The following is a 56,886-nucleotide window of genomic DNA, read 5'->3' on the forward strand; positions in this document are numbered from 1 at the left end:
GCTCACAATTTTAGATACAATGCCCTGCCAGGAAGACAGGGTAAAGCGGGAGAGCGTGATGAAGCGATGGCGATCACAAAAGCGTTATCGGCGCGCCAGCTGTTCTGCCAGCAGCGCCAGCGATTTTAGCTGCCGGGCAAGATCGTCGCTCTCCTGCGGGATCCCTTCCCGGGCGGTGGAATGGCGCTCGATCAGCGTTACCGGCAGCCGGGTTTGTGAGGGCGTCTTTTCTGTGCTGCCCTGCTGCGCCAGCAGCCACTCCACGCTGCGCAGGCCGGCCTCACGGAACGCCTGACGAACCGTAGTTAGCGGCGGGGTAAACCATGCGCTGTCGGTGGTATCGTCAAAACCCACCACAGAGATCTGACCCGGCACCGCAATCCCTTTTTCGGCGCAGGCACGCATCACGCCCAGGGCCATCTGATCGTTTGCCACCAGAATTGCCTGCGGGAGAACAGCCCCGGCCAGCAGCTGATGGCCTTTTTCATAACCTGAAGCCGCGCTCCAGTCACCCTGAACGACGGAGCAAGGTTCGAGACCCGCCTGACCTAAGGCTGATAACCAGCCCGCAAGCCGTGCCCGGGCAGAGACGGAACTTTGCGGCCCGCCGAGCAGGGCAATTCGCTGATGGCCCAGCGCCAGCAGGTGTTCCGCCCCCAGGTTCGCCCCTTGCTCTGCATCGAACACCAGGCTGTGTACCCGGGCGTTGGGGGTGACATCAAGAAATAACACCGGCACCGGAACGGCCTGCGCCTGCAGGCTTTCTGCCAGCGCATCTTCCAGCGGGACGTTGACCAGCAATCCTTCCACGCGCTGGGCCAGCAGCTCCTGCACCGCCGCCAGGCACTGCTGTGGATCCTCGACCATCGAGATCAGCACGCTCGCCCCACGCTCCCCGGCCCGCGTTTTTACCGCCGACGCAATCTGCGAGGGGGCATGCAGCGCCAGATCGGTGGTGATCAGCCCCAGCGTACGGGTGCGTTTGCCTGCCAGCTGCTGGGCACCGCGGTTGGGTACATAGTGCAGCTCGGCCATCGCCTGCAGCACTTTCTCCCGGGTACGGGCGGAGACGTGGGCCGCATCATTAATGACCCGCGAGACGGTTTGATAGGAGACGCCCGCCAGGCGGGCGACATCGTAGAGGGTTATGGCTTTCATGCGCTTCGGGTTGCAGTGACAGATGCACCTATTCTGTCATAACGCCTGGCGTAAAGCATGTGAGCGCTTCGCAAAATCAGACAACGCGGCCCGGCTCTGGGGCAACGATCCGCGGCTTCTGCCGAAACCACGGCAGGCAGATCTGGATCAGCGGTCCGATGCTCAACGCATAGAGTATGGTTCCCACCCCAAAGGTGCCGCCCAGCACGCAGCCAATCAGCAGGACCGTAATTTCAATCGCCGTGCGTACGCTGCGAACCGACCAGCCGGTGCGGGCGTTGATCCCGGTCATCAGGCCGTCGCGCGGCCCGGCGCCAAATCCGGCCCCGATATACATGCCCGTCGCCAGCGCATTGACAATCACCGCGCTTGCCAGCAGCAGGCTGCGAGCCATCAGCGAATCAATGGCCGGAATAACTGCCAATGCGGCATCGGCGGCCAGGCCAATCACAATCACGTTACTGATCGTGCCGAGACCGGGACGCTGGCGCAGCGGGATCCAGACCAGCAGGACCAGCGCCCCGGTGAGGATCATGACGGTGCCAATATCCATTGCCAGCAGTTTTGCCACCCCCAGGTGAAAGACATTCCACGGATCGGCTCCCAGATCCGCACGGACAAACATCGCCGTTGACAGGCCGTACAGGCTTAATCCGACGTAAAGCTGAAGTAATCGACGCAACATGATCTTTCTCCGGTGGTTTCTGCTTTAATCATTGCCTGAAATGGCCCTATGATTAATGTCCAGTTTTCAAAAAGTGGACTGCCCGTGTCATCACGTCGTTTTGGAAGTCAGTCATTGGTTCGCCTGCTGGGTCACTGGCAGGAAAGTGCCTCCCGTACCCCGCTGTGGCGGCAGCTGGCCGATGCCCTGCGCCTGCTGATCCTCGACGGCAGGCTGGCGCTGGATACGCGCCTGCCCGGGGAACGGGAACTGGCCTTAACCCTCGAGGTCAGCCGGACCACCGTCAGCAGCGCCCTGGCCCATCTGCGGGACGAAGGTTATCTCGAAAGCCGGCACGGCAGTGGCTCGCGGGTGATCCTGCCCGACAGCCGCACGCCCCCTACCCGCGCCAACGCCAGCGCGGCGCTTGATCTCTCTACTGCCGCGCTGGGTGCCGGGCCGGAGATCCATCAGGCCTATACGCATGCCCTGACCGCCATTACCCCGCATCTGACGCAAACCGGCTACGATCAGCTGGGGTTGCTGGCGCTGCGCGAAGCCATTGCTGCACGCTATACCGGCCGCGGTTTACCTACCCGGGCTGAAGAGGTGATGGTGGTTAACGGTGCCGTCAGCGGGCTGGCGCTGGTGCTGCGCATGTTCACCGGCCCGGGCGATCGGGTGGTGGTGGATCACCCCACCTACCCGCTGGCTATCGCGGCTATTCAGGGGGCATCCTGTCGGCCGGTTGGCGTGTCGCTGCCGCATACCGGCTGGGATATCGACGGCTTTGCCGCCACCCTCGCCCAGACCGCGCCGCGCCTGGCGTATCTGATGCCTGATTTTCATAATCCCACTGGCCGCTGCATGGACGAGAAGAGCCGGGAGGCCATCGCCGCCGTGGCTGCCCGGGCCCGCACCACGCTGGTAGTGGATGAAACCATGGTCGATCTATGGTTCGATGCCCCTCCCCCGCCGCCGCTGGCCTCCTTCTGCCCGAACGGCAATGTCATTACGCTGGGCTCGGCGGGAAAAAGTTTCTGGGGAGGTCTGCGTCTGGGCTGGATTCGCGCCCCGGCACGCACCATCGCCACGCTTGTCCAGACCCGCGATACGCTCGATCTTGGCTCGCCGCTGCTGGAACAGCTGGCAACCCTGTGGCTGATTGAGAATGGCGAAACATTTTTATCTGCCCGCCGACAGATGCTGCGTGAGCGGCGGGATGCTTGTGCGGCGCTGCTGCAGGAACATTTCCCGGACTGGCGTTTCCGGATGCCGGAAGGGGGTCTCTCTTACTGGGTGGAGCTGCCGGATATGCTGGCCACCCAGTTGGCCTCGCGCGCCGAAGCGGCGGGCATTCATCTGGGTACCGGGACGCGCTTTGGCCTCTCCGGAGCCTTTGACCGCTACCTGCGCATGCCTTTTTCTTTGGCGCCTGCTGAGCTGGAAAACGCGCTGGTGCGGATCAAGCCGCTGTGGATGGCGCTGAGTAACAGCGGCCACAGCGTAAAACGCACGCTGGTATAATCGCTTTGACTCAATGAACGAATGCAACAGTGATATTTATTACGGGAAAAGAGTGAGCGGGCGCACAAATAGCCGCTAATAAGACGAGATTTAAAAATGTCTGACTGTAATGATTACAGTCAGACATTTTCAGCATGGGGAGATCAGTGCTGAGCCGGGATAGGGAAACCTTTAAGGGAAATAACAAAACTATCGCCTTCTTTCTTTATTTTTGCACCGGTATCACACCAGTCAGACGCAATTCGAAAGAACTCATCACTGCCAACGTCCCAGCCCAGGCGGACATGTTTGACATAGCCAGAGCGCAGAAGCGAGCAGGCCTCTGAGTAGCTGCTGGCGGTTGATTGTTGATGTTGTTTCATTTTTTCTTCTTCAGAATTTTTCTTAATGCTTTGATTTCTTTAGGAGTAAATGGAGCTACACTCTCTTCTTCCGTATGCTGATTGTCGATATCCTCTTCCGTTACTCCCGCCTCATCTGCTACAGTAAACGCCATCTGCAGCAGCTTCTCTGTGGTAACGCTGAGATTCTCATTATTCACTTCGGCATAATGACGAAGCTTCTCTTTCAGCGCTTCGTCAATTTTCACATTCAGGACAGCAGTCGTCATGGTTTTAACATCCCTGGCACTATTTTCTTAAATTAATACACGAAGTTAACATTATTATCCAGATATATATTTCCTGCTTATAGATAATAAAAATGTCACACTTACCCTGCCGAAAATTTATGACAGAATAATGACAGTCACGTTTCAGTATGATGACAATTTGCGAAATAGACAGGCAGATATGAAAATATAAAATATGCGCACTATTGATGGGGATAATAGTAGAAAGGGGGATACGACAGACTTAAGGAGAGCAGAAATGGGTGGGGGCCCTGCCAGCTACATCCCGGCACACACGTCGTCTGCCCTGGCTGCTTCCTTCCGGACCTGACCTGGTGAACAGAGTAGCGTTGCGGGAGAACCAACAGAGCCCCCATTGAGAGCGTTGTTAACCAACGCGCTGGCGCATTATCACTGTACCAGATGGCAATTGCAAGTTAACCGCGTCCGGGTGATGTTTTATTGCGCAAAGCGTTTACAGAGTGGGCGCTTTCTTCCTCTATTACCCGTTAATCTCTATCATGCCCGCAACACAGGAGAAAAAAATGGACGAGCACGACTCTTTTCCCCAGCGGGTATGGCAGATAGTCGCTTCGATTCCCGAAGGCACGGTCATCACCTATGGCGAAGTAGCACGACTGGCGGGCTCTCCCCGCGCAGCCCGGCAGGTAGGCGGTGTTCTCAAACGGCTGCCGGAAGGCAGTACCCTGCCCTGGCACCGGGTCGTCAACCGCCACGGGGCGATCTCCTTAACGGGGCCGGATTTGCTGCGTCAGCGTCAGGCATTGCTCAGTGAAGGGGTGCAGGTGTCAGGCAGTGGAGAGATAGATATGCAGCGATACCGCTGGCGGTACTAAATGCCCCTCTCAGGCGAGAGGGGCAGGGAACATTAAAGCTGGGTTGGCGCCGGGGTCGCCGTAGACGGGCTAACCTGGGTAGGTGACGTTGACGGCACCGTGGTCGGCGCACCGCCGCCAGGCTGCAGCGGCAGCGAGGTCTGCTGCACCGGGACCAACACCAGATCGGCTTTCGTACCGCCCTGATTGATTACCGGCTTCACGATGTCGGTCATAAGAACAACCTGATCGTTAATGGTGATCGCCGCACTCAGCAGAATACGGGCATTGGGCTGAACATCCGCCGGGTTAAACGGCAGTTCAAATTTGAATGGCGCCTGTTTACCCTCGGTACGCGTCGCCTGCTGCGCCAGTACTTTCGATGGCGAATCGGCCAGCGAGGCATCAGACAGGGTAACGGTTAACACCGCATCCGGCGGTAAAGCAACTTTCTGGCGGATCCAGATCGTACCAGAGACATTTGGCTGCTGAATAGTCGGCTGAGCGGCTACGCCAGCAGTATTAGGGTTCGGCGCTGGCGTCTGAATGTCTGCGCTTTTGTCTGCGCAGGCAGAAAGAGCGACCGCTACCGCTAAACCACTTAACACGTGCACGAGTTTCATTGAGTTCTCCTTATCATCAATGCACCAGCGGGATCGATACCGCCAGATGAGTGGTTAACATAAAGATAACGAGACTAAGTGTGGCACATATCAATTATTTATGCCTGGAATCCCCCTGTTATTCAGATTATTGCACCCATCGGACCACTTTCATTTCTGCGTTATACTCTGCGTATCTTTCGCCACGGCGTATTAATTGAGGACGACTATGAGTCAGGCACTAAGCAATCTGCTGACATTATTAAACCTGGAAAAAATAGAAGAAGGACTCTTTCGGGGACAAAGCGAAGATCTGGGTTTACGCCAGGTTTTCGGCGGCCAGGTTGTGGGACAAGCCCTCTACGCTGCTAAAGAGACCGTACCTGCGGAGCGCTTTGTGCACTCTTTTCACAGCTACTTTTTGCGCCCGGGCGACAGCCAGAAACCCATCGTATATGACGTTGAAGTCCTGCGCGATGGCAACAGCTTCAGCGCCCGTCGCGTGGCGGCGGTGCAGAACGGCAAGCCGATTTTCTATATGACGGCGTCGTTCCAGGCCCCTGAACCGGGCTATGAGCATCAGAAGACGATGCCGCCAGCCCCTGCGCCTGACGCGTTGCGTTCTGAGACCGACATTGCCCGCGCGCTGGCGCATCTGCTGCCCCCGCAGGTTAAAGAGAAGTTTCTCTGCGACAAGCCGCTGGAGATCCGCCCGGTCGAGTTTCATAACCCGATGAAAGGCCACGTCGCAGAGCCTGCCCGTCAGGTGTGGATCCGCGCCAACGGCACCATGCCGGAAGATTTCCGCGTGCATCAGTATCTGCTGGGTTATGCCTCGGATTTTAACTTCCTGCCGGTTGCCCTGCAGCCGCACGGCGTGGGCTTCCTTGAGAAAGGGATGCAGGTTGCGACGATCGACCATTCGATGTGGTTCCACCGTCCGTTCAATATGAATGAGTGGCTGCTCTACAGCGTGGAGAGCACCTCGGCATCAAGCGCTCGCGGGTTTGTGCGCGGTGAGTTCTATACCCAGGATGGCGTGCTGGTGGCATCCACCGTGCAGGAAGGGGTGATGCGTAATCGGGGATAATGTTACGTGCGGCCTGGTGCCCTCACCCCGGCCCTCTCCCACCGGGAGAGGGTGCAAACACTAAAACGGCAACCGAGGTTGCCGTTTGCTTTTATTTACGCGTTATACGCATTCTCGCCGTGGCTGTTGACGTCCAGACCTTCGCGCTCCTGCTCTTCCGGCACGCGCAGCCCAACCGTCATGTCCGCCAGCTTGTAGCCGATAAAGGCAACCACGCCCGACCAGACTACCGTGATGGCGATACTTTCCAGCTGCACCAGAACCTGATGGCCCATGGTCACGCCTTCCGCATAGCCTACGCCGCCCAGAGAGGTTGAAGCGAAGATGCCGGTCATGATGCAGCCGACGATACCGCACACGCCGTGGACGCCAAACACGTCACAAGGGTCATCCACACGCAGAATACGTTTCAGCGCCGTCACGCCCCACAGACCGGCCAGACCCGCCACGATACCGACGATCAGCGCGCCACCGACACCGACAAAACCACAGGCCGGGGTAATACCTACCAGACCGGCAATCGCACCGGAACAGGCGCCCAGCAGAGAAGGCTTACCGCGTACCGCCCACTCGCCAAAGATCCAGGAGAGGATGGCACCCGCCGTCGCGACAACGGTGTTCACGAAGGCCAGGGCCGCGATTTCGTTTGCCGCACTGGCTGAACCGGCGTTGAAGCCAAACCAGCCAAAATAGAGGATCGCCGTACCGGTAAAGACCATCGGCAGGTTGTGCGGTTTGAACGCTTCTTTGCCAAAACCGACGCGTTTGCCAATCAGGTAAGCACCGACAAGCCCAGCTACTGCGGCGTTGATATGCACAACGGTACCGCCCGCAAAGTCCAGCGCGCCATGAGAAGCCAGCAGACCGCCGCCCCAGACCATATGCGCCACCGGCACGTAGGAAAGGGTCAGCCACACCACCACGAAGATTAATACGGCGGAGAAGCGGATACGTTCCGCCAGCGCCCCGACAATCAGCCCCACGGTGATACAGGCGAACGAACCCTGGAACGCCACGTGGATGTACTGATAGAAGCTGCCCATCACCGCGGTCAGCTCGATATTTTTCAGCATTGCCCAGTTAAAGCTGCCGAAGAAGGCGTTGCCCTCCCCGAAGGCCAGCGAGTAGCCGTAGACCACCCACAGCACGCAAACCAGCGCAAAGGTCACCGTTACCTGAGTGAGCATGGAGAGGACGTTTTTGCCGCGGATCAGGCCGCCGTAAAACAGCGCGATCCCCGGAATGGTCATAAAGAGCACCAGCGCGGTGCAAATCATCATAAAGGCGTTATCGGCTTTGTCTGCTACCGCGGGTGCAGCCATTGCCAGGCCCGGCAACAGCGCCAGAGACCCCAGACCTGCTTTAAGTGTTGTTGTGTTCATTTTCTCGATCCCTATCACTGTGTGCCTGCTGTTTTACAGTGCCGCTTCGTCGGCTTCGCCTGTACGAATGCGAATAACGCGTTGCAGCTCAGCAACGAAAATTTTGCCGTCGCCAATTTTGCCGGTGTAGGCTGCTTTGCTAATTACGTCGATGACTTCATCCAGCTGATCGTCGGCAATCGCTACGTCAATCTTCACTTTTGGCAGGAAGTTGACGCTGTATTCCGCACCACGGTAAAGCTCTGCATGCCCCTTCTGACGACCGAAGCCTTTCACTTCGGTAACGGTCAGCCCCTGAATACCCATTGAAGAGAGTGCTTCGCGCACGTCTTCGAGTTTGAATGGTTTGATTACCACGGTAACCAGCTTCATATATCCCTCCAGTCAGAATTCGGTTTTGGCGAGCCAACGAAAGAGGTATTGCAAGGGGTGTGCCAAAAGTGAAAAGAGAGGAAATACGAGGCACAGCGAAGGCGTGACGAAAAAAAACGCACCATGACAGTGCAGGGTGCGTTTCATTTTTGCACCAACCGATTCAGCGGCCGGCAGGTTGCTTAATTTTAGTGCATCAGGCGCTGAGGGACTCCTCCCGGGCGCTGGCAGCCAGCTCTTCCCCGGCCAGCTGCAGCTGGTACATTTGCCAGTAACGCCCTTTTGCCTCAAGCAGTTGCTTATGGGTACCGCGTTCAACCGCCTGACCGCGATGAAGCACCAGAATGGTATCCGCCTCTACGATGGTCGAAAGACGGTGGGCAATCACCACCAGGGTGGTGTGTTCGCGTACCGCGGCCAGCGCCTGCTGGATAGCCTGCTCGGTACCGGAATCGATGCTGGCGGTAGCTTCATCCAGAATCAACACCTGCGGGGTATCAATCAGCACCCGGGCCAGCGCCAGCAGCTGCTTTTGCCCGACAGACAGGTTATTCCCCTGCTCGCCGAGCCGGGTATGAATGCCGTCGTGCAGACCGCGCGCCAGCTCCGCCAGTTGCACTTTCTCCAGTACGTCCCACACCTGCTCCTCGCTGAACGGTCGGCCCAGCGTCACGTTGGCGAAGAAGGTATCGGCCAGCACCACCGGATCCTGCTGCACCATCGCTACCCCTTTACGCAGTACGCTGTGGTTCAGGCTCGACAGCGGACGTCCGTCAAGGCGGATCTCCCCTTCGGTGAGCGGGTAGTAGCCCATCAGCAGGCTGGCGAGGGTGCTTTTACCGCTGCCGGTATGCCCCACCAGCGCCACAAAGCTGCGGGACGGCACCGTCAGGTTGATATCCTGCAGCACCAACCGATCGTCGCGATAGGCAAAGGAGACGTTGTCAAAATCAATCGCCCCGCTTTGCAGTTCGCGCTCGTCATCGCCATACGCCTGGCGCGGGCGATCCATCAGCTCAAAGACGCGCTCACCGGCCACCACCGCCTGTTGCAGCATCGACTGCTGGGTGGTGAGCTCAATCAGCGGCTCGTTAAGTCGCCCGAGATAGCTGATAAAGGCATACAGCACCCCGACTTCGATGGTGCCACCGGCGGCAAAGCCAAACTGCATCAGCAGCCCGCACAGCACCAGCGCCGAGAACAGGCTTAACAGCGGGCGCAGCAGGAAACCGTCCAGACGCAGAGTCTGCATGCGTGCCATATAGTGGGAGCGGCTGGCTTCTCCCATCCGCTCGCCAAAACGCGCCTGCTGGCGGAACTGCTGGATAACGCTCATGCCGTTGATGACCTCGTTAAAGCCATCGTTGATATCCGCCAGATAGGCCCGCACGCGACGCACAATCGGCGTGCTGTAGCGCTGGTAGATGATCATCACAATCATTACCGCCGGGAAAATTGCCATCGCCACCAGCGCCATGCGCCATTCGAGGCTGAACATCGCCACCAGCATCGCGCCCACCAGGGCGGCGCTGCGCAGTACCGTAGCCACCACGGTGACATACAGGTCGCGGATAACTTCCGTATCGTTGGTGACGCGGGAGATGATCTGCCCGACTGGCTGGGTATCAAACGCGCTCAGGGGCTGGCGCAGGGCGGCATCCATCACGTCGGTACGCAGCTGCTGCACCACCCCGACGGCAGCCTGGTTAAACAGCAGCGACTGGGCATAGTGCAGCCCGGCCGCCAGCAGCTGCAGGCCAACGTAGGCCACCGCCAGCCCGGTGACTAAACCGAGCGGGAGATAATTTTTTGCCACCATGTTGTCGATGAAATAGCTGATCAGCAGCGGGCCGGTTACTTCGGCAATCGCCGCAATCCATAGCAGCACGACAGCCAGCGACAGCGGCTTGCGCCACGGCGAACCATACGCCAGCAGGCGCTTAAGGGTGGGCCACAGCTGGGAAAAACTACGCATCGGCGGCCTCCTCGTCGGTTTCCGGCACGTCATCCAGTGCCGCTTCCAGTTGTTGATAACGATACATATCGCGATACCAGCCCGGCTGTTCCGCCAGCTGTTCATGCTGGCCGCGCTGGGCAATATGCCCGTGCTGCATCACCAGAATTTCGCTCGCCTCGGTCAGAGCCGACAGACGATGGGCGCTGATGATCACCGTGCGCCCTTCTCCCCACTGGCGCAGGTTGTGCAGGATCTGGTGTTCGGTGCGGCCATCGACCGCAGACAGGGCATCGTCGAGGATCAGAACTTCGGCATTCAGCAGCAGCGCGCGGGCGATGGAAATACGCTGTTTTTGCCCGCCCGAGAGCATTACGCCGCGTTCGCCCACTTCGGTTTCGTACCCCTGCGGCAGGCGCAGGATGTCGTCATGGACGCTGGCAAGACGGGCGACGTGCTCAATCTCTTCCTGGGTCGCATGCGGGCAACCGAGGGCGATATTGTTGGCGACGCTATCGGAGAAGAGGAACGGCGTCTGGCTGACGACCGCCAGGCGGCTGCGCCAGCTATCCAGCTGCAGTTGCGTCAGCGGGATGTCGTGGAAGCGGATCTCGCCCTGGTCAATATCGAAGTGGCGCTGGATCAACGAGAGCACGGTACTTTTCCCCGCCCCGGTCGGGCCGCAAATGCCCAGCATTTGCCCCGGCTGCAGCGTGAAATGGACATTTTCGAGCGTCGTTTTTTCCGTATGGGGGTAGGCAAAGGCCCGTACGGAGAATTTCAGCTCGCCGCGCCCATCCGGCACAGGCTCGCTGCCATCGTTGACCACCGGCGCTTCGGCGAGCATGGCGCGGATCCGGCTGTAGGCCGCACTGCCGCGCTCGACGATGTTGAACATCCAGGCCAGGGCCAGCATCGGCCAGATCATCAGCCCCAGATACATGGCAAAGCTGGTCAGTTGCCCGAGCGTCAGTGAGCCGTTAATCACCATCCAGCTCCCGCCGCCAATGGCCAGCAGGTTGGCGGTGCCGATGGCGATGTAAATCGTGGGATCAAAACGGGCATCGATCCGGGCGACGCGCAGGTTTTTAGCCCCGGTATCTGCCGCATCGGCGGCAAACAGGGACGACTGGCGGTCTTCCAGGCCGAAGGCTTTGATCATCCGGATGCTGGTCAGGCTCTCCTGGGTACGGTCGTTAAGGGTAGAAAACGCCGCCTGAGCCAGCTTGAAGCGCTGGTGCAGCTGGTCGCCGTAGCGCTTGATCGCCAGCGCCATAACCGGCATCGGCAGCAGCGCCAGCAACGTGAGCTGCCAGCTGATTTGCGTTGACATGACGATCAGCACCGCACACCCCATCACCAGCGAGTCGACCAGGGTCAGCACCCCTTCCCCGGCGGCAAAGACCACGCGATCGACATCGTTAGTGGCGCGGGCGATCAGGTCCCCGGTGCGGTGACGCAGGTAAAATTCCGGATGCTGGCGGCTGAGCTGGCGGTAGAAATCTTCCCGCAGCTCAACGGCGAGCTGGTATGACGCGCCGAACAGCAGCACGCGCCAGACATAGCGCAGCAGATAGACCACCACCGCCGTCAGCACCAGCGTGCCGATCCACATCATCACCCGTGCGGTGGTGTAATGCTGTTGGGTAACGCCGTCCACGACGTAGCCCACCACTTTCGGCGGGATGAGCTGCAGAATGGCAATGATAATAAGCAGGGCCACTGCACCGAGATAGCGTTGCCACTCCCGGCGAAAGTACCAGCTTAATTGAGCAAATAATCGCACGCGGTCTTTTCCTGAGGATCGTATTCCGGCAGCGCCGGGAAGTTATTCAATGGGTAAGGCGGTGGTGTATTTTATCTGTTCCATCGCGAAGCTGGAGGTGACATTCGACAGACCTGGCACGCTGTTGACCAGCCGTTTATAGAAATCATCATAGCGCTTCATGTCCGCCACCTGAACGCGCATCAGGTAGTCGTATTCGCCCGCCATGCGCCAGAAGCCCAGCACTTCCGGCATCTGTGATACCACGCTGACGAATCCGCAGTACCAGTCGCTGCTGTGGTGCTGCGTTTTTATCAGCACAAAGGCGGTCAGGCCAAGCCCCAGTTTTTCAGGATCGAGCAGCGCCACGCGTCCCAGCAAAATGCCTTCGTCTTCGAGTCGCTTAAGGCGTTTCCAGCAGGGCGTGGTGGTCAGATTAACGGCATCCGCCAGCGCCTGCAAAGAGAGGGTGCAGTCGCTTTGCAGTAAGGACAGCAGCTTACGGTCAATTTTATCTAGCATACCCACCCCCGCAGAGAAAAATTTTCTCTTCTCATTCTATTTTAAAGGCCAGATAGCAACAATTTTTTCTGTGCTTTTCGCTATGCTGGGCACAAAATGACAAACGGATTACTTCGATGAATAGCACCTGGGTTAAAAACGCCATCAGTGAAATTAACGCCGATTATCAGCGCTCGGCGGATACACACCTTATTCGCCTCGCCCTGCCCGGCTTTCCGGGTATCCAGCTCTATCTGAAGGACGAAAGCACGCACCCGACCGGCAGCCTGAAGCACCGTCTGGCGCGCTCGCTGTTCCTGTACGGGCTGTGTAACGGCTGGATCAATGAAGGCACCACCATTATTGAATCCTCTTCCGGCTCAACCGCCGTCTCTGAGGCCTATTTTGCCCGCCTGCTTGGACTGCCGTTTATCGCCGTTATGCCCTCCTGCACGGCAAAACGCAAAATCGAACAGATCGAATTTTATGGCGGACGCTGCCACTTTGTGGAAAGCGCCTGTGAAATTTATGCCGCATCAGAAATGCTGGCCCGGGAGCTGAACGGCCATTATATGGACCAGTTTACCTTCGCAGAGCGGGCAACCGACTGGCGCGGTAACAACAACATTGCCGACAGTATCTTCCGGCAGATGCAAAATGAACCCCATCCGGTGCCGACGCATATCGTGATGAGCGCCGGAACCGGCGGCACTTCGGCCACCATTGGCCGCTATATTCGCTGCCAGGGTTATGATACTCGCCTGATGGTAGTGGACCCGCAGAGCTCGGTGTTCCTCGATTACTGGCAGCAGCGCGATCCGGCCCTGCGCAGCCCGGTGGGCAGCAAAATTGAAGGGATTGGCCGCCCGCGCGTCGAGCCTTCGTTTATCCCGGATGTAGTGGACGAGATGCTCCGCGTGCCCGATGCCGCCAGCGTTGCCACCGCTCACTGGCTGGAAACCCAGCTCGGTCGCAAGGTGGGTGCCTCCACCGGGACCAATATGTGGGGCGCGCTGCAGCTGGCGGCGCGGATGCGTGACGCAGGGCAAACCGGCTCTATCGTCACCCTGCTGTGCGACAGCGGCGAGCGCTACCTGGACACCTACTACAACGCCGAATGGGTAAAAAAGAATATTGGCGATGTGGCACCGTGGCTGGCAGAAATTGCCCGGCTGGTGAAATAAAAAAAGCCAGACTTTCGTCTGGCTTGCTGGAAGGGTCTCACTATTCGGGGGAATAAGGAAGATCGGGTGTATCCAGCCAATGGGTTAAGAAATGGGACACGGCCTCGTTGCGGCAGTGTCCAATAACGGGTAAATGCGAGAGCTCGGCGATCAGCTGCGGCATCGCATTGCCCATAATCAGGCCGCGCCCTACGCTGCCCAGCATCTCGCGATCGTTCATCGCATCGCCAAACGCCATACACTCCTGCATGCTCAGCCCGAGATGCTCGCTCAGTACCGCCAGAGCGGAACCTTTGTTGCATCCGACCGGCAGCACCTCCAGGCAATCGATCGCCGAGAAGGTGAGATGCGCGCGGTTGCCCAGCGCCTCGTTGAGCTGAATGCGCAGGCGGCACAGATCGTCATGATCGCCGCAGAAACAGATTTTGGTTACCGCATGGGCCGGAATGCGGCGCAGGTCGGTCAACTGATACTGAAAGCCGCTGTAGACGTGCGCTTCGAGCATCGCCGGGATTTCTTTTCCTGTCAGCCACCCGGTGTCGTTAAAAACGTGGATACTGGCCTGGGTATCCCAGGTGCTGTGCAGCACTTGTTCAGCCACATCCGGGGCGAGATCCTGGCGATAAAGCACATCACCCTCCACCGAGTGAATACGCGTTCCGTTGCCGGTAATCAAAAAGGCGTCGAGGGAGAGAGCGCCCATTAAATGGCGCATCTCCAGCACATGTCGGCCCGTGGCGAAGGTGAGCGTAACGTCACGTTCGTGCAGACGCTTAAGGACGCTCAGCGTTTTGTCACCTAAACGGTGATCCGGCATTAATAAGGTGCCGTCCATATCAAATGCAGCCAGCCGCGCCATGGGAACTCCGAAAATGTGAAGGGGATTAACTTGTGCATCAGTATTGCCTGTTATATACGGAAGTAATACTGAATAGATGGAAATTATTGTTCCGGGTTTACGATGCGCCAGCTTAATCGACTTAATCAGTTCCAGCGCCTGTGGCAACCCTCTGCCGGTGCGCCTCAGCAGGTGAGCGTGGCCGAACTGGCCAGCCGCTGTTTTTGCAGTGAACGGCATATGCGCACGCTGCTGCGACAGGCGCAGGAGGCTGGCTGGCTGAGCTGGCACGCGCAATCCGGACGCGGAAAACGCGGCGAGCTGCGATTCCACGTCACGCCGGAGTCATTACGTAACGCGATGATGGAAGAGGCGCTGAAGAGCGGACAGCAGCACAACGCGCTCGCGCTGGCCCAGCTGGCCCCCCAGGCTCTGCGTGCCCTGCTGCATCCTTTTTTGGGCGGACAGTGGCAGAACGATACCCCGACGCTGCGTATTCCGTATTATCGCCCGCTCGATCCGCTCCGGCCGGGCTTTTTACCGGGCCGCGCTGAACAGCATCTGGTGGGGCAGATCTTTTCCGGTCTGACGCGGTTCAACGACACCCGCAGCGAGCCTGCGGGCGATCTGGCGCATCACTGGGAGATCGCATCTGACGGATTACGCTGGCACTTCTACCTCCGCTCAACCCTGCACTGGCATAACGGGGATAAAATCGAGGCCGCTCAACTCCAGAGCCAGCTGGCGAAGCTGCTGACCCTTCCCGCCCTGCGCAAACTGTTTAACAGCGTGAAGCAGATAGAGGTCACGCATCCCCAGTGCCTGACCATTGTGTTACATCACCCCGACTACTGGCTGGCGCACCGTCTGGCAAGCTATTGCAGCCATCTTGCCCATCCTGAACAGCCTTTAATCGGCAGCGGACCGTTTCGCCTGGCGATCTTCGATCCCGACCTTGTCCGGCTGGAAAGCCACGAGCAGTATCATCTCGGCCATCCGCTGCTGAAAGCGATCGAATTCTGGATCACCCCTCAGCTTTTTGACCAGGATTTAGGCACCAGCTGTCGTCATCCGGTGCAGATCGCCATTGGCGAGCCGGAGGAGCTTGCCAGCCTGCGGCTGGTCAGTAACAGCATCAGCCTCGGTTTTTGCTACCTCACCCTGAAGCAGAGTGACCGGCTAAGCGAAGCGCAGGCCCGCAGGGTGATTGATATCATTCATCACTCGTCGCTTCTGCATACCCTGCCGCTGGACGAGAATCTCATCACCCCGACCCAGGAGTTGCTGCCTGGCTGGTCGATCCCCCAGTGGACCCGGGAACAGGAAACCGTTCTGCCGAAGACGCTAACCCTGCTTTATCACCTGCCGGTGGAACTGCATACCATGGCGGAGCAGCTTAAACGCTATCTGGCCCAGGAAGGGTGCGAGCTCAGGGTGATTTTTCACGACGCGAAAACCTGGGATGGCTGCACCGCGCTCGCGGACGCCGATATCATGATGGGGGACAGATTAATTGGCGAGGCGCCAGAGTACACCCTTGAGCAGTGGTTGCGCTGCGACACGCTGTGGTCCTGGTTGCTCAGCGCGCCGCAGTTTGCCCACCTGATGGCGACTCTGGATGCGGTGCAGACGCAGCCCGACGCCTCTGCCCGCCATCTGGCGCTGAAGGAGGTTTATTCCCGCCTGATGGAGCAGGCCGTGCTGACCCCGCTGTTCAACTATCAGTACCAGATCAGCGCCCCGCCGGGGGTAAACGGTATCCGGCTGAATCCGCGCGGCTGGTTTGATTTTACCGAGGCCTGGCTACCCGCACCGAAAACGTGAAGAAGCTGGTCGCCACCACGGGCAGACGTTACCATATGTCTTTAATCTTCAACGTTGGAAAGACTTATGAAACGTGCTGTTGTCGTGTTCAGTGGAGGCCAGGATTCCACCACCTGTCTGGTGCAGGCTCTGCAGCAATATGATGAAGTCCATTGTGTCACCTTTGACTATGGCCAGCGCCATAGCGAAGAGATCGAGGTGGCGCAGAAACTGGCCGTTAAGCTCGGCGCGCGGGCGCATAAGGTGCTGGATGTTACCCTGCTTAACGAACTGGCGGTGAGCAGCCTTACCCGCGACAGTATCCCGGTACCCGACTATGAGCCGGACGCAGAGGGTATTCCCAATACCTTCGTGCCGGGGCGTAACATCCTGTTTCTGACCCTGACGGCAATCTACGCGTACCAGGTGAAAGCCGAAGAGGTGATCACCGGCGTGTGTGAAACCGACTTCTCGGGCTATCCTGACTGTCGCGATGAGTTTGTGAAAGCCCTCAACCACGCCGTGAACCTCGGTATGGCTAAAGAAATCCGCTTTGAAACGCCGCTGATGTGGCTGGATAAAGCCGAAACCTGGGCCCTGGCCGACTACTGGGGCAAGCTGGATCTGGTGCGTAACGAAACCCTGACCTGCTACAACGGTATCAAAGGCGATGGCTGTGGACAGTGCGCGGCGTGTAACCTGCGCGCCAACGGCCTGAATCACTATCTGGCGGATAAAGCCGGGGTGATGGCGGCCCTGAAAAAGAAAACCGGCCTGAAATAATCTGCGCCAGTCTGCCGGGTGAAAGCGTTGCTTCGCCCGGCATCACACGGCGGGTTATTTGATTAATAGTTCCAGTTTCTCACGTAACTCCCCTTCCAGCGGCAACGCTTTCTGCGTTTTCAGATCGATGCAGACAAAGGTAATTAACGCATCTGCCACCACCTGCCCTTCCGGCTCCAGGGTTATCACCTGACTCAGCACGCCACTTTTACCGTTCAGTTGCTGCAACTGGCTGGTCACGGTCAGTAAATCGCTGAGCACTGCGGGACGGCGATAGTTGATATTGATATTCGCCACGACAAAAGCGATGCGGTGTGCCGTCATCCACTGGAAACTGTCGCTGTTTTCCAGGCCATCCCAGCGCGCCTCTTCGAGGAACTCCAGATAGCGAGCGTTATTCACGTGCTGGTAAACATCAAGGTGGTAGCCGCGTACTTTGATTTGGGTCTGCATAGCGCAATAGCCTTCAGGGTAGTTAATTATAAGATTCAGAGGTCATAACTGGTATGACCTCTTTATCCTGGCAAATTTTTGCCACTGTGCAAGTTATTACAGCGTCAGATGCGCAAGATTACGCTCCACCAGCGCTCCCCCCATACCCGGTACCTGCCTGAGATCGTCCAGCGTTTTAAACGGGCCGTACTCTTCGCGGTAGCTGACAATCGCCTGCGCTTTCTTCATACCCACGCCATTCATCACCTTTGCCAGATCTTCCGCCGATGCGGTATTGATGCTAACCCGCGTCTTATCCTCTTCCACTGCTTTCGACTGTTGCGAAGTGGAGGCCGCGGGCGGTACATCGGCCTTACTCTGCGACACCTGCGTTTTGGCCGCCGGTGTCGCCGCCAGCGCGCTGTGGCTCATCCCCGCCGTGACGATAGCAAGGGTGACGAAAAGGGCTTTGATTCCATGTTTCATGCTGTTTTCTCCTTGTTTGTTGACAGCCCCCTCACCTTAGTCGGACCGCTTTTCAGGAACAAACAGCAGATTGCAGAAATGGAAAAGGCCGCGAAAGCGGCCTTTTGGTATTGCAGTACGTTGCTTAAACTTGCGAGCAGCGCCGTAATTACTGCTGAGTCATGATATCGCCCAGCTTAATTTTGGCTTCTTTACGCAGGTTGCTCATCAGCGCCTCGAAAGCAATTTGCGCATTGTTCTGGGTAATACCCTGAACCATCGCTTTCTTCTGTGCTTCCGGCATGGTGCCCGCTTTCACTTCGTCCAGCGCCAGAATGACCACGTTGCCCTGCATATCGTTGGCGATACCGAAGCTCGGCTTGTCTTTCGCCGGCTGGCTCAGGCCGAATGCCGCCTGGCTAATCGGATCCTGACCGGTACGGCTGAGGGTTTTCGCCTCACCAAAGCTCAGGCCAGCCGCTTTCAGCGCCTCGTCACCTTTACCGGCTTTCAGGTCAGCCAGCAGCTTTTCAGCATCCAGCTTCGCCTGCTGCACGGCTTTGTTGTGTTTCACCAGCGCCGTAATCTGATCCTTCACCTCGTCCAGCGGCTTGATCGCTTCTGGCTTATGCTCGCTCACGCGCAGTACGAAAGCGCGATCGCCATCAACAGAGATGATGTCGGAGTTGCTGCCCGGGGTGCCATTTTCGCCTACCAGACCGCCATTGAAGATGGCATCTGCTACCGGCTTGAAGTTCAGCTCTTCCGGCAGGTTGTCATGACCAAACCAACCGGTGGTCACCGCTTTCGCGCCTGCAGCCTGCTCTGCGCCCGCCAGCGATTCGTTGTCATTGCTGGCCGCGTCGCTCACTTTCTGCTGTAAGGCATAGAAGCCATCCAGCGCTTTCTCCTGCTTCACTTTCGCGGCGATCTCATCGTGGACATCCGCCAGCGGTTTGGTGGTCGCAGGGGTAACATCATCCAGACGCGCAACCAGGAAGCCAACGGAGGATTTGATGACGCCAGAAAGCTGACCTTTCTCTTTCAGGCCGGCATTTTTCAGCTCGTCCGGGGTGGTCGCGTCTTCCAGCCAGCCCATATCACCGCCGTTTTTCGCAGAGATGATATCCGTGGATTTCTCTTTTGCGACCGTCGCGAAATCGGTGCCTTTGTTCAGCTCATCCAGCGCCGCTTTAGCGTCGGCTTCGGTTTTGGTCTGAATCACGCTGTAACGATTACGCTGTGGCTGAGTGAACTGATCCTGATGCTGATCGTAGTAAGACTGGATCTCGGCATCGGTGGCGTTTTCCTGCATCGCAGCCGCATCCAGCTTGATGTAGCTCACGCGGAACTGCTCCGGCGCGGTGAAGTTGTTTTTGTTCTGCTCGTAGTAGCTTTTGACCTCTTCATCGCTCGCCTGCTGTTTAGCAGCCAGAGCATTGACGTCGAAAGTGGCTTCGCGCACCACGCGCTGCTGAGAAACCAGCGTCGCCAGTTCATCCGCTTCGCCTTTGAGCATGAAGTCGGTGCCCACGACAGCGTTGATAAGCTGCTGAGTGGTGAGCTGATTGCGCAGCGCCTGAGCGTATTGATCCGGCGTCATCCCCATCTGATTAACGATGGCGTTATAACGGGAATTATCGAATTTGCCGTTATTCTGGAAAGCAGGGGTGACGAAAATCGCTTTCTTAACCTGGTCATCGCTGATGCTCAGACCGAGTTCACGGGCATACTGATCCAGCAGCGCCTCGTCGATAAGACGGTTCAGCGTCTGCTGACGCAGGTTCTTCATATACCCTTCATTCGCCGCCAGTTCAGAGAACTGGTCGCCCAGCTGTTGCTGCATGCGGTTGCGTTCACCGGCAAATGCATTCTCAAACTGCCCACGGCTGATTTCCTGGTCGTTCACTTTTGCGGCGTAGTTTGCACTACCGCCAATCAGGTATCCGCTCACGCCGGTCAAAATGAACGACACGATAATGATACCGAAAATAATCTTGAGCACGAGACTGTTAGCAGCCGTGCGTAAGCTGTCCATCATGGTGTAACCACACTCCGCTGTAGGTGACTGGTGACCTGACGCTGGCGGGAATCCTGACCGCAGCGCGTAAAGGCGTATTGTGACAAGAAACCGGGGCTATTGTCAGCCCACAACTCGCATAAACTCACATAAATCAGGTCTGGACAAACAAAAAAGGCACATCAAATGATGCGCCCTTGTACTTTTCAACTTCCCTGAAGTAAGAAAGCGATCAGTTTACCGCGTCTTTCAGCGCTTTGCCGGCACGGAAGCCCGGAACTTTAGCAGCAGCGATGGTGATCTCTTTACCGGTCTGAGGGTTGCGGCCAGTACGGGCAGCACGCTCTTTAACAGCAAAAGTACCAAAACCTACCAGCGCTACGTCGTCCCCAGCCTGCAGAGATTCGGTAACAGAAGCAATCAAAGCATCTAACGCACGTCCAGCCGCAGCTTTGGAGATATCAGCACCCGCAGCAATTTTGTCAATCAGTTGAGATTTATTCACTCTTCTCTTCCTCTCTTTATAATTTATATCGCGTCTGAATCCTTCACAACGCGACCGCGCAGCAGTTATATCAGGCCTGCCATGACCTTACAACACCCGTTGTTGATGGCTGGCCCAATCAGCAATCTAAATTAGCTATACAAAAAAAGGCTGGCAAGCCCGAAATAGCTCACCAGCCTTGTTTTTATTGACGCTCTTTGCGCGAGGTCACTATTTTGCGGTCACAACCTGCATTCCTGAAGGCTCATTCTGCAGTGCAAGTGTCAGAACTTCCTCAATACGTTTCACCGGATGGATCTCCAAATCGGCGATAACGTTGTCCGGAATCTCTTCCAGATCGCGCTTGTTCTCATGCGGGATGAGGACCGTTTTAATGCCACCGCGGTGGGCTGCCAGCAGTTTTTCTTTCAAGCCGCCAATCGGCAATACCTGACCACGCAGGGTGATTTCACCGGTCATGGCTACATCGGCACGCACCGGGTTACCGGTCAGGCAAGACACCAGGGCGGTACACATCGCAATACCCGCGCTTGGGCCATCTTTCGGCGTCGCCCCTTCCGGCACGTGAACGTGAATGTCGCGTTTTTCGTAAAAGTCCGGATTAATACCCAGTTTTTCCGCACGCGCGCGCACCACGGTCAGCGCAGCCTGAATGGACTCCTGCATCACTTCACCCAGCGAGCCGGTGTAGGTCAGCTTGCCTTTACCCGGTACGCAGGCGGTTTCAATGGTCAGCAGATCGCCGCCCACTTCCGTCCACGCCAGACCGGTCACCTGGCCTACGCGGTTTTCGCTGTCCGCACGACCATAGTCGTAGCGCTGAACACCGAGGTACTCGTGCAGGTTGTCGCCATTGATCACAATATGCTTCAACGTCTTGTCGAGCAGCAGCTGTTTCACCGCTTTACGACACAGCTTGGAGATTTCACGCTCCAGGCTACGCACGCCCGCTTCACGGGTGTAGTAACGAATGATGCCGATAATCGCGCTGTCATCGACGGTCAGTTCGCTCTCTTTCAGTGCGTTACGTTCAATCTGCTTCGACAGCAGGTGACGACGGGCGATGTTCAGTTTTTCGTCTTCGGTATAGCCAGAAAGACGGATCACTTCCATACGATCCAGCAGCGGTGCCGGGATGTTCATGGAGTTAGAGGTCGCCACGAACATCACATCGCTCAGATCGTAGTCCACTTCAAGGTAGTGATCGCTGAACGCCACGTTCTGCTCTGGATCCAGCACTTCAAGCAGGGCAGAAGCCGGGTCGCCGCGCATATCGGACGACATTTTGTCGATCTCATCCAGCAGGAACAGCGGGTTTTTAACGCCCACTTTCGCCATTTTCTGGATCAGTTTGCCCGGCATGGAACCGATATAGGTCCGACGGTGACCGCGGATTTCCGCTTCGTCACGCACGCCGCCCAGCGCCATACGGATATATTTACGTCCGGTGGCTTTGGCAATGGACTGTCCCAGAGAGGTTTTACCCACCCCCGGCGGCCCTACCAGGCACAGAATTGGGCCCTTGAGCTTATTAACACGGCTCTGAACCGCGAGATACTCAAGGATGCGGTCTTTCACACGTTCCAGACCGTAGTGGTCGGTATCCAGGATCTCCTGAGCCTGACGCAGATCTTTTTTGACCTTGCTGCGGGCGTTCCACGGAACCTGCACCATCCACTCGATATAGCCGCGTACGACGGTCGCTTCAGCCGACATCGGAGACATCATTTTCAGCTTCTGCAGCTCGGCTTCCGCTTTCTCTTTCGCCTCTTTCGGCATTTTTGCCGCGTCGATCTTACGCTTCAGCGCTTCGTTTTCGTCCGGCGCGTCGTCCATCTCGCCGAGCTCTTTCTGAATGGCCTTCATCTGCTCGTTCAGATAGTACTCGCGCTGAGATTTTTCCATCTGCTTTTTAACGCGGTTGCGAATGCGTTTCTCAACCTGTAGCAGATCGATTTCAGACTCCATCATCGCCATCAGATATTCCAGACGCTCGTTAACGTCGGACATCTCCAGCACGGACTGTTTGTCAGCCAGCTTCAGCGGCATGTGCGCTGCGATGGTGTCCGCCAGACGCGCAGGATCGTCGATGCTGTTCAGCGACGTCAGCACTTCTGGTGGGATTTTTTTGTTCAGCTTGATGTAGCCTTCAAACTGACTGATCGCGGTGCGTACCAGCACCTCCTGCTCACGCTCATCAAGCTGAGGCGAGTCGAGGTATTCCGCTTTTGCTGCAAAGTGTTCGCCATCATCCGACAGCGTGGTAATACGCGCACGCTGCAGCCCCTCAACCAGCACCTTCACGGTGCCGTCAGGCAGCTTCAGCATTTGTAAAATAGAGGCCACGGTCCCGACGGTGAAAAGATCGTTTACACCCGGCTCATCCGTTGATGCTTCTTTCTGCGCAACCAGCATGATTTTTTTATCATGATCCATGGCGGCTTCAAGGCAACGGATAGATTTTTCCCGCCCTACAAATAAGGGTATGACCATGTGCGGATAAACCACCACATCGCGCAACGGCAATACGGGGATTTCAATGCGTTCAGAACGCTCAGGATTCATAGAGCTCTCTCTTAGTTTAGTGTCCGCCAGGTAAGCTGGTCATGAGACTGTGCTTCACATAACCATTAACATGTAATCCAGTATATGGGGATGTTTCCCACACATTCAACGCCATGTTTACGGAAAAATAAAAGGGGGGATTAAATCCCCCCTTTTTGATTAACTGCTTGTATGGTCTGGTGAATTATTCGCCAGATGCCTGCTGCGCTTCCGGCGTGCCGTAAATCAGCAGCGGCTTGGTTTGGCCAGCAATGACGGACTCATCGATAACCACTTTTTCGACCTCTTCCATTGAAGGAAGGTCGTACATGGTATCGAGCAGGGCTGCTTCAACGATAGAACGCAGGCCACGCGCACCGGTTTTACGCGCCATTGCTTTCTTGGCAATCGCATCCAGTGCTTCATCACGGAATTCCAGCTCAACGCCTTCCAGATTGAACAACGCCTGGTACTGTTTGGTCAGGGCGTTTTTCGGCTCTTTCAGGATCTGAATCAGCGCATCTTCGCTCAGTTCAGTCAGCGTGGCCACAACCGGCAGACGTCCGATGAACTCAGGGATCAGACCAAACTTGATCAGATCTTCTGGCTCAACCTGCATCAGCAGTTCGCCTTCTTTTGCTTTTTCAGACTTGGCTTTCACCGTAGCGCCAAAGCCAATACCCGAGCCGGTTTCAACACGGTTAGCGATGACTTTATCCAGACCGGCAAACGCGCCGCCACAGATAAACAGGATTTTGGAGGTATCAACCTGCAGGAACTCCTGCTGAGGATGCTTACGACCACCCTGTGGCGGAACAGCGGCAACCGTCCCTTCGATCAGCTTCAGCAATGCCTGCTGCACACCTTCACCGGAAACGTCACGGGTGATCGACGGGTTATCGGATTTACGCGAGATTTTATCGATCTCATCGATATACACGATACCGCGCTGTGCCTTCTGCACATCGTAATCACACTTCTGCAGCAGTTTCTGGATGATGTTTTCCACATCTTCACCCACGTAACCGGCTTCGGTCAGGGTGGTGGCATCAGCCATGGTGAAGGGAACATCCAGCAGGCGTGCCAACGTTTCTGCCAGCAGGGTTTTACCGGAACCGGTTGGGCCGATCAGCAAAATGTTACTTTTGCCCAGCTCAACGCCGTTGCTGTTATCCCCGTTACGCAGACGTTTGTAGTGGTTGTACACCGCCACTGCCAGCACTTTTTTCGCCTGTTCCTGACCGATGACGTAGTCGTCAAGGTGATGACGGATCTCGTGCGGGGTCGGTAACGCGCTGCGCTCGCGGTGCGGTGCAACTTCTTTAATCTCTTCGCGGATGATGTCGTTACATAAGTCGACACATTCGTCGCAGATATACACGGATGGCCCGGCAATCAGTTTGCGCACTTCATGCTGGCTTTTGCCGCAAAAAGAGCAGTAAAGCAGTTTGCCCGATCCATCTTTGCGTTTATCTGTCATGAGTCAAAACCTCTTTTTAAGTTCTTTGTGCCGCACATGACGACGCAAATGCCATTCTCAGACGCAAGCTGCTCGTAAGCAAAGTGCCGCCCTACCATAGTATAGCGGCACACCCGCGTCGTGGGCATCAATTACGATGGGTCAAAATGGAGTCGACTAAGCCGTACTCAACTGCCTCTGGTGCGGACAGGAAGCGATCGCGCTCGGTATCGCGCTCGATCTGCTCAAGTGATTGACCCGTGTGGTGAGCCATAAGTTCATTCATGCGCCCTTTTACTTTCAGAATTTCACGGGCATGAATTTCAATATCTGTGGCCTGGCCCTGGTACCCGCCCAGCGGCTGGTGAATCATTACGCGCGAGTTCGGCAGGCAGAAACGCTTGCCCTTCGCCCCTGCAGTCAGCAGGAATGCGCCCATTGATGCTGCCTGGCCCATACAAATGGTGCTCACATCAGGCTTGATGAACTGCATGGTGTCGTAAATGGACATCCCGGCGGTGATCACGCCACCCGGGGAGTTGATGTACAGGTAAATGTCTTTTTCCGGGTTTTCCGCTTCCAGAAACAGCATCTGCGCTACGATCAGGTTCGCCATGTGGTCTTCCACCTGGCCGGTCATGAAGATAACGCGTTCTTTAAGCAGACGGGAGTAGATATCAAAAGAACGTTCACCGCGAGAGGTCTGTTCAATGACCATTGGCACCAGCGCCATATGGGGTGCAAAGTTATCTCGTTCGCCACTGTATGACATTTCCGTCTCCTGGATAAAAAATGAAAATACCTGCTGTACTGATTGTAACCTTGCGGACGGATTATCAGCCAGTCTCTTTAATACTACTTCCCCACTAATGGGGGCGGCTCAGCCCTATTTCAAGCATAACAATCTTTTGGTGTAACGCTAACACTGAAAAAGCGTTTTATCACGCTTCGTGATTTATAACTGTGATAAAAAAAACCCGTCGCCAGACGGCAACGGGTTTTTCGCTCAAACTTTAAACGAAGCGGGCAGAATTACGCCTGCTGGTTCATCAGTTCGTTGAAGGAAGTGGCTTTTTCGGACACTTTCGCTTTGGCCAGAACGGCTTCAACAGCCTGCTCTTCCAGTGCGACGTTACGCATGTTTTCCATCAGCTCTTTGTTGCTGCCGTAGAAAGCAACAACTTCTGATGGATCTTCATAGGCAGAAGCCATCTCTTCGATCAGACCTTTAACGCGCTCTTCGTCAGCTTTCAGCTCGTGGGTACGAATCACTTCGCCCAGCAGCAGGCCAACAACTACGCGGCGTTTAGCCTGCTCTTCGAACAGTTCACGTGGCAGTTCCAGAGCTTGTTTCTCGTTGCCACCGAAACGCTGTGCAGCCTGACGGCGCAGAACGTCGATTTCGCTGTCGATCAGGGCAGACGGGATCTCGATTTCGTTAGCTTTAACCAGACCTTCGATCGCCTGAGACTTAACGCGGTTACGCACGGCGCCTTTCAGCTCGCGTTCCATGTTTTTACGCACTTCCGCACGCAGACCTTCAACAGAACCATCTTCAACGCCGAAACGTTTGATGAAATCTGCAGTCAGTTCTGGCAGTTCGCGGTCTTCAACTTTCTTCAGGGTAATCGCGAACTTAGCCGCTTTACCTTTCAGGTTTTCAGCGTGGTACTCTTCCGGGAAGGTCACGTCGATGGTGAACTCTTCGCCAGCGCTGTGGCCTTTGATACCGTCTTCAAAGCCTGGGATCATACGACCCTGGCCCATTGCCAGTACGAAGTCAGACGCTTTGCCGCCTTCGAACTCTTCACCGTCTACAGAGCCGGAGAAGTCGATGGTGACACGGTCTTCTGCATCAGCAGCGCCGTCTTTGTCTTTCCAGGTTGCCTGCTGCTTACGCAGGGTGTCCAGCATGCCGTCAACGTCAGCTTCAGTCACTTCAACGATTGGTTTTTCAACTTCAATCGCGTCCAGACCTTTCAGCTCAACTTCTGGATAAACTTCGAACTCTACGGAGTAGGTGAAGTCTTCGCCCAGTTTGTATTCGCCCGGAACATAGGTCGGGGAACCGGCTGGGTTGATTTTTTCTTTGATGATCGCGTCAACGAAGTTGCGGCTCATCAGGTCACCCAGCACGTCCTGGCGAACAGAAGCGCCATAACGCTGAGCAACGACATTCATCGGTACTTTGCCCTTGCGGAAGCCGTCAATACGGACTTTCTTCGCTACGTTGACCAGCTCGCTTTTTACAGCGTTTTCGATGCTGTCAGCAGCGATTGTAATCGTTACACGGCGGCCAAGGCCTTGAGTGGTTTCAACTGAAACTTGCATCTTGTTACCTCAAAAAAATCACAGTGCTCGGTCAACTCTGAATTTGCCTCGCAATACCGGGATGCTCTCTTGTAGCAGATTCACATTCCCTGTCGCCAGAATCATCCCGAAGACATTCATTAAGACGCGGCATTATAGCGGCATCACTTTAGTGAGTCGAGAACGGTTGGCGCATGTTGCTGCGGCTTTTTTCACAATTTAAGGCTATTTTTAGCCTTAAAATCGCGCCACCGGCTCAAAACCCGGACAAAACAAAACGGCCCGCAGGCCGCTTTGACGTATTCTTTATGCAACATACTGGAAAAGTTCCCGTTGTTGCAAACAGGATTTATTACGCGATCGTCCCGGCTCCCCGGCACGGCGGCGACGCGAAAATCGTATCCTGTAACCCCTTCCACTCTTTGATCGTATATGTGTGTAACGCCAGCGCGTGGACCGTGGTCGAGAGCTCCTCCGTCAGGGTTCCGTAAATCATACGGTGACGATTGAGAAAACGCTCGCCAGCGAAACGGTCGCTGACCAGCACCACCTTAAAGTGGCTTTCAGAGCCTGCCGGTACGTTATGACGATAGCTTTCGTCGACGACTTCAAGGAACACAGGTTCAAACGCCGCCCTTAACTTATCTTCAATCTGTTCACGTATCATCATGAAATTACTCCTCCGACAACGCTGAGATGTCACCCATCCCTTTAAATGTTAGCCGCTTTTACCGCTTGCATAACAACAAGACAACAAAAATTTAGCTTTCGTCTGATTTTCTCATTCAACCGTATGAAGTCATATAAGGGAATCGTCGATTTGTCGCCAGAATAACGGAAAAGCGTTTCAGGTGGTCAGTTTTCAGACAAGGCGATGAATTTACATGCGTTGACCACTTCCCCTTGCCGTTGGCGATGTTATGATGGCGGCAATTTTTTTCTATATATGCTTACGATTCCTTGAGAGCCTGAACATGTTAAAAAAACTCTTTTTCCCTTTAGTCGCCCTGTTTATGCTGGCGGGCTGCGCAACTCCACCAACCACCATTGATGTTTCACCAAAAATCACTCTGCCGCAGCAGGATCCAAGCCTGATGGGCGTGACCGTGAGCATCAACGGTGCGGATCAGCGTCGCGATCAGGCGCTGGCGAAAGTCACCCGCGACAACCAGGTGGTCACCCTGACCGCTTCCCGCGACCTGCGTTTCCTGCTGCAGGAAGTGCTTGAGAAGCAGATGACCTCCCGCGGTTATATGATTGGCCCAAGCGGCGCGGTCGATCTGCAGATCATCGTGAACAACCTGTATGCAGACGTCTCTCAGGGCAACGTGCGCTATAACATCGCCACCAAAGCCGATATCGCCATCATCGCTACCGCGAAGAACGGCAATAAGATGAACAAAAACTACCGTGCAAGCTACTCCGTTGAAGGTGCCTTCCAGGCTTCCAACCAGAACATTGCTAACGCGGTTAACAGCGTGCTGACCGACACCATCGCCGACATGGCGCAGGACACCAGCATTCACGAGTTCATCAAGCAGAACGCACGTTAAGTCTGCCCGCTGACCCGACTCCCGGTCGGGTCAGTTTTAACCCATGTCCAGTCAATATTTACGTATTTTCCAGCAGCCTAAATCAGCTATCCTGCTGATCCTTGGTTTCGCCTCCGGTTTACCTCTTGCCCTGACCTCCGGCACGCTACAGGCGTGGATGACCGTCGAAAATATCGATCTTAAAACCATCGGCTTTTTCTCTCTGGTCGGCCAGGCCTATGTGTTTAAGTTCCTGTGGTCACCCATGATGGACCGCTACACGCCGCCTTTCCTCGGCAGGCGTCGTGGCTGGCTGCTGATGACCCAGGCGATGCTGCTGCTGGCGGTTGCCGCCATGGGCTTCCTTGAACCGGCGTCACAGCTTCGCTGGATGGCCGCGCTGGCGGTGGTAATCGCCTTCTGTTCCGCATCGCAGGATATCGTGTTTGATGCCTGGAAAACGGACGTGCTTTCAGCCGAAGAGCGTGGAGCCGGTGCCGCTATCAGCGTGCTCGGCTACCGTCTGGGTATGCTGGTCTCGGGCGGACTGGCGCTATGGCTGGCAGACAGATACCTCGGCTGGCAGGGAATGTACTGGCTGATGGCCGCCCTGCTTATTCCCTGCATGATCGCCACGTTCCTTGCCCCGGAGCCGAGCGATGTGATCCCCGTTCCGCGCTCCCTGGAACAGGCTGTCGCTGAACCGCTGCGCGACTTCTTTGGCCGCAACAACGCCTGGCTCATTCTGCTGCTGATTGTGTTGTATAAACTTGGCGATGCGTTTGCGATGAGTCTGACAACGACCTTCCTGATCCGCGGCGTGGGCTTTGATGCCGGCGAGGTGGGGGTCGTGAACAAAACCCTGGGGCTGATTGCCACGATTATCGGCGCGCTGTACGGCGGCGTACTAATGCAGCGCTTAAGCCTGTTCCGCGCCCTGCTAATATTCGGCATTCTTCAGGGAGTATCCAACGCAGGTTACTGGCTGCTCTCCATCACCGATAAGCATATGCTCAGCATGGCGGCGGCGGTGTTCTTCGAAAACCTGTGTGGCGGGATGGGGACAGCCGCCTTTGTCGCGCTGCTGATGACCCTGTGCAATAAATCCTTCTCTGCCACGCAGTTCGCCCTGCTATCTGCGCTCTCTGCGGTGGGTCGGGTCTACGTCGGCCCTATCGCGGGCTGGTTTGTTGAAGCGCATGGCTGGGCGGAGTTCTATCTGTTTTCTGTGTTTGCGGCTATTCCAGGGCTGCTCCTGTTATTAATATGCCGTCGTTCGCTGGAATATACCCAGCAGACCGAACACTTTATGGAAAGGACGCTCTACCCGTCGGCCTATCGCTTCGCCTTACGCGTATTGCTGGCGGGCTGTCTGATGCTGGCGCTGTGGCTGGTTGTGCTGATTATCAATGCCACCACCGCACTCGATCTGCCTTTTGCCCTGCTGCTGCTTGATGTTGGGGCGTTGCTGGCGCTGGTCGGCATCGTGACCGGGGCACTGCTCGACTATCTGGCAATGCGAAAAACCCAGGCGGCTTAAAATAAAAAAACGTTATTTGCCGTTGTAATCACCCTGCGAAATTATAACGGCAAATAAACCTGTCCTATTAAAAAAAATATTTGTTGTTTTGTGCGTCTTAGAATTCCGGAAATTATTGGAAGCTATAATAAGCACTAATTTCGTTAACCGATTCAGCAAACGAAAGATTAATTTTCCGTTTTTTGTTTGTCTTTTTATTGATAATTAATTGTTAATTATTTGTATCTTTTTCACAATGGTTATACCAATTACCCTTTTTGCCCCCCAGACAGGGCTGGATTCGTTATAAGCCGCGTGCGGCGGGACTCCCATCTGGAAATGGTCATATTTTGCAACATGTGTGACTTATCCGGCAGAACCCGGTAACACGTTCCTGACACAGGCCTAATCATGTTTACAGTAATGTAACCTTCCCGTAAAATGCCCCCACACTTTAAACGCCACCAAGGTCCCCGTGGAATTGAGGTCGTTAAATGACACTTAGGAAATACAATAAAGGTTTGGGCTGGTTGTCGTTAATTGCAGGCACTGTTTTACTCAGTGGCTGTGATTCTGCGCTTCTGGACCCCAAAGGACAGATTGGACTGGAACAACGTTCCCTGATTCTGACGGCTTTCGGCCTGATGATGATCGTCGTTATTCCTGCCATTTTGATGGCTGTTGGTTTTGCGTGGAAGTACCGTGCGAGCAATAAAGATGCGAAGTATAGCCCTAACTGGTCACACTCCAATAAAGTGGAAGCTGTGGTCTGGACGGTGCCTATCCTGATCATCCTGTTCCTGGCCGTACTGACATGGAAAACCACTCACGCGCTTGAGCCGAGCAAACCGCTGGTTCACGATGAGAAACCTATCACCATCGAAGTGGTCTCCATGGACTGGAAATGGTTCTTCATCTATCCGGAACAGGGCATTGCTACCGTGAATGAAATCGCCTTCCCGGCGAACACTCCGGTAGAGTTCAAAGTCACCTCTAACTCCGTGATGAACTCCTTCTTTATCCCGCGTCTGGGCAGCCAGATTTACGCGATGGCCGGTATGCAGACTAACCTGCACCTGATCGCGAATGAAGCAGGCACCTATGACGGTATCTCCGCCAGCTACAGTGGCCCGGGCTTCTCAGGTATGAAGTTCAAAGCCATTGCCACGCCTGACCGTGCCGCTTTCGACCAGTGGGTTGCTAAAGCGAAACAGTCCCCGAACACCATGTCTGACATGGCCGCGTTCGACAAAGTGGCAACGCCTAGCGAATACAACAAAGTGGAGTACTTCTCTAACGTGAAACCGAATTTGTTCAAAGATGTTATTGGCAAATTTATGGGACATGGCATGAGCATGGACGTGACCCAGCCTGAAGGCGAGCACAGCGCGCACGAAGGTATGGAAGGCATGGACATGAGCCACGCGGAAACCGCTCACTAAGGGGCCGAGGAAGAAAATGTTCGGAAAATTGACACTGGATTCAGTGCCGTACCATGAACCCATTATCATGGTTACGATTGCTGCAATTATCATTGGTGGCGCGGCCTTAGTTGGCCTGATCACTTACTTCGGTAAGTGGAGCTACCTGTGGAATGAGTGGCTGACTTCGGTCGACCACAAAAAACTCGGTATCATGTACTGCATCGTCGGTATCGTCATGTTAATTCGTGGCTTTGCGGATGCGATCATGATGCGTAGCCAGCAGGCGCTTGCCTCCGCTGGCGAAGCAGGCTTCCTGCCGCCGCACCACTACGACCAGATCTTTACCGCGCACGGCGTGATTATGATCTTCTTCGTAGCGATGCCGCTGGTTATCGGTCTGATGAACGTTGTTGTGCCGCTGCAGATCGGCGCGCGTGACGTTGCGTTCCCGTTCCTGAACAACCTGAGCTTCTGGTTCACGGTTGTCGGTGTGATTCTGGTTAACCTGTCTCTGGGCGTCGGTGAGTTCGCGCAGACCGGTTGGCTGGCCTATCCGCCGCTTTCTGGAATTGAATACAGTCCTGGCGTAGGTGTTGATTACTGGATTTGGGCGCTGCAGCTCTCCGGTGTCGGTACTACCCTGACCGGTATTAACTTCTTCGTGACCATTATCAAGATGCGTGCCCCTGGCATGACCATGTTCAAGATGCCGGTATTTACCTGGGCATCTCTGTGCGCCAACATCCTGATTATCGCGTCGTTCCCAATTCTGACCGTCACCATCGCGCTGCTGACCCTGGATCGTTACCTGGGCACCCATTTCTTCACGAATGATATGGGTGGCAACATGATGATGTACATCAACCTGATTTGGGCATGGGGTCACCCGGAAGTGTACATCCTGGTTCTGCCGGTCTTCGGTGTGTTCTCCGAAATCGCAGCAACCTTCTCGCGTAAACGTCTGTTTGGTTACACCTCGCTGGTGTGGGCAACCGTGTGTATTACCGTCCTGTCGTTCATCGTTTGGCTGCACCACTTCTTCACCATGGGTGCGGGCGCGAACGTAAACGCCTTCTTCGGTATCACCACCATGATCATCGCAATCCCGACCGGGGTTAAGATCTTCAACTGGCTGTTCACCATGTACCAGGGCCGTATCGTGTTCCACTCAGCAATGCTGTGGACCATCGGCTTCATCGTGACCTTCTCCGTAGGCGGGATGACCGGCGTACTGCTGGCTGTTCCAGGTGCTGACTTCGTTCTGCACAACAGCCTGTTCCTGATTGCGCACTTCCATAACGTTATCATCGGCGGTGTCGTCTTCGGCTGCTTCGCTGGCGTAACCTACTGGTGGCCAAAAGCGTTCGGCTTCACGCTGAACGAAACCTGGGGTAAACGCGCGTTCTGGTTCTGGATCATCGGCTTCTTCGTGGCATTTATGCCGCTGTACGTGCTGGGCTTCATGGGTATGACCCGTCGTCTGAGCCAGCAGATCGATCCGCAGTTCCACCCAATGCTGATGATTGCAGCGGGCGGCGCCGTTCTGATTGCCTGTGGTATCGCGTCTCAGCTGATTCAGTTCTACGTCTCTATTCGCGACCGCGATCAGAACCGTGACCTGACCGGTGACCCATGGGGTGGCCGTACGCTGGAGTGGGCAACTTCTTCTCCACCGCCGTTCTATAACTTTGCCGTTGTGCCGCACATTCATGAGCGTGATGCATTCTGGGAAATGAAAGAGAAAGGCGAAGCGTATAAGCAGCCTGCGCATTACGAAGAGATCCACATGCCGAAAAACAGCGGTGCGGGCATTGTTATCGCCGCCTTCGCTACGGTATTTGGTTTCGCAATGATCTGGCACATCTGGTGGCTTGCGATCGTCGGCTTTGCTGGCATCGTAATCAGCTGGATTGTGAAGAGCTTTGATGAGGACGTGGACTACTACGTACCAGTCCGTGAAGTTGAAATCCTGGAAAAACAGCATTTCGACGAGATTGCTAAAGCGGGGCTGAAAAATGGCAACTGATACTTTAACCCACGCGACCGCCCATGCGCATGATCACGGGCACCACGATACAGGGCCGATGAAAGTCTTCGGCTTCTGGATCTACCTGATGAGCGACTGCATCCTGTTCTGCTGTCTGTTCGCGACCTATGCCGTTCTGGTGAACGGCACAGCGGGCGGCCCGACCGGCAAGGACATTTTCGAGCTGCCGTTCGTTCTGGTTGAAACCGCACTCCTGCTGTTCAGCTCCATCACCTACGGCATGGCGGCTATCGCCATGTACAAAAACAACAAGAGCCAGGTTGTTTCCTGGCTGGCGTTGACCTGGTTGTTCGGTGCTGGATTTATCGGGATGGAAATCTATGAATTCCATCACCTGATCGCAGAAGGCTTCGGCCCGGATCGCAGTGGCTTCCTGTCTGCGTTCTTCGCGCTGGTAGGCACACACGGTCTGCACGTAACGTCCGGTCTGATCTGGATGGCGGTACTGATGTTCCAGGTATCCCGTCGCGGCCTGACCAGCACTAACCGCACCCGTATCATGTGCCTGAGCCTGTTCTGGCATTTCCTGGATGTGGTCTGGATCTGTGTGTTCTCTGTTGTGTATCTGATGGGGGCGATGTAATGAGTCATTCTAACGATCATGGCGCTTCCCACGGCAGCGTAAAAACCTACATGACAGGTTTTATCCTGTCGATCATCCTGACGGTCATCCCGTTCTGGATGGTGATGAGCGGTACTGCTTCTCACGCGGCGATCCTGGGCACTGTCCTGGTTACTGCGGTAGTGCAGATTCTGGTGCATCTGGTTTGCTTCCTGCACATGAACACCAAGTCTGATGAAGGCTGGAATATGACAGCATTCATCTTTACCGTGATTATCATCGCAATCCTGGTAGTCGGATCCATCTGGATTATGTGGAACCTCAACTACAACATGATGGTTCACTAAGAGCGGCGAGTATGTTTAAGCAATACCTGCAAGTAACAAAACCAGGCATCATCTTTGGCAACCTGATCTCGGTGATCGGAGGGTTCCTGCTGGCTTCTAAAGGCAGCATCGACTACACCCTCTTTATCTACACGCTGATTGGGGTGTCACTGGTTGTTGCGTCCGGTTGTGTATTTAACAACTACATCGACATGGATATCGACAGGAAGATGGAAAGGACCAAGAATCGGGTGCTGGTAAAAGGCCTGATGTCCCCTGCCGTCTCGCTGGTGTACGCCACCTTGCTGGGTATTGCTGGCTTTATGCTGCTGTGGTTCGGCGCCAACCCTCTGGCCTGCTGGCTGGGGGTGATGGGTTTCGTGGTGTATGTGGGCGTCTACAGCCTGTATATGAAGCGTCACTCCGTCTACGGTACGCTGATTGGTTCTCTCTCCGGCGCTGCGCCGCCGGTGATTGGCTACTGCGCGGTCACCAATGAGTTCGACAGCGGTGCGCTCATCCTGCTGGCTATCTTTAGCCTGTGGCAGATGCCGCACTCCTACGCCATTGCGATTTTCCGCTTCAAGGATTATCAGGCAGCGAACATTCCGGTTCTGCCGGTGGTGAAAGGCATCTCAGTCGCCAAGAACCATATCACGCTCTACATCATTGCGTTTGCGGTTGCTACCCTGATGCTGTCGCTGGGCGGTTACGCTGGATATAAATATCTGGTGGTTGCTGCCGCGGTGAGCGTCTGGTGGCTCGGTATGGCGCTGCGGGGTTATAAAGTGGAAGACGATAAAGTCTGGGCGCGCAAACTGTTTGTGTTCTCGATTGTCGCTATCACTTCCCTCTCGGTAATGATGTCCGTCGATTTTATGGTGCCTGACTCTGGTAATCTGCTGACTTACGTCTGGTAACATCGTCAGACTGAGTGGCTCAACAGCCCGCCACCTTATGGTCGCGGGCTGTTTTTTTTATTTTATATTGAAAATAAATTAATATCCTACCAAAAATAACCATTAAATATTAATCAAGTTAAAAAAAGAGCATGTAAACCACTTAATGTAAATTTCCCTGTCTTGTTTGTATTTCAGAATGGTAACCTTGGGCCGTGAGTAATTTTCTCACTTACCCATCTTCATTTAATAAGGAAATATGAATGAAAGAATTATCAATGAATGAAATGCATTATATCTCCGGTGGTTTTAATCTGATCGGCGCCGCAAGCGGTTTCCTGAATTTTACCGTTAACTCCGGCTTTGGCTTTGGCTCCTTCGCCCTGACTTCAGGCGAGGCTTTTGCTAACTTCGTGATTGACAGCACTGTTTCGTTTGGTAAGTTCGTCGCAGGCGAATCTAACTGGCAAACCTTCGTAGATAGCGGTTCAAATAACTGGGGCGCTTTTGTTCAAACGGCAGGTAACAGCTGGTCATCTTTCGTAAATAACGCGGCATCAGACTGGAATAGTTTCCTTGTCAGCGCTAGCGCGTAAACCGTAATAAGTTCAGGGTCGGGATAGTTCTATAATTATCCTGACCCTGCAAATGGCTTATATAATTACTGGTAGTTTTATTAATTCTCACTCATATATCCAATTTCTATTATAAAATCTCTGCTGAATAATTAGATTCCGCACTTTCACCTGCCTTAGATAGCAACCATAACGCTACTATATGTTTAATCGCACAAATCATTAACTATAGAAATAATTGTTTATCATCACTCTGTTTACCCCACACCGCTCTCAGACTACACTGGACGCGCTTTTCAGACAGAGGTGGTAATGAACGATTATAAAATGACGCCAGGCGAGCTTCGTGCCACCTGGGGTTTGGGGACGGTTTTTTCGCTGCGTATGCTCGGCATGTTTATGGTCCTGCCGGTACTGACGACATACGGCATGGCGTTACAGGGAGCAAGCGAGGCGCTGATTGGTCTTGCCATCGGTATTTACGGCCTGGCGCAGGCAATATTCCAGATCCCCTTCGGCCTGCTCTCCGATCGCGTGGGTCGCAAACCGTTAATCGTCGGCGGGCTACTGGTCTTCGTCGCCGGTAGCGTGATAGCCGCGCTCTCCCACTCCATCTGGGGAATTATTCTCGGCCGTGCGTTGCAGGGCTCCGGCGCCATTGCCGCCGCCGTGATGGCGCTGCTCTCCGATCTGACCCGCGAACAGAACCGCACCAAGGCGATGGCCTTTATTGGCGTCAGCTTCGGCGTGACCTTTGCCATCGCGATGGTGCTGGGGCCGATCGTTACCCATGCACTTGGGCTCCATGCGTTGTTCTGGATGATCGCCGTGCTGGCGACCGTCGGTATCGCCCTGACGATCTGGGTGGTGCCGGACAGCAAAAACCATGTGCTGAACCGTGAATCGGGAATGGTTAAAGGCTGCTTCAGCAAAGTGCTGGTTGAGCCGCGCCTGCTCAAGCTCAACTTTGGCATCATGTGTCTGCATATTCTGCTGATGTCCACCTTCGTCGCCCTGCCCGGTCAGCTTGCGGCAGCCGGTTTCCCGGCGGCCGAGCACTGGAAAATCTACCTGGTCACCATGCTCATCTCGTTTGTCTCCGTGGTGCCATTTATTATCTATGCCGAAGTGAAGCGCCGGATGAAGCGCGTCTTCATTTCCTGCGTCGCCCTGTTGTTGATTGCGGAAATCGTATTGTGGGGGTCAGGTCCGCACTTCTGGGAGCTGGTTGCCGGCGTACAACTCTTCTTTCTGGCCTTCAACCTGATGGAAGCCCTGCTGCCGTCGCTGATCAGCAAAGAGTCACCGGCAGGCTATAAAGGCACGGCAATGGGGATCTACTCCACCAGCCAGTTTATCGGCGTGGCCATCGGCGGAGCGCTGGGCGGCTGGGTCGATGGAGTGTTTGATTCTCAGACCGTTTTCCTGGCGGGTGCGCTGCTGGCAACGCTTTGGTTACTGGTCGCCAGTACCATGAAAGAGCCGCGGTACGTCAGTAGTCTGCGGGTGGAAATTCCGCAGGATGTCGCGGTGGACGAACAGCTAAAACAGCGTCTTGAAGCAAAAGAGGGTGTCAGTGAGGTATTACTGGTGCCGGAAGAGCGCAGTTTGTATGTCAAAATCGACAGTAAAATAACTAACCGCTTCGAAGTTGAGCAGGCGCTGAAAGCCTGAAAAAAAGCCCGGCTCTGCCGGGCTTTTTCTTAATCGCGGAAGTTTTTGAACTGGAACGGCTGGCCGAGATTGCCGCCACGCACCAGCGCCATCACGCCCTGCAGATCGTCGCGGGATTTCCCGGTAACGCGGATCTCTTCGCCCTGGATTTGCGCCTGTACCTTCAGCTTGCTGTCTTTGATGAGCTTAACGATTTTCTTCTGCGTCGCGCTCTCAATACCCTGCTTCAGTTTGGCTTCAACAAACCAGGTTTTCCCGCTGTGAACGAAGGTTTCCGGCACGTCGAGGGAGGTCCCTTCGATACCACGCTTCAGCAGCTTGGCACGCAGAATGTCCAGCAGCTGCGTTACCTGGAAATCAGATTCGCTCAGTATCTTGATGGTCTTATTCGCGTCGTTCAGCTCAAATGAGGCCTCAACGCCACGAAAATCGAAACGAGATTCAACCTCGCGGCTGGCGTTGTCCACGCCGTTACGTACTTCCTGGATATCAACTTCGGAAACAATATCGAAAGATGGCATCTTTTCTTCTCCCTTCACTTTTGTTGCGTTGCATAATACCCGCTACGGGGCATAACTCAACAGAAGCTTAGTTGTCGACGCTATACTAAATGCTGTAACACCTGGCGCAGTTGCAGGTGAGGAGGAACGATGAAAATTACCGTGCTCGGATGCGGAGCATTGGGACAACTTTGGCTCACCGCACTTTGCAAACATGGGCATGAAGTACAGGGCTGGCTGCGCGTGCCACAACCCTATTGCAGTGTAAACCTGATTGAAGAAGACGGGAGTATCTTTAACGAATCTCTCACCGCTAACGATCCTGATTTTCTCGCAAAAAGCGATCTGCTGCTGGTCACCCTGAAAGCCTGGCAGGTTTCCGATGCCGTCCGGGCGCTGGCAACCACCCTCCCCCGCACCTCACCAATTATGTTGCTGCACAACGGTATGGGCACCATTGAAGAGCTCAGACACATTCCCCAGCCGCTGCTGATGGCGATCACCACCCACGCAGCCCGCCGTGATGGCAACGTGATTGTTCATGTCGCCAGCGGTATGACCCACATCGGCCCTGCCAGAGCCCAGGAGGGCGACTACAGTTATCTGGCGGATCGCTTCCAGCAGGTGCTGCCGGATGTCGCCTGGCACGATAACATTCGTCCCCAGATGTGGCGCAAGCTGGCGGTAAATTGTGTGATCAACCCGCTCACCGCCCTGCTGAACTGCCCGAATGGCGAACTGAAAAATCATCCAGAGGAAGTGGCGACGCTGTGCGCCGAAGTGGCTGCGGTGGTGGAACGGGAAGGCATTCACACGTCGGAAGAGGATATCCGCTATTACGTTGAAGAGGTCATTGAGAGCACCGCGCATAATATCTCCTCAATGCTGCAGGACATCCGCGCGCTGCGCCATACCGAAATTGACTACATCACCGGCTACCTGCTAAAACGCGCCCGGGCGCACGGTATTAGCGTGCCGGAAAACGTCCATCTTTATGAACAGGTTAAACGTAAGGAGAGTGAGTATGAGCGCGTCGGCACTGGTATGCCTCGCCCCTGGTAGCGAAGAGACCGAAGCGGTCACCACCATCGATCTGCTGGTTCGCGCCGGGATTAGCGTCACGACGGCGAGCGTCGCCAGCGATGGCAACCTGGTTATTACCTGCTCGCGTGGGGTGAAGATCGTAGCAGATGCGCCGCTGGTGGAGGTCGCCGACGGCGATTACGACGCGATCGTCCTGCCGGGTGGCCTGAAAGGAGCGGAATGTTTCCGCGACAGCCCGCTGCTGGTCGAGACGGTCAGGCAGTTCCACCATTCCGGGCGAATCGTTGCGGCCATCTGTGCGGCAGCGGCCACGGTGCTGGTGCCGCATAACATCTTCCCCATCGGCAATATGACCGGTTTCCCGACCCTCAAGGATAAAATCCCTGAAGAGCAGTGGGTGGACAAACGTATGGTCTGGGATCCGCGAGTGAACCTGTTAACCAGCCAGGGGCCGGGCACGTCGATTGATTTTGCGCTGAAGATTATCGAACTGCTGGTTGGGCGAGAAAAAGCGTATGAAGTCGCGTCGTCCCTGGTGATGGCGGCAGGCATTTATAACTATTACGAAGCGTAGGAATTGCCCGGCAGCGCTACGCTTGCCGGGCCTACGCGATTTATGTAGGCCGGGTAAGGCGTATCCGCCACCCGGCTTAACAACTACGGACGATACACCTTCACATTGGTGAAACCCTGCTCGCGCAGATAGAGCGCCTGCAGGCGGCTCATCACCCCGCGCTCACACCACAGCAGATAGGTTTTGCTCTTGTCGAGATCGCCAAATTTGGTGCTCAGCTTGTAGAACGGCAGCGAGGCCACTTCCACACCCTCCGGCTCAAACGGCTTCGCGTCCTGCTCATCGACGGAGCGAATATCCAGCAGCACGTCATTCGGGCCGAAACCGTTAACGGTCTCCACTTCGACTACTTCCTGCTCGGTCTGCTGGGCGATTTCGCGGATATCAATGTTAGAGGCTTCCTCCACCACTTTATCCAGAATGGAGAAATCGAAGTTCTCCTCTTCCGCTTCGATCTTCGCCTTCACCGCTTTAACCGTCGGGCTTTTAGAGATCACGCCGCAGTATTCCGGCATGGTGCGGGCAAAGTCTTCGGTGCCGATTTCACGCGCCAGGTCGATGATGTGCTCTTTATCGTGAGAGATCAGCGGACGCAGGATCAGCGTGTCGGATACGTTGTCGATAAGACGCAGGTTGGTCAGGGTCTGGCTGGAAACCTGACCCAGCGCTTCGCCGGTAACCAGCGCCTGCACGCCATAACGCTCAGCCACTTTCGACGCCGCGCGCACCATCATGCGCTTCAGCACCACGCCCATCTGGCCGTCGTCCACTTTTTCGAGGATTTCGCCAACCACCGGTTCGAAGTTAATGGCAACAAAACGCACGCGGTGGGAGCTGCCGAAGCGGTTCCAGAGATAATGCGCAACCTGACGCACGCCAATTTCATGCGCAGCGCCGCCGAGGTTAAAGAAGCAGTAATGCACGCGGCAGCCGCGACGCATCAGCATATAGCTGGAAACGCCGGAGTCGAAACCGCCGGAAATGAGCGACAGCACGTCTTCCTGGGTGCCAATCGGGAAACCACCGATCCCTTCGTAGCGGCCCTTCACCAGCAGCAGACGGTCGTTTTCGATCTCCAGATTAACGGTCACTTCCGGGTTGGTCAGACGCACGCGCGCGGACTCAACGTGCTGGTTCAGCCCACCGCCGACGTAACGTTCTACTTCAATGGAGCTAAACTCATGTTTACCGCGACGCTTGGCGCGCACGCAGAAGGTTTTGCCCTCGATCTGGTCGCGATACTGGGCCAGCGCCTGTTCAAAAATGTCGTGCAGGGAAGTGAACGGGACATCTTCCACTTCCAGAATATGGTGGATCCCGGGGATTCGGGTTAAAGCATCACGAATGTCCAGGCGCTTGTTTTCATCTTTAGCGCGGACTTCAACGTGATCCCAGTGACGCACGACGGCGAGGGTCTCGTCGTAATGCTTCAGAACGTTACGAATGTTCCCGGTTAAAATTTTAATAAAGCGCAAACGCACAGATTGGCTTTTGATGGTGATTTCAGGGAACAATTTAATGATAAACTTCATGGCGGCAATGTTTCTTTGGCAAGCATTTAAGCTTGTAATGGAAAAGTAAGCAGCCCACATCCGCGGCTGCATCCAGGCGCGCAAGTATACCACCATCGCGCGCCTCCTGTGCACATTGCGCGTTATTTGATAATTACCCTGAGTCCGATACCATGTCAGGGATAAAAAAACAGAGAGTCAGATATTCACTATGCCGAAGAAAAACGATGCACCTGCCAGTTTCGAAACTGCGCTGAGTGAACTGGAGCAAATCGTTACCCGTCTGGAAAGCGGCGATCTGCCGTTAGAAGAGGCGCTTAATGAATTCGAACGCGGCGTACAGCTGGCGCGCCAGGGCCAGGTTAAGCTGCAACAGGCGGAACAGCGCGTGCAGATCCTGCTTTCCGATAACGAAGACGCTGCCACAACCCCCTTCACCCCGGATGCCGAGTAGATGGATTTTTCGAACCAGCTTCAGGCGTGCGTCGAGCGTGCTAACGACGCACTGCGCCGTTTTATAGAACCCCAGCCTTTTCAGAACACTCCACTGGTTGAGGCCATGCACTATGGCGCACTGTTAGGCGGTAAACGCCTGCGTCCTTTTCTGGTATATGCCACCGGCGGGATGTTCGGTATCAGCGCCGATACGCTGGATGCCCCGGCCGCTGCGGTCGAGTGTATCCACGCCTATTCGCTGATCCATGACGATCTGCCGGCCATGGACGACGACGACCTGCGCCGCGGCCAGCCGACCTGCCACATTAAGTTTGGCGAAGCGAACGCTATTCTGGCTGGCGACGCCCTGCAAACCCTGGCGTTTTCAATTCTGAGCGATGCACCGATGGTTGAAGTGGCGGATCGCGACCGTCTGGCGATGGTTTCCGAGCTGGCGATGGCCAGCGGCGTCGCGGGCATGTGCGGCGGTCAGGCGCTGGATCTGGAGGCGGAAGGTCGTCAGGTTAATCTGGAACAGCTGGAGCGTATTCACCGTCACAAGACCGGGGCGCTGATCCGCGCAGCCGTTCGTCTGGGGGCGCTGAGCGCGGGTGAGCGAGGACGTAAAGCCCTGCCCGTTCTGGATCGTTATGCCGAAAGTATCGGTTTAGCCTTCCAGGTTCAGGATGACATTCTGGATGTCGTGGGCGATACTGCAACATTGGGTAAACGTCAGGGTGCCGACCAGCAGCTTGGCAAAAGTACCTATCCCGCCCTTCTGGGCCTTGAGCAAGCCCAACAAAAAGCCCGGGACCTGATTGCTGAAGCCCGCCAGTCGCTCGAACAACTGGCCGCGCAGTCACTGGACACCTCGGCACTGGAAGCGCTAGCGGACTATATAATCCAGCGTGATAAATAACGAAAACACCACGATGAGTCTCTGATGAGTTTTGATATTGCCAAATACCCGACACTGGCGTTGGTTGACTCCACCCAGGAGTTACGTCTGTTGCCGAAAGAGAGCCTGCCGAAGCTGTGCGACGAACTGCGTCGCTATCTGCTCGACAGCGTAAGCCGCTCCAGCGGCCATTTCGCCTCCGGGCTTGGCACGGTGGAGCTCACCGTGGCGCTGCATTATGTCTACAACACCCCGTTCGATCAGCTGATCTGGGACGTGGGTCATCAGGCTTATCCACACAAAATTCTCACCGGTCGTCGCGATAAAATTGGCACGATTCGCCAGAAAGGCGGCCTGCATCCGTTCCCGTGGCGGGGCGAAAGCGAGTACGACGTGCTGAGCGTTGGGCACTCCTCCACCTCGATTTCCGCCGGGATCGGAGTAGCCGTCGCGGCTGCCAAAGAGGGCAAACAGCGCCGCACCGTCTGCGTGATTGGCGATGGCGCAATCACCGCCGGGATGGCCTTTGAGGCGATGAACCACGCGGGCGATATCAAGCCGGATATGCTGGTGGTCCTCAATGACAACGAAATGTCGATTTCCGAAAACGTCGGGGCGCTGAACAATCACCTGGCAAATCTGCTCTCCGGTAAGCTGTACTCCAGCCTGCGCGAAGGCGGCAAAAAAGTGCTCTCCGGCGTACCGCCAATCAAAGAGCTGTTGCGTCGCACCGAAGAGCACATTAAAGGCATGGTGGTTCCCGGCACGCTGTTTGAAGAGCTGGGCTTTAACTACATCGGCCCGGTAGATGGCCACGACGTTCTGGGCCTGGTCAGCACGCTGAAAAACATGCGCGATCTGAAAGGCCCGCAGTTCCTGCACATCATGACCAAAAAAGGTCGTGGCTATGAACCTGCAGAAAAAGATCCGATCACCTTCCACGCGGTACCGAAGTTCGACCCAACCAGCGGCTGTCTGCCGAAAAGCAGCGGCGGCATGCCGAGCTACTCAAAAATCTTCGGCGACTGGCTGTGTGAAACCGCCGCCAAAGACAGCAAGCTGATGGCCGTGACCCCGGCGATGCGTGAAGGCTCCGGTATGGTCGAGTTTTCCAGAAAGTATCCGACCCAGTATTTTGATGTCGCTATCGCCGAACAGCATGCGGTGACCTTTGCTGCGGGCCTGGCGATTGGCGGCTACAAGCCGGTGGTGGCGATCTACTCCACCTTCCTGCAACGCGCCTACGACCAGGTTATCCACGACGTCGCGATCCAGAAACTGCCGGTGCTGTTCGCCATTGACCGTGCGGGCATTGTCGGCGCCGACGGCCAGACGCACCAGGGGGCGTTCGATCTCTCTTATCTGCGCTGTATCCCGGATATGGTGGTCATGACCCCGAGCGACGAAAACGAATGCCGTCAGATGCTGTTCACCGGTTACCACTATCAGGATGGCCCGACCGCCGTACGTTATCCGCGCGGTAACGCCGTTGGCGTGACCCTCGAGCCGCTGGCGAAACTGCCGATTGGCAAAGGCGTTGTCAAACGACGCGGCGAAAAGCTGGCGATCCTCAACTTCGGTACGCTGATGCCGGAAGCGGCAACAGTGGCGGAATCCCTGAACGCGACGCTGGTGGATATGCGTTTTGTGAAACCGCTCGATGAAGCGCTGATTCTGGAGATGGCATCAGAGCATGAAGCGCTGATCACCCTTGAAGAGAATGCGATTATGGGTGGCGCAGGCAGCGGCGTGAACGAAGTGCTGATGGCCAAACGCAAAGTCGTGCCGGTGCTGAATCTCGGCCTGCCGGACCACTTTATCCCGCAGGGTACCCAGGACGAAGCCCGCGCCGAAATCGGCCTGGATGCTGCTGGTATCGAAGCCCGCATCGCCGCCTGGCTGGCATAATCCCTCCCCTTTCCGCTCCTGCTATGCTTAACGGTACGTTTTAAGTAATCAGCAGGAGTGGAACCATGCAATACAATACATTAGGAAGAACCGATCTTAAGGTTTCCCGTCTTTGCCTGGGCTGTATGACCTTTGGCGAACCGGACCGGGGTAAGCACGCCTGGACGCTGCCGGAAGAGAGCAGCCGTCCGATTATCAAACACGCCCTTGAAGGCGGCATTAACTTCTTTGATACCGCTAACAGCTATTCCGACGGCAGCAGCGAAGAGATCGTCGGCCGGGCGCTACGCGAATTTGCCCGCCGCGAGGACGTGGTGGTCGCCACCAAGGTTTACCATCAGACGGGGGATCTGCCGGAAGGTCTCTCCCGGCCGCAGATCCTGCGCTCCATCGACGACAGCCTGCGTCGCCTGAATATGGATTATGTCGATCTGCTGCAGATCCACCGCTGGGATTACAACACCCCGATTGAAGAGACTCTGGAAGCGCTGAACGACGTAGTCAGAGCAGGCAAAGCGCGCTATATCGGCGCCTCATCGATGCATGCCGCCCAGTTTGCCGAAGCGCTGGCACTGCAGGAACAACACGGCTGGGCGCCGTTTGTCACCATGCAGGATCACTACAACCTGATCTACCGTGAAGAAGAACGCGAGATGCTGCCCCTGTGCTACCAGCACGGCGTAGCGGTGATCCCGTGGAGTCCGCTGGCGCGCGGGCGTTTGACCCGTCCATGGGGCGAAACTACGGCCCGCTCGGTGTCCGACGAATTTGGCAAAACGCTGTATGACGAAACCGAAGCCAACAACGCGCAAATCGCCGAGCGTTTAGCGGGAGTTGCCGAGGATCTCGGAGTGACGCGCGCCCAGGTGGCGCTGGCGTGGGTGCTGAGCAAAAGGGGAGTGGCAGCGCCGATTATCGGCGCTTCGCGTGAAGAGCAGCTGGATGAGCTGATCAACGCCGTGGATATCACTCTGACGCCGGAGCAGATTGCCGAGCTGGAGACGCCGTACAAACAGCATCCGGTAGTTGGGTTTAAGTAATAAAAAAGCCGGGTGGCGGCTTCGCCTTACCCGGCCTACAAATTTGCACTCGCCGTAGGCCGGGTAAGCGCAGCGCCACCCGGCAACACAGGTCAAGCGAAGTGATCGTACCCTTTCCAGTCGAGCGTCACTGGCTCGCCGTTCTGCACAAACTGCAGCCCTTCGCTTTCCGGCATGATCTGCCCGATACAGGTGTACCGCGCCCCCAGATTGGCTAACGCCACATCCAGCGTTCCGCGATTAAGCTCAGGAACGGTAAAGCACAGCTCATAATCTTCGCCGCCGGAGAGCGCCCAGCGTAAGGCGCGCTCTGGCTCGACATGCCTGCGCATCGCCTCTGAGAGCGGGAATTCGTTCAGATCGACTCGCGCGCCAACGCCGCTGGACTTGAGGATATGCCCGAGATCGGAGATCAGGCCATCCGACAGATCGATGGCAGCGCTGGCGCGATCGCGCAGCGCCTGCCCCTGCAAAATACGCGGCGTCGGGCGCAGATGACGTTGCAGGAAATAGGCCGCGTCATCGTCGTTTTCCACCACGAATTGCTTCTGCAAAATGGCCAGTCCTGCCGCGCTATCGCCCGGCGTACCGGTCACGTAGATCCAGTCGCCGGGCTTCGCGCCAGAGCGTTTCAGCGCGCGCCCTGCCGGCACGTAGCCGTGGATCGCCAGCGTCATCGACAGCGGTCCGGCGGTGGTATCGCCACCGATCAACTGCATATCGTAGTAATTAAGCTGTTCAAACAGCGCGTCGCTGAAGGCCTCAAGCCAGCTTTCATCGACCTTCGGCAGGGTCAGCGCGAGGGTTAACCACGCCGGATCGGCTCCCATTGCCGCCAGATCGCTCAGGTTCACCGCCAGCGCTTTATACGCCAGATCGGCAGGATCGATATCCGGCAGAAAATGGTGGCCGCACACTAAGGTGTCGGTGCTGATTGCCAGCGTCTGTTTATCGGGAATATTGAGAAGTGCACAGTCGTCGCCGATGCCGGTTTCCACATCGCGACGCGAGCTTCTGACTCGGTCAAAATAACGGGCAATCAGGGAAAATTCGCCGCATGCCATACGTTATGCCTCAGCAAAGAAAATAAAAAAACCGGAGCCCGCACCGCCCGAGGGGCAGTACGACACTCCGGCTTGCGGATCACTTTTTACGGGGACGGATCGCAGGTGCAGCTTTATCCAGCACGCCATTCACAAACTTGTGGCTGTCTTCAGCACCGAAGGTTTTCGCCAGTTCGATCGCTTCGTTGATGGCCACTTTGTACGGCACATCGTCACGTTTAGACAGCTCAAAGAGTGCGATACGCAGCACCGCTTTTTCAACCTGGCCCAGCTCTTCGAGCAGACGGGACAGGTACGGTTTCATCAGACCATCGAGATACGCGCTATTAGTCGCCACTCCCGACAGCAGTTCACGGAAGTACACGACGTCAACGTCTTTGACGTCTTGTTCCGCCAGGAACTGGTATTCAACATCAGCGATGTCGTTCTGGGACAACTGCCAGGAGTAAAGTGCCTGAACGGCACATTCACGGGCGCGGCGACGAGCAGCAGGTTTCACGGAATTCCCCTTACAAAAAAATCAGGCCTTGATGGCTTTCAATACATTGATCATTTCAAGCGCGGTCAGTGCAGCTTCTGCACCTTTGTTACCGGCTTTGGTGCCAGCACGTTCGATGGCTTGTTCAATACTTTCAGTGGTGAGTACGCCGAACGCGACAGGAATTTCTGCATCCTGAGCCACGTGCGCCAGACCGTTGCTTGCGCCACCCGCAACATATTCAAAGTGCGCGGTACCGCCACGAATCACCGTACCCAGCGCGATTACCGCATCGTACTTGCCGGTTTTCGCCAGTGCGCCCGCTGCCAGTGGCAGTTCGTAAGCACCCGGAACCCAGACAACGGTAATGTTTTCGTCTTTCACCTGGCCGATACGTTTCAGGGCGTCAATCGCGCCATCCAGCAGGCTGTCGTTGATGAAGTTGTTGAAACGCGCAATGGTGATGGCGACGCGAGCGTCCGGGGTAGCAACGGCTGCTTCAATAATGTTCATACTCTTCCTTAACGGGTTCATTTGGTGGCCCCGCAGGGGGGCGGATTTTATCATAATATTTTGCGCACTGCTTCCCTATTTAGGCAAGCCTTACGCGGTGGTCAGGTGGAGGCAGACATCCGGTCCAACCGGACGTATCTCGCTGAAGTTAAATGCCGGTGCATCCGCCAGTTTTTCCAGCCCGGGCAAGGTGCATAAGCCGCGGGCGTCGCTGCCTAACAGTTTAGGTGCCAGATAGACGATCAGCTCATCCACCAGCCCGGCCTGCAACAGCGCGCCGGCAAGCGTCGGGCCAGCTTCAACCCAGATACTGTTGATCTGCTGTTTGCCCAGCAGCATCATCAGCACCACGAGATCGAGATGCCCGTTATGCTCAGGCACCATAATGCTGCGCACGCCTTCCGGCCAGCTGCGGTCATCCTGCTGGGTGCGGGCAAACCAGGTTTCACCCGGCTGCTGCACAATGCGATGCGCAGGGGTGACGCTGTTCTGCCGGTCGACCACAATGCGCAGCGGCTGGCGTAAATTCTCCTGCGGATAGAGCGCCTGGGTATCAGCGTTCAGCTCATCCCAGCGCACGGTCAGGGCAGGATCGTCCGCCAGCACGGTAGCACTGCTGGTGAGAATAGCATGGCTTTGCGCGCGCAGACGTTGCACATCGCGCCTTGCCTGCGGCGACGTGATCCACTGGCTTTCGCCGCTGGCCATTGCCGTGCGGCCATCCAGCGACGCGCCGAGTTTCAGCTGCACGTAAGGAAAACCGGTCCGCATCCGCTTGAGGAAGCCTTTGTTCAGGCGTTCGGCTTCACTCATCATCAGGCCGTGGCTGACATCGATTCCGGCCTCCTGAAGGCGGTAAAGACCGCGACCGGCCACCTGAGGATTAGGATCCTGCATTGCCGCTACCACCCGTGAAACGCCCGCGGCGATAAGGGCATCGCAGCACGGCGGGGTGCGGCCATGATGGCTGCAGGGCTCCAGCGTGACGTAGGCGGTTGCGCCCCGCGCCTTCTCTCCTGCCATGCGCAGGGCGTGCACTTCGGCATGCGGTTCGCCGGCGCGATAGTGAAAACCTTCCCCGACGATCTCGCCATCTTTCACAATGACGCAGCCGACATTCGGATTGGGATGGGTGGTAAACCGCCCGCGCTGCGCCAGCTTCAGCGCTCGCGCCATGTAAATCTCATCCTGCATGGGCTTAATCCTGTAGGCGGGCGATCTCTTCGCCGAACTCTTTGATGTCTTCGAAACTGCGGTAAACGGAGGCAAAGCGGATATAGGCCACTTTATCGAGCTTTTTAAGCTGCTCCATCACCAGGTTGCCGATCATCTTACTCGGCACTTCGCGTTCGCCGGTGGCGCGCAGCTGGGTTTTGATGTGGTTAAGCGCCATTTCAACGTCATCTGCGCTCACTGGCCGTTTTTCCAGTGCCTTGAGCATCCCGCTACGCAGTTTCTCTTCGTTGAACGGTTCGCGAACGTCGTTACTTTTCACCACGCGCGGCATCACCAGCTCTGCCACTTCAAAGGTCGTAAAACGTTCATTACACACCAGGCACTGCCGACGGCGGCGCACGGACGAGCCCTCTCCCACGAGTCGGGAGTCGATTACTTTGGTATCCACGGCGAGACAGAATGGGCAATGCATACGGTGTCCTGACTATCGGGTTGACTGAACTCTATTTTACCCCGAACTGGCCCCACAACAAAGAAGGAGCGTTTTTGAGATAAAGGATCTATACGAATGGCAGCCTGGTTGACTACCCTTAGCAGAATCCGATAATTCAGGGAAATAATTGCCATGACAAGACGTTACCTGAGGATCCTGCTGGTGGGAAGCCTCTTTAGCCTCAGCGCCTGCGCGCAGCAAAGCGAAGTTCGTCAGATGAACCAGAGCATCAGTTCGCTGAATACGACCATGAACAAGCTCAACCAGGAAACCGTCAAAATCACCCAGCAGAACGCGCTGAACGCCAAATCGACCAGCGGCGTCTATCTGCTTCCGGGCTCGAATACGCCAGCCCGGCTGAACAGCCAGATTGGTACGCTGAAGATGTCGATGGTCAACGTCGCGCCAAATGCCGACGGCACCCGCGCCACGCTGCGCATTCAGGGAGAATCTAACGACCCGCTGCCGGCCTTCAGCGCCACCGTGGAGTGGGGCCAGATTCAGGGCACCACCGACAGCTTCCAGGAACAGAACGTGCAGACCCAGCTGATTAACGCCCCTGCCAGCGTGCTGGCACCGAGCGATGTCGACATTCCGCTACAGCTAAACGGCATGACGCCGGATCAGCTCGGCTTTATCCGCATTCACGATATTCAGCCCGTCCAGCAATAATCCCCCAGCGGAACGTGTTTCGCGTTCCGCTCTCCTCTGAAGTGTAAACATTGGCAACAAAGATGTTTGCCATTACAATCCGCTTCGTCAAAAATACGCAAACGTGAACGCAATCGATTACGTATGTGAGAGAACTGTGAAACAACACATATTTTTGTGAGCAAGGATTCCTATAATAGGCTCCCAGAAACACGAAATATTTAGAAACGCAATTCGCGCCTTTTTCACTCCCGTTAGGGATTTCAAATCAGTGGCATCATTATGAAAAAAACATTACTGGCAGCCGGTGCAGCGCTGGCCCTCTCTTCTACTTTTACTGTGCAGGCAGCAGAAAACGACAAACCAGAGTACGTTTCCGACTGGTGGCACCAGAGCGTTAACGTCGTCGGCAGCTATCACACCCGTTTTGGACCACAGATCCGTAACGATACCTACCTGGAATACGAAGCCTTTGCCAAGAAAGACTGGTTTGATTTCTATGGTTACATGGATGCGCCGGTCTTCTTCGGTGGTAACACTGACGCGAAAGGTATCTGGAACCACGGTTCCCCACTGTTCATGGAGATTGAACCGCGCTTCTCTATCGACAAGCTGACCGGCACCAGCCTGGCGTTTGGTCCGTTTAAAGAGTGGTACTTCGCGAACAACTACATCTACGACATGGGCCGCAACAAGTCCGGTCGTCAGAGCACCTGGTATATGGGTCTGGGTACCGACATCGACACCGGTCTGCCGATGAGCCTGTCCATGAACGTTTATGCCAAATACCAGTGGCAGAACTACGGCGCAGCGAACGAAAACGAGTGGGATGGCTACCGTTTCAAAGTGAAATACTTTGTGCCGATCACCCAGCTGTGGGGCGGCAACCTGAGCTACATCGGCTTCACCAACTTTGACTGGGGTTCAGACCTGGGCGACAACGACTTCCGTGACCTGAACGGTAAGAAAGCGCGTACCAACGACTCTATCGCGTCCAGCCACATTCTGGCCCTGAACTACGATCACTGGCACTACTCTGTTGTTGCCCGTTACTGGCACAACGGTGGTCAGTGGAACGACGACGCAAGCCTGAACTTCGGCGACGGTGACTTCAGCGTTCGCTCTACCGGCTGGGGTGGTTACCTGGTTGTGGGTTATAACTTCTAACCTGGTGGTTGGTGCCGGGTGGCGGCTACGCCTTACCCGGCCTACAAACCTGTAGGCCCGTGCAAGCGTAGCGCCGCCGGGCAAAAAAGCCAGCTCAAGAGCTGGCTTTTTATTGCTTCACTTTCCTGAGAAAATCCGCCAACGACCTGTCCGCGCTTTCGCTAAACCGCCTGTCCGTCATTGTGATATTCAGACACCTGTCGAGCCGGAAACAGCGATAGTCATCGCGCCGTTCGCACCAGGCCGCCAGCAGCCAGTGCTCTCCCCAGAAGAACAACCCCAGCGGCTGCACCTCGCGGGAAGAGAGCTGTCCGGCTTCATCCCGATAATGCAGCGCCAGCACCCTCTGGGCCGATATCGCCTGATGAATCAGATCGAAACCGCTGCGGGAGTGGTTCTGCATGGCAATATCCGGGGCATAGATGCGCGTCTGCTCGGCCTTGCGGCGGCTCTCCTCCGGCAGGATCGCCAGCACTTTCTCCTGCGCCGACTCCAGCTCGCGCGACAGCGACTCCCCGCCCCAGGTTTTGAGCAGGCGGATCGCCACCATCAGCGCTTCCGATTCCCGGTTGGTCAGCATCAGCGGCGGCAGGTCGAAACCCGACATCAACCGGTAGCCGCTCCCCGCCTCCCCTTCCACCGGCACGCCGGAGAGCGACAGATCCCGGATATCGCGGTAGACCGTGCGTTCAGACACGCCCAGCCTGTCCGCCAGATGCGCTGCCGTTGTCAGACGCCTGCCGCGCAGGATCTGCACAATCTGAAACAGGCGGTCAGCGCGTCGGGTCATAGATTCTCCGGATCAGGCGGGTTGATGAAGACCGACGCGGTTGCCCTCGCTGTCGGTAAAGAGCGCAATGGTGCCAATACCGTGCGGCAGCTCCAGCGGGCCGAACACGCAGGCACCACCGGCGGACGAAACGCGATCCAGTGTGGCCGCCAGATTGTCAGTATGCAGATAGATAATAGCGCCCTGCTGCGACGGTGTAATGCCATCAAATTTCGCCAGCGCGCCGCCGGTAGCCGGATCGTCATGAGGGAAAACAGCCAGCTCAGCGCAGTCCATTTTCTCGCGTCTCAGCGACACCTGCATCACCGGCTCGTAAAATTTGATGGCGCGATCCATCTCAGCAACCGGAATTTCAAACCAGTTAATCACACTTTTCATACATCCTCCTGCCTGTTGTTTGGGGTCAGAAGGAGTCTACGCCAGGGCTCCTGACAGCATACTGTCAGGAGTGTTTGTCAGGAGCAGGCAAAAAAAATCCCGGCCATAAGACCGGGATTTTGCTGACGTAACAGCATTTCCGTTACGGCAGGATGGACGGTTGATCCGCGCCCTCTTTTTCCACTTTCTGCTGGAGCAGGTGCTCGCGCTTCATGCCCAGTTTCAACGCCAGCGCGGACGCGACGTAGATGGAAGAGGCCGTACCGATGGAGACACCGATCAGCATGGTCAGCGAGAAGCCTTCCAGAATCGGACCGCCGAAGAGATACAGCATCAGGATCACCATCAGGGTAGTCCCGGAGGTAATCAAGGTACGGTGCAGCGTCTGGGTCAACGACACGTTAAAGATTTCGTACGGCGTACCGCGACGGATCTTACGGAAGTTTTCACGGATACGGTCCGATACCACGATACTGTCGTTCAGCGAGTAACCGATAACCGACATCAACGAGGCCACAATGGTCAGGTCGATCTCGATATGGAACAGCGATAGAACGCCCATGGTGATCACCACGTCGTGCGCCAGGGCGATTACCACCCCGGCAGCCAGACGCCACTCAAAGCGGAAACCGACATAGGTCAGGATACAGAGCAGCGCCACCAGCAGTGCCATCGCACCGGTCTGGGCCAGATCCGCACCGACGCTCGGGCCAACGAATTCAATACGTTTTATCGTTGCATTCTGGCTGGTCGTTTCATTAACCACCTGTACAACCTTGCTGCCCAGCTCCTGGCTGCCGTTGGCATCCTTCACTGGCGGCATGCGCACCATGATGTCGCGGCTGCTGCCGAAGTTCTGCAGCAGCGGCTCTTCAAAGCCCGCTTTCTCAAGCGAGATACGCATCTGGTCCATGTCGACCGGTTTTTCCAGGGTGATCTCAATCACCGTACCGCCGGTGAAATCAAGACCCCAGTTGAAGCCTTTCACGCCAATAATGGCGAGGGACAGGATCAGCAGAAAACCTGAAATGCCGAAGGCCCAGTAGTCCCAGCGCATAAAGTCCCAGACTTTACGGCCGTAGTTCAATTGTTCAACAGTATATTCCTGTGCCACAACGCACTCCTCAGATAGACAGCTTTTTAACGCGCTTGCCGCCGTACAGCAGGTTCACGATGGCACGGGTGCCGACAATAGCGGTAAACATTGACGTTGCCACACCGATACCGGTGGTGATAGCAAAGCCCTTGATCGCGCCAGTACCCACTGCATACAGGATAAGAACCTTAATCAGTGTTGTTACGTTCGCATCGAAGATGGAGCTGAATGCGCCACGGTACCCTTCATCAATCGCCTGTTGGACTGAGCGACCGTTGCTGAGCTCTTCTTTGATACGTTCGTTAATCAGTACGTTGGCATCCACCGCAACCGCAAGGGTTAAGACGATACCCGCAATGCCTGGCATGGTCAGCGTCGCCCCTGGTATCAGGGACATAATGCCGATAATCAGCACCAGGTTGGCAATCAGCGCCGACGTCGCAATCAGACCAAACTTCTTATAGAAGAAGACCATGAAGATGATGGAGATCGCCAGGCCGGCCAGACAGGCTTCCAGACCCTGAGTGATGTTCTGCATACCCAGCGTTGGACCGATGGTACGCTCTTCAACAATCTGAATCGGCGCAATCAGCGCACCGGCACGCAGCAGCAGCGAGAGCTGGCGGGCTTCGTTCGGGTTGCTGATACCGGTGATACGGAAGCTGTTACCCAGACGAGACTGGATATTGGCGATGTTAATCACCTCTTCCTCTTTCACCAGCACGGAACGACCGTTGGCATCTTTCTTACCGCTGTCTTTGTACTCCACGAACAGGGTCGCCATCGGTTTGCCGATGTTGTCCTTGGTGAAGTTAGACATGATGTTACCACCCGCGCTATCCAGCGAGATGTTAACCTGCGGCTGGTTGTACTCGTCCTGGCTGGAGGTCGAGTCAGTGATGTGGTCACCGGTCAGGATCACGCGCTTGTACATGACAACCGGCTGGCCTTCACGGGTCTGTTTCACCTCTGAGTCGCCCGGCACGCGGCCAGAAGCAACAGCAGACTGATCGACGTTGGTGTTCACCAGACGGAATTCCAGCGTCGCGGTAGCGCCCAGAATCTCTTTCGCACGCGCGGTATCCTGGATACCCGGCAGTTCAACCACGATACGGTCAGCACCCTGCCGCTGTACCAGCGGTTCAGCTACGCCGAGTTGGTTAACACGGTTACGCAGGATGTTGATGTTCTGCTGAACCGCGTATTCACGCGCTTCTTTCAGACGCACATCGGTCATCACCGCACGCAGCTGGTTGCTACCCTGAGAAGAGAGCACCAGATCGCGGTGACGCTGGGTCAGGTAATCCATCGCCTGGTCGCGGGCGTTGCTGTCGCGAAACGCGATGCTCATCCCGTAGTTATCTTCCTTACGCACGGTGGTGTAAGGGATGCCTTTATCGCGCAGATCGCTGCGCAGGCTATCAATGTTTTGTTCCTGAAGTTTTCCGAGTGCGGTTTCCATATCCACTTCCATCAGGAAGTGAACGCCACCACGCAGGTCGAGACCGAGTTTCATCGGCTCAGCGTTAATAGCAGCTAACCAACGCGGAGTTGCAGGAGCAAGGTTCAACGCCACGACATATTTATCACCCATCACGCCCATCAGCGCTTCACGAGCGCGGAGCTGCGTGTCGGTGGAGTCGAAGCGAGCAAGAATTGCGCCCTCTTCCAGTGCCACAGACTTAGCGGTAATTTTTTCTTCTTGTAACGTTTTCTGGACCTGGATCAGCGTTTGCTCACTGGCGGCGACGCCGCGCGCGCCAGTGATTTGAACAGCCGGATCCTCACCATACAGGTTGGGAAGCGCATACAGCAGGCCGACGACAATGACGACGACCAGCATGATGTACTTCCACAAAGGATAACGGTTTAACACGGCAGTTCCCTTTGGGAAAAGTTAATTACAGCGCTTTCATGGTGCCTTTCGGCAGAACGGCAGCAACGAAGTCACGTTTGATAACCACTTCAGTGGTATCGTTCAGTGCGATGACAATGTAGCCGTTATCAGCAACTTTGCTCACACGACCAACCAGACCACCGTTAGTCAGCACTTCATCGCCTTTCGCGATGGAGTCCATCAGCTTTTTGTGCTCTTTGGTGCGCTTCTGCTGTGGACGCAGGATCATGAAATAGAAGATCAGACCGAACACCACCAGCATCAGAATCAGAGACATCGGGCTGCCCTGCGCCGGTGCACCTGTTGCCGCTACCGCATCAGAAATAAAAAAGCTCATTAAAATTCCCTCATTAAATAAATTAATCAACGTTCAAAGGTGGGACATCCCGACCCTGACGTTGGTAAAAATCGGTCACGAAGCTCTCTAATTTACCTTCTTCAATAGCCTTGCGTAAACCAGCCATTAAGCGCTGGTAATAGCGAAGGTTATGAATCGTGTTGAGACGCGCGCCTAATATTTCATTACAACGATCAAGATGATGCAAATAGGCACGAGAATAATTGCGACAGGTATAGCAATCGCACTCGGCATCGAGCGGGCTGGTGTCGCTTTTATGCTTCGCATTACGGATTTTTACCACGCCGTCGGTCACGAACAGGTGGCCATTACGGGCGTTGCGGGTCGGCATAACGCAGTCGAACATATCAATGCCGCGACGCACGCCTTCAACCAGGTCTTCTGGCTTACCGACGCCCATCAGGTATCGAGGTTTATCTGTTGGAATTTGCGGGCAAACATGCTCCAGAATACGGTGCATATCTTCCTTCGGCTCTCCCACAGCCAGACCGCCGACAGCGTAGCCATCAAAACCTATCTCTACCAGACCTTTAACAGAGATATCGCGTAAATCTTCGTAAACGCTTCCCTGAATAATGCCGAACAGCGCATTTTTGTTCTGCAGAGAGTCAAAACGGTCGCGGCTGCGCTTCGCCCAACGCAGCGACATCTCCATCGAGCGCTTGGCGTAGTCCCAGTCCGCCGGGTATGGCGTACATTCGTCAAAGATCATTACGATGTCGGAACCGAGATCGTACTGAATCTCCATCGATTTTTCTGGATCGAGGAAAATCGGGTCGCCGTTGATCGGGTTGCGGAAATGCACGCCCTTTTCGGTGATCTTACGGATATCGCCGAGGCTGAAGACCTGGAAGCCGCCGGAGTCGGTCAGGATTGGGCCTTTCCACTGCATAAAGTCATGCAGATCGCCGTGCAGCTTCATCACTTCCTGGCCCGGGCGCAGCCACAGGTGGAAGGTGTTGCCGAGGATAATTTGCGCGCCTGTGGCTTCAACTTCTTCCGGCGTCATCCCTTTTACGGTGCCGTAAGTGCCCACAGGCATAAAGGCTGGCGTTTCGACTACGCCGCGATCGAACACCAGGCGGCCACGGCGAGCGCGACCGTCGGTGGTATCAAGTTCAAATTTCATTCTTATTCCTCTGTGCCAGAAAAACAGTCCAACACATTATTCTGCTGTCGCGGACTTATTCCCCGACACGCTCATTCAAAGCCTGCGGATTGTACGTGATAAACATCGCGTCACCGTAACTAAAAAAGCGATATTTTTGTTCTACCGCAGCCTTGTAGGCATTCATGGTGTTTTGATAACCAGCAAAGGCCGATACCAGCATGATCAGGGTTGACTCCGGCAGGTGGAAATTGGTCACCAGCGCGTCGATCACCTGATATTGATAACCCGGGTAGATGAAGATTTGAGTATCGCCGAAGAACGGCTCGATCAGGTCATTTTTGGTGGCCTGCGCGGCGCTTTCCAGCGAGCGAACCGACGTTGTACCAACGGCAATGATGCGGTTACCGCGCGCTTTCGCCGCCATCACTGCATCGACAACCTC

Annotated in this window: 56 protein-coding genes, 1 other RNA gene and 1 pseudogene (1 of these 58 only partly in view); 23 read left to right on the forward strand and 35 right to left on the reverse strand. The window is 55.7% G+C overall.

The genetic code is table 11. The annotated features are described in order from the left end of the window. Nucleotides 1-84: 84 nt before the first annotated feature. Together FFB58_RS18085 and FFB58_RS18090 are read right to left on the reverse strand one after the other, a co-directional pair. Nucleotides 85-1,158, reverse strand: coding sequence for a LacI family DNA-binding transcriptional regulator (locus tag FFB58_RS18085; RefSeq protein ID WP_138370610.1), 1,074 nt, complete (start codon nt 1,156-1,158; stop codon nt 85-87). A 76-nt stretch (nt 1,159-1,234) separates the two neighbouring features. Beyond that, nucleotides 1,235-1,843: a hypothetical protein gene (locus FFB58_RS18090; protein ID WP_138370611.1), complete on the reverse strand. Its 609-nt coding sequence runs from the start codon at nt 1,841-1,843 to the stop codon at nt 1,235-1,237. Between the two features lie 84 nt (nt 1,844-1,927). Between FFB58_RS18090 and FFB58_RS18095 the strand changes: the two genes are divergently transcribed. Continuing rightward, nucleotides 1,928-3,349 carry a PLP-dependent aminotransferase family protein gene (locus tag FFB58_RS18095; RefSeq protein ID WP_138370612.1) on the forward strand — a complete coding sequence of 474 codons (1,422 nt, stop codon included), beginning with the start codon at nt 1,928-1,930 and terminating at the stop codon, nt 3,347-3,349. A gap of 143 nt (nt 3,350-3,492) precedes the next feature. Here FFB58_RS18095 and FFB58_RS18100 read toward each other — a convergent pair whose 3' ends face one another. The 3 genes from FFB58_RS18100 to ffs form a co-directional block, all read right to left on the reverse strand. After that, on the reverse strand, nt 3,493-3,711 hold the full coding sequence (locus FFB58_RS18100; RefSeq protein WP_039032397.1) for a hypothetical protein: 219 nt from the start codon (nt 3,709-3,711) through the stop codon (nt 3,493-3,495). Beyond that, on the reverse strand, nt 3,708-3,959 hold the full coding sequence (locus FFB58_RS18105) for a hypothetical protein (protein WP_138370613.1): 252 nt from the start codon (nt 3,957-3,959) through the stop codon (nt 3,708-3,710). The genes FFB58_RS18100 and FFB58_RS18105 overlap by 4 nt, the downstream gene beginning before the upstream one ends. Nucleotides 3,960-4,229: 270 nt before the next feature. After that, nucleotides 4,230-4,326: signal recognition particle sRNA small type (ffs, locus tag FFB58_RS18110), an RNA gene on the reverse strand. A gap of 84 nt (nt 4,327-4,410) precedes the next feature. Between ffs and FFB58_RS18115 the strand changes: the two are divergent. Further along, a pseudogene (locus FFB58_RS18115) lies at nt 4,411-4,816 on the forward strand (MGMT family protein). Nucleotides 4,817-4,848: 32 nt separating this feature from the next. Here FFB58_RS18115 and FFB58_RS18120 read toward each other — a convergent pair. Then, nucleotides 4,849-5,418 (reverse strand): YbaY family lipoprotein, encoded by a 570-nt coding sequence (locus FFB58_RS18120; RefSeq protein WP_039032394.1) that lies wholly within the window; start codon nt 5,416-5,418, stop codon nt 4,849-4,851. A 208-nt stretch (nt 5,419-5,626) separates the two neighbouring features. Here FFB58_RS18120 and tesB point away from each other — a divergent pair, with 208 nt between their 5' ends. Next, nucleotides 5,627-6,487, forward strand: a complete 861-nt coding sequence (tesB, locus tag FFB58_RS18125) for an acyl-CoA thioesterase II (protein WP_138370614.1) — start codon at nt 5,627-5,629, stop codon at nt 6,485-6,487. A gap of 95 nt (nt 6,488-6,582) precedes the next feature. Here the strand turns inward: tesB and amtB are convergent, their stop codons facing one another. The 5 genes from amtB to FFB58_RS18150 form a co-directional block, all read right to left on the reverse strand. Further along, nucleotides 6,583-7,869 (reverse strand): ammonium transporter AmtB, encoded by a 1,287-nt coding sequence (amtB, locus tag FFB58_RS18130; RefSeq protein ID WP_138370615.1) that lies wholly within the window; start codon nt 7,867-7,869, stop codon nt 6,583-6,585. 33 nt (nt 7,870-7,902) lie between these two features. Beyond that, on the reverse strand, nt 7,903-8,241 hold the full coding sequence (gene glnK, locus FFB58_RS18135; protein WP_032616849.1) for a P-II family nitrogen regulator: 339 nt from the start codon (nt 8,239-8,241) through the stop codon (nt 7,903-7,905). 196 nt (nt 8,242-8,437) lie between these two features. Then, the gene (locus tag FFB58_RS18140; RefSeq protein WP_138370616.1) at nt 8,438-10,216 is read right to left on the reverse strand and encodes a SmdB family multidrug efflux ABC transporter permease/ATP-binding protein; all 1,779 of its coding nucleotides are present in this window, start codon (nt 10,214-10,216) and stop codon (nt 8,438-8,440) included. Then, entirely contained in the window at nt 10,209-11,981 is a 1,773-nt protein-coding gene (locus FFB58_RS18145; protein WP_138370617.1) for a SmdA family multidrug ABC transporter permease/ATP-binding protein, read from the reverse strand. The genes FFB58_RS18140 and FFB58_RS18145 overlap by 8 nt, the downstream gene beginning before the upstream one ends. A 42-nt stretch (nt 11,982-12,023) precedes the next feature. After that, nucleotides 12,024-12,482, reverse strand: coding sequence for an Lrp/AsnC family transcriptional regulator (locus FFB58_RS18150; protein ID WP_039032389.1), 459 nt, complete (start codon nt 12,480-12,482; stop codon nt 12,024-12,026). Nucleotides 12,483-12,598: 116 nt separating this feature from the next. Between FFB58_RS18150 and FFB58_RS18155 the strand changes: the two genes are divergently transcribed. Continuing rightward, nucleotides 12,599-13,645: a PLP-dependent cysteine synthase family protein gene (locus tag FFB58_RS18155; RefSeq protein WP_138370618.1), complete on the forward strand. Its 1,047-nt coding sequence runs from the start codon at nt 12,599-12,601 to the stop codon at nt 13,643-13,645. Between the two features lie 40 nt (nt 13,646-13,685). Here the strand turns inward: FFB58_RS18155 and cof are convergent, their stop codons facing one another. Continuing rightward, nucleotides 13,686-14,504: an HMP-PP phosphatase gene (gene cof, locus FFB58_RS18160; protein ID WP_138370619.1), complete on the reverse strand. Its 819-nt coding sequence runs from the start codon at nt 14,502-14,504 to the stop codon at nt 13,686-13,688. Nucleotides 14,505-14,606: 102 nt separating this feature from the next. Here cof and FFB58_RS18165 point away from each other — a divergent pair, with 102 nt between their 5' ends. Both FFB58_RS18165 and queC read left to right on the forward strand, forming a co-directional pair. Next, the gene (locus FFB58_RS18165; RefSeq protein WP_138370620.1) at nt 14,607-16,307 is read left to right on the forward strand and encodes an SgrR family transcriptional regulator; all 1,701 of its coding nucleotides are present in this window, start codon (nt 14,607-14,609) and stop codon (nt 16,305-16,307) included. Between the two features lie 66 nt (nt 16,308-16,373). Next, nucleotides 16,374-17,069, forward strand: a complete 696-nt coding sequence (gene queC / locus FFB58_RS18170; RefSeq protein WP_138370621.1) for a 7-cyano-7-deazaguanine synthase QueC — start codon at nt 16,374-16,376, stop codon at nt 17,067-17,069. A 54-nt stretch (nt 17,070-17,123) separates the two neighbouring features. Here queC and FFB58_RS18175 read toward each other — a convergent pair whose 3' ends face one another. The 9 genes from FFB58_RS18175 to bolA form a co-directional block, all read right to left on the reverse strand. Then, on the reverse strand, nt 17,124-17,522 hold the full coding sequence (locus FFB58_RS18175; RefSeq protein WP_039032384.1) for a YbgC/FadM family acyl-CoA thioesterase: 399 nt from the start codon (nt 17,520-17,522) through the stop codon (nt 17,124-17,126). 96 nt (nt 17,523-17,618) lie between these two features. Continuing rightward, entirely contained in the window at nt 17,619-17,987 is a 369-nt protein-coding gene (locus FFB58_RS18180) for a helix-hairpin-helix domain-containing protein (protein ID WP_039032383.1), read from the reverse strand. Nucleotides 17,988-18,135: 148 nt separating this feature from the next. Then, nucleotides 18,136-20,007 (reverse strand): peptidylprolyl isomerase, encoded by a 1,872-nt coding sequence (gene ppiD, locus FFB58_RS18185; protein ID WP_138370622.1) that lies wholly within the window; start codon nt 20,005-20,007, stop codon nt 18,136-18,138. A gap of 211 nt (nt 20,008-20,218) precedes the next feature. Then, on the reverse strand, nt 20,219-20,491 hold the full coding sequence (hupB, locus tag FFB58_RS18190) for a nucleoid-associated protein HU-beta (RefSeq protein WP_002444653.1): 273 nt from the start codon (nt 20,489-20,491) through the stop codon (nt 20,219-20,221). 210 nt (nt 20,492-20,701) lie between these two features. Next, nucleotides 20,702-23,056 carry an endopeptidase La gene (gene lon / locus FFB58_RS18195; RefSeq protein WP_039032381.1) on the reverse strand — a complete coding sequence of 785 codons (2,355 nt, stop codon included), beginning with the start codon at nt 23,054-23,056 and terminating at the stop codon, nt 20,702-20,704. 184 nt (nt 23,057-23,240) lie between these two features. After that, on the reverse strand, nt 23,241-24,515 hold the full coding sequence (gene clpX, locus FFB58_RS18200; protein WP_039032380.1) for an ATP-dependent protease ATP-binding subunit ClpX: 1,275 nt from the start codon (nt 24,513-24,515) through the stop codon (nt 23,241-23,243). A 127-nt stretch (nt 24,516-24,642) separates the two neighbouring features. Next, nucleotides 24,643-25,266, reverse strand: coding sequence for an ATP-dependent Clp endopeptidase proteolytic subunit ClpP (gene clpP / locus FFB58_RS18205; protein ID WP_032616835.1), 624 nt, complete (start codon nt 25,264-25,266; stop codon nt 24,643-24,645). A 260-nt stretch (nt 25,267-25,526) separates the two neighbouring features. After that, nucleotides 25,527-26,825, reverse strand: a complete 1,299-nt coding sequence (tig, locus tag FFB58_RS18210; protein WP_039032379.1) for a trigger factor — start codon at nt 26,823-26,825, stop codon at nt 25,527-25,529. A 331-nt stretch (nt 26,826-27,156) separates the two neighbouring features. Then, complete coding sequence (gene bolA, locus FFB58_RS18215) at nt 27,157-27,474, reverse strand: transcriptional regulator BolA (RefSeq protein ID WP_039032378.1); 318 nt, start codon at nt 27,472-27,474, stop codon at nt 27,157-27,159. A gap of 304 nt (nt 27,475-27,778) precedes the next feature. Between bolA and FFB58_RS18220 the strand changes: the two genes are divergently transcribed. From FFB58_RS18220 to FFB58_RS18260, 9 genes are all read left to right on the forward strand, one after another. Next, nucleotides 27,779-28,357 (forward strand): lipoprotein, encoded by a 579-nt coding sequence (locus tag FFB58_RS18220; protein ID WP_039032377.1) that lies wholly within the window; start codon nt 27,779-27,781, stop codon nt 28,355-28,357. 43 nt (nt 28,358-28,400) lie between these two features. Next, nucleotides 28,401-29,876, forward strand: a complete 1,476-nt coding sequence (gene ampG / locus FFB58_RS18225; protein WP_039032376.1) for a muropeptide MFS transporter AmpG — start codon at nt 28,401-28,403, stop codon at nt 29,874-29,876. Between the two features lie 473 nt (nt 29,877-30,349). Next, complete coding sequence (gene cyoA / locus FFB58_RS18230) at nt 30,350-31,297, forward strand: cytochrome o ubiquinol oxidase subunit II (RefSeq protein WP_039032375.1); 948 nt, start codon at nt 30,350-30,352, stop codon at nt 31,295-31,297. 16 nt (nt 31,298-31,313) lie between these two features. Continuing rightward, the gene (gene cyoB / locus FFB58_RS18235; RefSeq protein ID WP_039032374.1) at nt 31,314-33,305 is read left to right on the forward strand and encodes a cytochrome o ubiquinol oxidase subunit I; all 1,992 of its coding nucleotides are present in this window, start codon (nt 31,314-31,316) and stop codon (nt 33,303-33,305) included. Continuing rightward, entirely contained in the window at nt 33,295-33,909 is a 615-nt protein-coding gene (locus tag FFB58_RS18240; protein WP_138370623.1) for a cytochrome o ubiquinol oxidase subunit III, read from the forward strand. The genes cyoB and FFB58_RS18240 overlap by 11 nt, the downstream gene beginning before the upstream one ends. Further along, entirely contained in the window at nt 33,909-34,235 is a 327-nt protein-coding gene (locus FFB58_RS18245) for a cytochrome o ubiquinol oxidase subunit IV (protein ID WP_032616827.1), read from the forward strand. Before FFB58_RS18240 ends, FFB58_RS18245 begins: the two co-directional genes overlap by 1 nt. A gap of 11 nt (nt 34,236-34,246) precedes the next feature. Then, the gene (cyoE, locus tag FFB58_RS18250) at nt 34,247-35,134 is read left to right on the forward strand and encodes a heme o synthase (protein WP_039032372.1); all 888 of its coding nucleotides are present in this window, start codon (nt 34,247-34,249) and stop codon (nt 35,132-35,134) included. Between the two features lie 242 nt (nt 35,135-35,376). Then, entirely contained in the window at nt 35,377-35,709 is a 333-nt protein-coding gene (locus FFB58_RS18255) for a hypothetical protein (RefSeq protein WP_039032371.1), read from the forward strand. Between the two features lie 291 nt (nt 35,710-36,000). Further along, entirely contained in the window at nt 36,001-37,362 is a 1,362-nt protein-coding gene (locus FFB58_RS18260; protein ID WP_039032370.1) for an MFS transporter, read from the forward strand. 29 nt (nt 37,363-37,391) lie between these two features. Here FFB58_RS18260 and FFB58_RS18265 read toward each other — a convergent pair whose 3' ends face one another. Then, the gene (locus tag FFB58_RS18265) at nt 37,392-37,883 is read right to left on the reverse strand and encodes a YajQ family cyclic di-GMP-binding protein (protein ID WP_039032369.1); all 492 of its coding nucleotides are present in this window, start codon (nt 37,881-37,883) and stop codon (nt 37,392-37,394) included. 129 nt (nt 37,884-38,012) lie between these two features. Here FFB58_RS18265 and panE point away from each other — a divergent pair, with 129 nt between their 5' ends. Next, nucleotides 38,013-38,924, forward strand: coding sequence for a 2-dehydropantoate 2-reductase (panE, locus tag FFB58_RS18270; RefSeq protein WP_039032368.1), 912 nt, complete (start codon nt 38,013-38,015; stop codon nt 38,922-38,924). Then, nucleotides 38,887-39,480 (forward strand): protein deglycase YajL, encoded by a 594-nt coding sequence (gene yajL, locus FFB58_RS18275; protein WP_039032367.1) that lies wholly within the window; start codon nt 38,887-38,889, stop codon nt 39,478-39,480. The genes panE and yajL overlap by 38 nt, the downstream gene beginning before the upstream one ends. Before the next feature lie 83 nt (nt 39,481-39,563). Here the strand turns inward: yajL and thiI are convergent, their stop codons facing one another. After that, nucleotides 39,564-41,012, reverse strand: a complete 1,449-nt coding sequence (thiI, locus tag FFB58_RS18280; protein ID WP_039032429.1) for a tRNA uracil 4-sulfurtransferase ThiI — start codon at nt 41,010-41,012, stop codon at nt 39,564-39,566. Nucleotides 41,013-41,202: 190 nt separating this feature from the next. On the opposite strand from thiI, the gene xseB reads away from it, so the two are divergent. The 4 genes from xseB to FFB58_RS18300 all read left to right on the forward strand — a co-directional run bounded on the left by xseB (nt 41,203) and on the right by FFB58_RS18300 (nt 45,272). Continuing rightward, nucleotides 41,203-41,445, forward strand: a complete 243-nt coding sequence (gene xseB, locus FFB58_RS18285) for an exodeoxyribonuclease VII small subunit (protein WP_032616819.1) — start codon at nt 41,203-41,205, stop codon at nt 41,443-41,445. Then, the gene (ispA, locus tag FFB58_RS18290) at nt 41,446-42,345 is read left to right on the forward strand and encodes a (2E,6E)-farnesyl diphosphate synthase (RefSeq protein WP_039032366.1); all 900 of its coding nucleotides are present in this window, start codon (nt 41,446-41,448) and stop codon (nt 42,343-42,345) included. A 24-nt stretch (nt 42,346-42,369) separates the two neighbouring features. After that, a complete protein-coding gene (gene dxs / locus FFB58_RS18295; RefSeq protein WP_138370624.1) occupies nt 42,370-44,232 on the forward strand; it encodes a 1-deoxy-D-xylulose-5-phosphate synthase in 1,863 nt (620 codons plus the stop codon). Nucleotides 44,233-44,297: 65 nt separating this feature from the next. Next, nucleotides 44,298-45,272, forward strand: a complete 975-nt coding sequence (locus tag FFB58_RS18300) for an aldo/keto reductase (RefSeq protein ID WP_138370625.1) — start codon at nt 44,298-44,300, stop codon at nt 45,270-45,272. A gap of 92 nt (nt 45,273-45,364) precedes the next feature. Here FFB58_RS18300 and thiL read toward each other — a convergent pair whose 3' ends face one another. The 5 genes from thiL to nrdR form a co-directional block, all read right to left on the reverse strand. Beyond that, nucleotides 45,365-46,336 carry a thiamine-phosphate kinase gene (gene thiL, locus FFB58_RS18305; RefSeq protein WP_138370626.1) on the reverse strand — a complete coding sequence of 324 codons (972 nt, stop codon included), beginning with the start codon at nt 46,334-46,336 and terminating at the stop codon, nt 45,365-45,367. Between the two features lie 79 nt (nt 46,337-46,415). Next, nucleotides 46,416-46,835, reverse strand: coding sequence for a transcription antitermination factor NusB (gene nusB / locus FFB58_RS18310; protein WP_032616814.1), 420 nt, complete (start codon nt 46,833-46,835; stop codon nt 46,416-46,418). 21 nt (nt 46,836-46,856) lie between these two features. Further along, nucleotides 46,857-47,327, reverse strand: a complete 471-nt coding sequence (ribE, locus tag FFB58_RS18315; protein WP_039032362.1) for a 6,7-dimethyl-8-ribityllumazine synthase — start codon at nt 47,325-47,327, stop codon at nt 46,857-46,859. A 90-nt stretch (nt 47,328-47,417) separates the two neighbouring features. Continuing rightward, nucleotides 47,418-48,521, reverse strand: coding sequence for a bifunctional diaminohydroxyphosphoribosylaminopyrimidine deaminase/5-amino-6-(5-phosphoribosylamino)uracil reductase RibD (gene ribD / locus FFB58_RS18320; protein WP_138370627.1), 1,104 nt, complete (start codon nt 48,519-48,521; stop codon nt 47,418-47,420). Between the two features lie 4 nt (nt 48,522-48,525). After that, entirely contained in the window at nt 48,526-48,975 is a 450-nt protein-coding gene (nrdR, locus tag FFB58_RS18325; protein ID WP_032616812.1) for a transcriptional regulator NrdR, read from the reverse strand. A 153-nt stretch (nt 48,976-49,128) separates the two neighbouring features. Here nrdR and FFB58_RS18335 point away from each other — a divergent pair, with 153 nt between their 5' ends. Together FFB58_RS18335 and FFB58_RS18340 are read left to right on the forward strand one after the other, a co-directional pair. Continuing rightward, nucleotides 49,129-49,668, forward strand: a complete 540-nt coding sequence (locus FFB58_RS18335) for a DUF3251 domain-containing protein (protein ID WP_039032360.1) — start codon at nt 49,129-49,131, stop codon at nt 49,666-49,668. A 261-nt stretch (nt 49,669-49,929) separates the two neighbouring features. Continuing rightward, nucleotides 49,930-50,814, forward strand: a complete 885-nt coding sequence (locus FFB58_RS18340; protein ID WP_138370628.1) for a nucleoside-specific channel-forming protein Tsx — start codon at nt 49,930-49,932, stop codon at nt 50,812-50,814. 109 nt (nt 50,815-50,923) lie between these two features. Here the strand turns inward: FFB58_RS18340 and FFB58_RS18345 are convergent, their stop codons facing one another. From FFB58_RS18345 to queA, 7 genes are all read right to left on the reverse strand, one after another. Next, complete coding sequence (locus tag FFB58_RS18345) at nt 50,924-51,604, reverse strand: YafY family protein (RefSeq protein ID WP_039032358.1); 681 nt, start codon at nt 51,602-51,604, stop codon at nt 50,924-50,926. A gap of 12 nt (nt 51,605-51,616) precedes the next feature. Further along, complete coding sequence (locus tag FFB58_RS18350) at nt 51,617-51,982, reverse strand: VOC family protein (protein WP_138370629.1); 366 nt, start codon at nt 51,980-51,982, stop codon at nt 51,617-51,619. 142 nt (nt 51,983-52,124) lie between these two features. After that, a complete protein-coding gene (secF, locus tag FFB58_RS18355) occupies nt 52,125-53,096 on the reverse strand; it encodes a protein translocase subunit SecF (RefSeq protein ID WP_138370630.1) in 972 nt (323 codons plus the stop codon). A gap of 10 nt (nt 53,097-53,106) precedes the next feature. Beyond that, the gene (gene secD, locus FFB58_RS18360; protein ID WP_072036752.1) at nt 53,107-54,954 is read right to left on the reverse strand and encodes a protein translocase subunit SecD; all 1,848 of its coding nucleotides are present in this window, start codon (nt 54,952-54,954) and stop codon (nt 53,107-53,109) included. Between the two features lie 25 nt (nt 54,955-54,979). Continuing rightward, on the reverse strand, nt 54,980-55,312 hold the full coding sequence (yajC, locus tag FFB58_RS18365; RefSeq protein ID WP_032616800.1) for a preprotein translocase subunit YajC: 333 nt from the start codon (nt 55,310-55,312) through the stop codon (nt 54,980-54,982). A gap of 22 nt (nt 55,313-55,334) precedes the next feature. Beyond that, a complete protein-coding gene (tgt, locus tag FFB58_RS18370; RefSeq protein ID WP_039032354.1) occupies nt 55,335-56,462 on the reverse strand; it encodes a tRNA guanosine(34) transglycosylase Tgt in 1,128 nt (375 codons plus the stop codon). Nucleotides 56,463-56,517: 55 nt separating this feature from the next. Further along, nucleotides 56,518-56,886: the 3' end of a tRNA preQ1(34) S-adenosylmethionine ribosyltransferase-isomerase QueA gene (queA, locus tag FFB58_RS18375; RefSeq protein WP_138370631.1), read on the reverse strand. The gene runs 702 nt beyond the window's last position; only the last 369 of its 1,071 coding nucleotides appear in the window; its start codon lies beyond the right edge, outside the window — the gene reads right to left on this strand; the stop codon is at nt 56,518-56,520.

Source organism: Enterobacter sp. MF024, from assembly GCF_005843915.1.
Taxonomy (GTDB): Bacteria; Pseudomonadota; Gammaproteobacteria; order Enterobacterales; family Enterobacteriaceae; genus Enterobacter; species Enterobacter barmai.

Excerpts from the sequence above, each read along its gene's own strand:
- cyoE (WP_039032372.1), top strand. The coding sequence starts at position 34,247 with ATGTTTAAGCAATACCTGCAAGTAACAAAACCAGGCATCATCTTTGGC.
- cyoB (WP_039032374.1), top strand. The coding sequence starts at position 31,314 with ATGTTCGGAAAATTGACACTGGATTCAGTGCCGTACCATGAACCCATT.
- tig (WP_039032379.1), bottom strand. The coding sequence starts at position 26,825 with ATGCAAGTTTCAGTTGAAACCACTCAAGGCCTTGGCCGCCGTGTAACG.
- FFB58_RS18245 (WP_032616827.1), top strand. The coding sequence starts at position 33,909 with ATGAGTCATTCTAACGATCATGGCGCTTCCCACGGCAGCGTAAAAACC.
- FFB58_RS18345 (WP_039032358.1), bottom strand. The coding sequence starts at position 51,604 with ATGACCCGACGCGCTGACCGCCTGTTTCAGATTGTGCAGATCCTGCGC.
- dxs (WP_138370624.1), top strand. The coding sequence starts at position 42,370 with ATGAGTTTTGATATTGCCAAATACCCGACACTGGCGTTGGTTGACTCC.
- FFB58_RS18140 (WP_138370616.1), bottom strand. The coding sequence starts at position 10,216 with ATGCGTAGTTTTTCCCAGCTGTGGCCCACCCTTAAGCGCCTGCTGGCG.
- clpP (WP_032616835.1), bottom strand. The coding sequence starts at position 25,266 with ATGTCATACAGTGGCGAACGAGATAACTTTGCACCCCATATGGCGCTG.
- FFB58_RS18175 (WP_039032384.1), bottom strand. The coding sequence starts at position 17,522 with ATGCAGACCCAAATCAAAGTACGCGGCTACCACCTTGATGTTTACCAG.
- FFB58_RS18100 (WP_039032397.1), bottom strand. The coding sequence starts at position 3,711 with ATGAAACAACATCAACAATCAACCGCCAGCAGCTACTCAGAGGCCTGC.
- FFB58_RS18090 (WP_138370611.1), bottom strand. The coding sequence starts at position 1,843 with ATGTTGCGTCGATTACTTCAGCTTTACGTCGGATTAAGCCTGTACGGC.
- ribE (WP_039032362.1), bottom strand. The coding sequence starts at position 47,327 with ATGAACATTATTGAAGCAGCCGTTGCTACCCCGGACGCTCGCGTCGCC.
- tesB (WP_138370614.1), top strand. The coding sequence starts at position 5,627 with ATGAGTCAGGCACTAAGCAATCTGCTGACATTATTAAACCTGGAAAAA.
- FFB58_RS18350 (WP_138370629.1), bottom strand. The coding sequence starts at position 51,982 with ATGAAAAGTGTGATTAACTGGTTTGAAATTCCGGTTGCTGAGATGGAT.
- panE (WP_039032368.1), top strand. The coding sequence starts at position 38,013 with ATGAAAATTACCGTGCTCGGATGCGGAGCATTGGGACAACTTTGGCTC.
- cyoA (WP_039032375.1), top strand. The coding sequence starts at position 30,350 with ATGACACTTAGGAAATACAATAAAGGTTTGGGCTGGTTGTCGTTAATT.
- ppiD (WP_138370622.1), bottom strand. The coding sequence starts at position 20,007 with ATGATGGACAGCTTACGCACGGCTGCTAACAGTCTCGTGCTCAAGATT.
- FFB58_RS18165 (WP_138370620.1), top strand. The coding sequence starts at position 14,607 with ATGCGCCAGCTTAATCGACTTAATCAGTTCCAGCGCCTGTGGCAACCC.
- thiL (WP_138370626.1), bottom strand. The coding sequence starts at position 46,336 with ATGGCATGCGGCGAATTTTCCCTGATTGCCCGTTATTTTGACCGAGTC.
- yajC (WP_032616800.1), bottom strand. The coding sequence starts at position 55,312 with ATGAGCTTTTTTATTTCTGATGCGGTAGCGGCAACAGGTGCACCGGCG.
- FFB58_RS18340 (WP_138370628.1), top strand. The coding sequence starts at position 49,930 with ATGAAAAAAACATTACTGGCAGCCGGTGCAGCGCTGGCCCTCTCTTCT.
- cof (WP_138370619.1), bottom strand. The coding sequence starts at position 14,504 with ATGGCGCGGCTGGCTGCATTTGATATGGACGGCACCTTATTAATGCCG.
- tgt (WP_039032354.1), bottom strand. The coding sequence starts at position 56,462 with ATGAAATTTGAACTTGATACCACCGACGGTCGCGCTCGCCGTGGCCGC.
- ispA (WP_039032366.1), top strand. The coding sequence starts at position 41,446 with ATGGATTTTTCGAACCAGCTTCAGGCGTGCGTCGAGCGTGCTAACGAC.
- FFB58_RS18240 (WP_138370623.1), top strand. The coding sequence starts at position 33,295 with ATGGCAACTGATACTTTAACCCACGCGACCGCCCATGCGCATGATCAC.
- FFB58_RS18085 (WP_138370610.1), bottom strand. The coding sequence starts at position 1,158 with ATGAAAGCCATAACCCTCTACGATGTCGCCCGCCTGGCGGGCGTCTCC.
- xseB (WP_032616819.1), top strand. The coding sequence starts at position 41,203 with ATGCCGAAGAAAAACGATGCACCTGCCAGTTTCGAAACTGCGCTGAGT.
- FFB58_RS18300 (WP_138370625.1), top strand. The coding sequence starts at position 44,298 with ATGCAATACAATACATTAGGAAGAACCGATCTTAAGGTTTCCCGTCTT.
- bolA (WP_039032378.1), bottom strand. The coding sequence starts at position 27,474 with ATGATGATACGTGAACAGATTGAAGATAAGTTAAGGGCGGCGTTTGAA.
- thiI (WP_039032429.1), bottom strand. The coding sequence starts at position 41,012 with ATGAAGTTTATCATTAAATTGTTCCCTGAAATCACCATCAAAAGCCAA.
- ribD (WP_138370627.1), bottom strand. The coding sequence starts at position 48,521 with ATGCAGGATGAGATTTACATGGCGCGAGCGCTGAAGCTGGCGCAGCGC.
- ampG (WP_039032376.1), top strand. The coding sequence starts at position 28,401 with ATGTCCAGTCAATATTTACGTATTTTCCAGCAGCCTAAATCAGCTATC.
- FFB58_RS18335 (WP_039032360.1), top strand. The coding sequence starts at position 49,129 with ATGACAAGACGTTACCTGAGGATCCTGCTGGTGGGAAGCCTCTTTAGC.
- yajL (WP_039032367.1), top strand. The coding sequence starts at position 38,887 with ATGAGCGCGTCGGCACTGGTATGCCTCGCCCCTGGTAGCGAAGAGACC.
- lon (WP_039032381.1), bottom strand. The coding sequence starts at position 23,056 with ATGAATCCTGAGCGTTCTGAACGCATTGAAATCCCCGTATTGCCGTTG.
- FFB58_RS18220 (WP_039032377.1), top strand. The coding sequence starts at position 27,779 with ATGTTAAAAAAACTCTTTTTCCCTTTAGTCGCCCTGTTTATGCTGGCG.
- FFB58_RS18265 (WP_039032369.1), bottom strand. The coding sequence starts at position 37,883 with ATGCCATCTTTCGATATTGTTTCCGAAGTTGATATCCAGGAAGTACGT.
- amtB (WP_138370615.1), bottom strand. The coding sequence starts at position 7,869 with ATGAACACAACAACACTTAAAGCAGGTCTGGGGTCTCTGGCGCTGTTG.
- clpX (WP_039032380.1), bottom strand. The coding sequence starts at position 24,515 with ATGACAGATAAACGCAAAGATGGATCGGGCAAACTGCTTTACTGCTCT.
- FFB58_RS18150 (WP_039032389.1), bottom strand. The coding sequence starts at position 12,482 with ATGCTAGATAAAATTGACCGTAAGCTGCTGTCCTTACTGCAAAGCGAC.
- queC (WP_138370621.1), top strand. The coding sequence starts at position 16,374 with ATGAAACGTGCTGTTGTCGTGTTCAGTGGAGGCCAGGATTCCACCACC.
- FFB58_RS18180 (WP_039032383.1), bottom strand. The coding sequence starts at position 17,987 with ATGAAACATGGAATCAAAGCCCTTTTCGTCACCCTTGCTATCGTCACG.
- FFB58_RS18105 (WP_138370613.1), bottom strand. The coding sequence starts at position 3,959 with ATGACGACTGCTGTCCTGAATGTGAAAATTGACGAAGCGCTGAAAGAG.
- FFB58_RS18260 (WP_039032370.1), top strand. The coding sequence starts at position 36,001 with ATGAACGATTATAAAATGACGCCAGGCGAGCTTCGTGCCACCTGGGGT.
- nrdR (WP_032616812.1), bottom strand. The coding sequence starts at position 48,975 with ATGCATTGCCCATTCTGTCTCGCCGTGGATACCAAAGTAATCGACTCC.
- glnK (WP_032616849.1), bottom strand. The coding sequence starts at position 8,241 with ATGAAGCTGGTTACCGTGGTAATCAAACCATTCAAACTCGAAGACGTG.
- FFB58_RS18155 (WP_138370618.1), top strand. The coding sequence starts at position 12,599 with ATGAATAGCACCTGGGTTAAAAACGCCATCAGTGAAATTAACGCCGAT.
- FFB58_RS18120 (WP_039032394.1), bottom strand. The coding sequence starts at position 5,418 with ATGAAACTCGTGCACGTGTTAAGTGGTTTAGCGGTAGCGGTCGCTCTT.
- FFB58_RS18255 (WP_039032371.1), top strand. The coding sequence starts at position 35,377 with ATGAAAGAATTATCAATGAATGAAATGCATTATATCTCCGGTGGTTTT.